Below are 57671 nucleotides of genomic sequence, written 5' to 3' on the forward strand. Positions count from 1 at the left end.
TACGGGTGTCAGGTTAGTCCGACCAGGGAAAGTGTCAATATAAATTTACATTCGGAGTGTCAGCTTTTCGCGACAATCACGCTGGCGATCAAGGGGATGCGTGTGCGAAGCACTCGCACCTGCGAAAAGCCTGCCATGCTCAGCAGTTCGCGAAGCCGTGCCGCGCTGCGCGGCCGGCCCTGCCCCATCGCCCGGAGATAGATCTCGAAATAGGCGGCGACGCCGTCGCTGCCGCCGGCCATGTCGCGCATCGGCTCGCCAAGCAGCAGCACGCCGCCGTCGGGCAATGCTGCGCGCACCTTGGCCAGCAGCCGCGCCACCGCGTCGTCGTCATGGTCGTGCACCACCCGGATCAGCGAGATGACGTCGGCACCCGCGGGCAGCGGGTCGTCGTGGAAACTGCCCGCCGTGATCGTCGTACGGTCGGCCAGACCGGCCTGGGCCAGACGCTCCCGCGCGATCACAGCGACGCCCGGCAGGTCGAACAATTGCAGCCGAAGCTGCGGCGCCGCCCGCGCGGCGGCGGCGAGGAAGCTGCCATCGCCGCCGCCGACATCGAGCAGGCAGCGGTGGCCGGCCAGCGGATAAGCGGCGAGGACGACGTCCGCGATCATCGGCTGCGACGCCGCCATCAGCGCCGTATAGGGCGCGACATCGTCGCGCGTCAGCGCCGCGCCGCCATGGTCGAGCGCATAGGGCCAGTAATGCGCGAGGCGGCGTTCGCGGTCATCGCCGCGCAGCAGCGCCAGGGGATCGCCGAGATCGGCATAGAGCGCGGCGTGATGGCGGACCATCGCGGCGATGCCGGGATTGCCGAGCAGCGCCGCGCCGAGCGGCCCCAGCCCATAGCGCGCCGCGCCGCGGCGCTCGAGCAGCTGCAGCGCGCAGGCCGCCTCGCACAGGCTTTCCATCGCGGCGTCCGGTATCGCCGCACGCGACGCGAGCGCCGCAAGATCACGCGGCCCGGCGCGCAGCGTCTCGAACAAATCGAGCTGCACGCAAGCTGCCAGTGTCTGCGAATAGACGAAGCCGGCGCAGAGATCGAACAGCTCCGCCGCCCGCCTGCGCGCGATCGGCCGCGTCAACGGAAACGCCGCCGCCCAGCGCTGGAACGAAGCACTCGCCAGCAACGAGTCGCGCCAGCCGCGCCAGCGATCGCCAAAGCTGATCGGGGGCGAAGTGTCGTGGCGAACGACGGTCGACACGGATCAATGCTCCAGTCGGCGGGCAATAGCGCATCGACGCGCACCACTGCCCACCCTCCCCTGGAGGGCAGGGCAATCGCGTGTGGCGATCGCCGTTTTGGGCTCGTCTCTCTCCTCGTCGTCATGGCCGGGCTTGTCCCGGCCATCCACGTCGGCCGGCATGCTGAGAACGACGTGGATGCCCGGGCCTTCGCCGCGCCGAAGCGGCTTCGGCCGCGCAGGCGGGACAAGCCCGGGCATGACGGAGTCACTAACTTGCAGGATCGTTCGTCGCGAAAGCCCGGAATTTCCACATGCGATTGCCCTGCCCTGGAGGGGGAGGGTCACCGCGCGCAAGGCGCGCGGTGGGGTGGGGTGATCCCGGAAACAGGTGCGGATGGGTCGAGGCGAGATCAAGTTCCGCTGCATCGGCTCTTCACGGACTATCCGCACCGCACCCGCCGACAATCTGTCACCCCACCCCGTCGCGCCTGCCGCTGCGCGCAGGCGCGCCGACCCTCCCCCTCCAGGGGAGAGTGGGCACTGTGCGCGCGGCGCGAGCGATGCCATTCAACGCGGCCGAACCATCACGCCGCCGACGCGGCGAGGCGGCGCGGCACCAGGCGCTTGGCTTCCTGCTCCATCAGCACGCGCAACTCGTGGGCATGGGCGCAGGGCGGCATGGTGCGGATGCCGTCGGCGACGAGATCGTGCAGATAGCTGACGGCGCCGGTGAGACCGTAAATCAGCACGGCGTTGGGCCGCCCGAGCTTGGCATCCTGGCCGACCGGCTTGCCCGCCTCCTCCTCATCGCTGGCCGCATCGCGGATGTCGTCGGCGACCTGATAGGCCTCGCCGATCTTCTCGCCCAGGCTGCGCCAGGCTGCGGGATCGGGATGCCCCGCCGCCGCCGCGCCGGACACGGTTGCCGCCGCGAACAAAGCGCCGGTCTTGGAGCGATGATAATGCGAGAGATCGATCTCCGGCTCGCATTCCCAGGCCTGGCCGGCGGCGATGCCATGCGGCACGCCGACGGCGTCGCCGATGGTGTCGATCAGTCGCGCGAGCCGCAGCGGCGAGCAGCGCGACTTGGCGAGCGTCTGGAAGGCGAGCACGATCAGCGCATCGCCGGCGAGCACCGCGAGCGGCTCGCCAAACGCGGCATGCACCGACGGCCGGCCGCGCCGCAGCTTGGCATTGTCGAAACAGGGCAGATCGTCATGCACCAGCGAGGCGCAGTGCAGCAGCTCGATCGCCGATCCCGCCGCATCCGTTGCCGACGGCTCATCGTCGCCGCAGGCCGCGGCCACCGCATGACAAAGACGCGGCCGCACCCGGGCTCCCCTGGGGAACACAGCCGCCTGCATGGCGGCGGAGAGACGGGGCGGACATCCCGGCTGGTCGGCCAGCGCGACCGCTGCGACGAGGGATTTTTCGATCCGGGCCATCACGTCCATGCCAGCCTCCCCTGCCGCGACGGCCAACGGGCCATCGCTTATGTAAATTACAACCTACACCCATAGTGTAAATCATGCTAGACATTTCCAGCGTCAGACCGAGCGGACAGGGAGTGCGGAGATGGCCGATCACCGCGTGATCGTGGTGGGCGCCGGGATCGCCGGCCTCAGCGCCGCGCTCACCCTTGCGGCCGGCGGAGCCGAGGTGACGGTGCTGGAGCGCGCGCCCGCGCTCGGCGGCAAGATGCGCCAGATCGCGATCGGGCCTGCGCGCATCGATTCCGGCCCGACCGTGTTCACGATGCGCTGGGTGTTCGACGAGCTGTTCGCCGAGCTCGGCACCGTGCTCGACGATCATCTCACCTTGACGCCGCTCGACATTCTCGCGCGCCACGCCTGGACCGACCGCCGCACGCTCGATCTGTTCGCCGATGAAGAGCGATCCGCGGATGCGATCGGCCGGTTCGCCGGGCGCAGCGAGGCCGACGGCTATCGCGCCTTCTGCCGCGACGCGCGCCGCATCTTCGAGACCTTGAGGGATCCGTTTATTAGAACCCCTGCGCCGAGCATGACGCATCTCCTGCGCAACGCCGGCTTCCGCGACCTCACCGCGATCCGGCCGTTCCAGACCATGTGGAAGGCGCTCGGCGGCTATTTCCGTGATGCCCGCCTGCAGCAGCTGTTCGGACGCTACGCGACCTATTGCGGCTCCTCGCCGTTCCACGCGCCGGCAACGCTGATGCTGGTGGCCCATGTCGAGCAGGCCGGCGTCTGGTCGATCGACGGCGGCATGCACGAGCTCGCGGCGTGTCTCGAGGCGCTGGCGCGGCGGCACGGCGTCAGCATCCGCACCGACAGCGACGTCGCCGGCATCGTCACGGCAAGCGGCCGCGCCGCGGGCGTGCACCTTGCCGATGGCGAGCAGATCGCGGCCGACGCCGTGATCGCGACCGCCGATGTCGCCGCGCTTGCGCAGGGGTTGTTCGGCGCGGAGGCCGCGCGCGCGCTGCCGGCCATCCCGGACAATGCTCGCTCGCTGTCGGCGATGACCTGGAGCTGCATGGCGCGCGCCGACGGCTTTCCGCTGCTGCGCCACAACGTGTTCTTCTCGCGCGACAGCCGCGCCGAGTTCGATCAGTTGATCGAGCGGCGCGCGATGCCGGCCGAGCCCACGGTCTATGTCTGCGCGCAGGACCGCGACGACCAGCCGCGCGAGAATGGCGGCAACGAGCCGCTGTTCGTGCTGATCAACGCGCCCGCATCAGGTGATCAGCATCGCTTTCCGCCTTCGGAGATCAGCCAATGTGCCCGCCAGACCTTCGACCTGTTGCAGCGCTGCGGCCTCAGCGTGGCGACGACGCCCGAACTGACGCGCGTGACGACACCGGCGGACTTCAACCGGATGTTTCCGGGCACGGGGGGCGCGCTGTACGGCCGCAGCTCGCACGGCTGGATGGCGTCGTTCCAGCGGCCGGGCGCGCAGACGAAGCTGCCGGGCCTGTACGTGGCGGGGGGCAGCGCGCATCCGGGACCGGGCGTGCCGATGGCGGCGTTGTCGGGACGGATGGCAGCCGCCAGGGCGATTCTGGACCTCGCTTCGACCGCGCCGTCCCGAAGGACGGCTATGCGTGGTGGTATGTCGACGCGTTGAGCGATGACGGCCGCTTCGGCCTCACCATCATCGCCTTCGTCGGCAGCGTGTTCTCGCCGTACTATGCGTGGGCGCGGCGGCGCGGCCCGGCCGATCCGGAGAATCATTGCGCGCTGAACGTTGCGCTGTATGGCGCGCGGGCGCGGCGCTGGTCGATGACCGAGCGCGGCAGCCGTGCGATCGCGCGCGACGATCAGCGCTTTGCCGTCGGACCGAGCCACCTCGAGTGGAACGGCCGCGAGCTCGTCATCGAGGTCAACGAGGTCACCGTGCCATGGCCGCTGCCGTTGCGCGGCAAGGTGCGCGTGGTCCCGACCGCGCTGAACGAGATCGCCTTCGCGCTCGATGCCGAGGGGCGCCATCGCTGGCAGCCGATCGCGCCCTGCTGCCGCGTCTCGGTCGACTTCGATCATCCCGACCTGCACTGGCGCGGCGACGGCTATTTCGACATCAACCACGGCGATGCGCCGCTGGAGCGCGATTTTTCGAGCTGGCAATGGTCGCGCGCCGCGACGCGCAGCGGCACGGTGATCTCCTACGACACGATCGCGCGCGCCGGCGCGGACAGGACGATCGCGCTGCACGTCGATCCCGACGCCAGGCTGGAGCGCCTCGCGCCGCTGTCGCCAGCGCCGTTGCGCAGGACGTTGTGGCGCGTCGATCGCAGCGCCCGCGCAGACGCGGAGACGTCCGTGCGCGTCGTCAGCACGCTGGAGGACGCCCCGTTCTACGCCCGCTCCCACCTCGCCGCGCGCATCCGTGGCGAAGACGTCGCCGTCATGCACGAAAGCCTGTCGCTCGCCCGCTTCCAGCTGCCGATCGTCCAGGCCATGCTGCCGTTCCGCATGCCGCGCTGGTGAATGATCGCCGCGCGAGGTGCGACTCCCCTCCCCCCGCGCGAAGCGGAGCTTCGCTAGGCGGGGAGGGGTTGGGGGTGGGGGTCCCAGCAAAGACTGCCCCGTGTGGACCCCCACCCCCGACCCCTTCCCGCAAGGGGGAGGGGGGCGCACCTATCGTGGTACGACAGCGGTGGTCCACAAGGCGCATGCGACCCCTCCTTCGGCACGAACGCGCCCAGCGGGATGTGATCGACGCGCGGTTTCATGTCGTGCCGACAACCCCGACGATGCATGCAGGCCCGCACAACAACGGACACCGTCATCCCGGACAAGCCGCGGCGCGCGCCAGCGCGGCGCGGCGCCGATCCGGGATCCAGACTCCGCGGCGGTCGTGATGAGCCAAATGCCAACCGCCAGCGTGCCTCGAACCCCTCCCTGGGGGTATGGGTCCCGGCGTTCGCCGGGACGACGGCGGTGGACCAGGCTCACGCTTCCGACAAAAATAATTATCTTGCTATTTTTCAGAATTCATGTTTTGATCTGCGCATCCCGCCTCATGCAGAAGGGGCGTAGCGCGCGATCGTCACGACACGCGAGGCGGGGATGCGATGGCCGCGAGAGCTCGCAGCATGTCTTCATCGATGTGCGGACGAACGAGCGTTTGCGGACGGTCAAGTCGCGTGGTCCTGGCCTCCCGAAGCTGAGGTCAAGTGGGCGCTCGTGCCGATAGCACGGCGCTGACGACGGTGGCCAACGAGCCGGGCACCGGGGAGATCGCGAAGCAGCCGTCAACCCATCGCGCAGGGAATGCCGGCGTGTTTCGGCTTTGCCTGTGGTACCTGCCGCCTGCATTTTTTTCAGCAGGCGGGCCATGGGTGAGGCTGTCACCCGGCATTCCCTGCGCCCTCTGCACTTTCGAGAGGGACATGATGATCGAACACCTCGGGCACGATGTGCCGCGAGATCGCGGCGACGCGTTCCCGTCTGTGTCGCGATCACTGACGCCAATCGCTGTTTGAGCCGTGAATCCTTCTCATCCTCCCAGACAAGCCACGACGTGCAACATCGCGGCGATCCGGGCCTGCTACGACGCTGCACAATGCAGCGCGGCAGCGACGTCGCGTCGGCGATCTCGGCCTACTGCTTCTCCGCCTCGCGTTCTCTGGCCTCGCGTTCGGCGCGCTGGCGGTCGAGGCGGCGGCCTTGCCATTCGAGCGCGAGCCAGCCGAGCACGCAGAGCGCGACGACGACGAGTTCGAGCAGGCCGCCCATCTCGCTCATGGCGTCTCACTCACTTGACGTCTCTCTCCTCGGCGCCTCGCTCACACCGTCTCACCGATCATGGCCGACGTCCGCGCCTCGTCAGCGCCGGCGTCGTCATGTCAGGACAGCCGGCCGGAGCGCAGCAGTTGATCGCGGCGCTCCAGGCGCTCGAACAGGTCGATCACCCACAGCGCGCGGTCGCGCATCGTGCGCTGCGGCGCCGGCAGCGCATGCGGACGCTGCGCATCGGCGGCGACGACGGCGTCGATCAGCCCGCGCGCCTCGGGACGCAGCGGCGCCAGCGACGGCTGCGGCTGCAGCAGCGAGACGGCCGCCGCCTTGCCCAGCAATTGCAGCTTGCGCGCCGCCGAGACGACGGCCCGCCGCGACAACGAATCGAACTCGGCGCGCGCGACCTCGCGGCCGATCTCGGCATAGATCAGCCGCGCCGCATGAATGCCGGGCCGGCAGGCCCAGGGCAGATCGGCGATGCCGGCGGCTGCGCGGGCATAGAACACGTCGGCGACCGCGAGCAGCCGCGCGGTGACGCGCGCGACCCGGTCGTCGAAGAACGGCGCGGCGCGCCAGGTCTCGACGTCGAGCCCCGCCTCGCGCAGCCATTGCCGCGGCAGATACAGCCGGCCGGCGCGGGCGTCCTCGCCGACATCGCGGGCGATGTTGGTGAGCTGCATCGCGATGCCGAGATCGCAGGCGCGCCCGATCGTCTCGGCGTCGCGCCGGTGCATCAGGAGCGACATCATCACGCCGACCGTGCCGGCGACGCGGACGGCATAGGCAAGCACGTCGCTCAAGGTCTCGTAGCGGCGGCCCTGCGCATCCCAGGCGAGGCCCTCGAGCAGCGCCTCCGGCAGCGCGCGCGGGATCGCGAACTCCGTCACCACGCCGGCCAGCGCTCGGTCGACGGGACTGTCGTCGGGACGGCCGTCATAGATCCGCTCGAGCCGCTCGTGCAGCACCTCCACCGCATCGACGCGGCGGCCGGGGCCGTCGATCGCGTCATCGGCCTCGCGGCAGAACGCATAGAGCGCGATGGCGGGATCGCCGACCGATCGGGGCAAGACCTTCGACGCGGCGAAGAACGTCTTCGACCCGCCCTGCAACATCCGCCGACAGATCGCGATGTCCGCTTGCCAGTTCATCGTCGCTCCAGCTCATGCGGGGCCGGCACGAGATCATCGAGCACGCGCGCCGAAGACAGCACGCCCGGCAGCCCGGCGCCGGGATGCGTGCCGGCGCCGACGAGATACAGCCGCTCGATCTCTTCGCTCTTGTTGTGCGGCCGGAACCAGGCGCTCTGCAGCAGCACCGGCTCGAGCCCGAACGCCGCGCCGCGATAGGACGACAGCCGATGCTCGAAATCATCGGGTGTCAGCAGCCTGGACGTCACGATCTGCCCGGCCAGATCCGGCAGCAGAGACTCGCTGAGCGCCGCCTCGATCCGCTTGCGGAACGGCTCGGCGGCAGAACGCCAGTCGATGCCGCTCTCCTGATGCGGCACCGGCGACAGCACGTAGAACGCGTCGCAGCCGTCGGGTGCCAGCGAGGGATCGGTCGCGGTGGGGCGATGCAGATAGAGGCTGAAATCGTCCGCCAGCACCTTGCGGCGGAAGATGTCGTCGAGCAGCTCGCGATAGCGCGGGCCGAGCAGGATGGTGTGATGCTCGACGTCGTCATAGCGGCGCTTCGTGCCGAAATACCAGACGAACAGGCTCATCGAGTAACGCGCGCGGTCGATGCGCGCATCGGTCCAGCGCCGGCGCGCGACTGATGGCAGCAGGTGCTTGTAGGTCCAGGCGGCGCAGCCGTTGGACACGACGACATCGGCGGCGATGGTCTCGCCGGATTTGAGGCGCACGCCGGTGGCGGCGCCGTTCTTCGTGGTGATCTCGGCCACGGGCGCCGAGCAGCGCACCTCGCCGCCCAGCCCTTCGATCAGGCTGACAAGCCCGCTGACCAAGGCGCCGGTGCCGCCCATCGCGAAATGCACGCCCCAGCGCCGTTCGAGATAGGCGATCAGGCAATAGATCGAGGTGGTCGTGAACGGGTTGCCGCCGATCAGCAGCGGATGAAAGCTCAGGATGATGCGCAGCCGCTCGTCGCGGACATGCTGAGACACCAGGCCATAGACCGAGCGGAAGCTCTGCAGCTTGATCATCGCCGGCGCGATCTTGAGCATGTCCGTGAAGGAGAGGAACGGCACGTCGCCGAGCTCCTCGAAGCCCTTCTTGAAGATCGCCTCGCTCGCCATCATGAAGCGCTCATAGCCGTCGACATCGCCGGGCGAGATTCGCGCCACCTCGGCGCGCATCGCCGCCGGGTCGGCCGAGCAGTCGAAGATCGTGCCGTCGTCGAAGCGGATGCGATAGAATGGCGAGATCGGCTTCAGCGTGACGTCGTCGGACATCCGCCGGCCGCAGAGCTGCCACAGCTCCTCGAACAGGAACGGCGCGGTGACGATGGTGGGCCCCGCATCGAAGGTGAAGCCGTCCTGGCGATGCACATAGGCGCGGCCGCCGGGCGCATCGAGCTGCTCGAACACGGTGACGCGATAGCCGCGCGCGCCGAGCCGCACCGCGGCCGCAAGGCCACCGAAGCCGGAGCCGATCACGACCGCATGCGGCCGGTCTCCGAGCGCAGCCGGAACAGCGGCCTTGATGGTGGAGACGTCGAGCATGGCCGAAAGCGTAAATTGAAATTGACGTTTTCGCCAGTCAAAAATGTCAACCTAGTTTGACATTTCCTGCTGCGCCGCGAGCACGCCGGCACGCTCCGCGGCGACGAAGATCAGCTCCGCGATCCGCCCCGGCTGCTCCTCGTGCGCCAAATGCCCAAGCCCATCAATGAGTTCGAGCTGCGCCTGGGGCACCAATTGGCGGACCCGCCGGGCCACGTCGGGCGGAATGGCATGGTCGCGGGTCGCGGCGACCAGCAGCAGGGCCGTCGTCAGACGCGGCAGGTCGCGGACCAGCGGATGCAGGTCCCAGTTCGCCATCATCTCCAGCGCGGCGGCGACATGGCCGGGGCTGCCGACGAGGCGGCGATACAGCCGCTCGCCAAGGGCATCGAGCGTGGAGCCCGTGCCCTTCAGCAGCCGGTGCACCGCCGCCGGATCGCGGCCGCGCCAGGCGAACAGCCGCGGCACCAGCGGGTTGAGCGCCATCATCTTGGCCAAAGGCGAGAAGAACTGCGCCGCGGGTCCCCCGAACGGCAGATAGGCGCCGTTGAGGCTGACGATCAGCTTCGGCGCGATCAGGCCGTCGAGCGTCATGCGGGTGAGGATCGCGGCGCCCGCGGAATGGCCGATCGCGATCGCCGGAGCGATCGCGAGCTTGTTGCACAGGACCGAAAGGTCACGCGACATGCCGTCGAGGGACAAGCGCTGCCAATGCGGCGTCGAGGTGAAGCCGTGACCGGAGAGGTCGGGCGCGACGACCGTGAAGCGCTGCGCGAGCAGCGGCGCGAGATCGCGCCAGGAATGGGTGGCCGCTCCCGTGCCGTGCGCCAGCAGCGCCACGGGCCCCTCGCCCATCACCTGCACATGCCAGCGCAGCCCGGCCGCGTCGACGAAGCGGCTGGCCGTCCGGTTCGGCCAGTCGCTGCCATCGACGCTCCAGTTCGGCTTGTCACTCATGCCGGCCCAAGGGGTTGGACGCGGCCGTCGAGCTCAAGCACCGGCCGCACGCGTCAGGAAATCATCGTAGCCCGCGACGACTTTATCAAGCTGCTCGAAATGGGGCATGGCGCCGGTCTGCATCACCTGGATGGTCCAGTTCGGCAGGCCCTCGACGGCGTGCTTGCCATGGTAATCGACGAAATCGCCGCGCACGCCGTGCACCATCCACACCGGCATCGCCAGCGCCTGGTAGAGCTTCAGGGCGTGGACGCTGAACATGTAGCCGGAGACGAAGGAGTATGGCGCATTCTCGGCCCCCGGCTGGTGAGTGGTGACGTAGTCGTATTCGAGCAGGCCTTCGTCGATGTCCTTGCGGCCGAATGTCTTGCGCAGAAAGAAGCGAATGCTTGCACGTGATGTCAGCAGCGTAAAGAAGCGGTGTTTCCATAGCGGCACGGTGAAGATCTTGCGCAGCCAGGGCATCGCGCGGGTTGCATTCTTGTCGCCGCCGCCGTTCTTGGCTGCCGCCTCGGCGCGGCGGTCGAACCCCGTCGGGCTCAGCAGCGCGAGCGTGCGAAACAGGTTCGGCGCCTCGGTGCCGGCGCGCGCGGCGAACTCGCAGCCGAGCGACAGCGCGATCGCATCGAGGGCAACATCGCCGTGACGGCGACGGATCTCGTTGGCGGCGAGCAGGATTGCATCAGTCATGATGCGCGGGGTGTAGATGCGGTCGGCGCGATCCGACAGGCCGAAGCCCGGCAGGTCGAGCGCATAGACAGGACGGTGCTGGCGATAGTGCTCGAACAGCGGCTTCATCTCATAAGCGGTGGCCGCGGCGTTGACGCTGTGGATCAGCAGCAGCGGGCGCTCGGTGGAGCCCGCGGGACCATCGGCGTAGCAGGTGATGCGGCCGGTGCGGGCATCGGCGAGCTCGAAGTGATGCGCCGCCAGCGGCGGTGGCATCGTCACGGCACGCGCAACGGCCGCGTGATCACTCTGTGTGGTCGAGGCCACCTGCATGGCGTGCTCCTGTGTGACGGAATAATGTCGAAAGACGCGATCATGCTGCCGACGACGTGGCCGAGCATAACGATGACCGGACCGCTTGTCAGTCGTCGTTGGGAACGCCGCTTGACGGCGCGTGTTCCACCGGGTTCAGCCGCGGCCAGCCTGCGCCATCACGGCCTGCGACAACCGTGTCGCATCGGCGTGAGGCAGCGCGACGTAGCGGGCCTGCATGGCCGCCGCGAGTTGCGCCGCCTTGTCCTGCGGCCGCGGCGAGGAATCGACCAGCACGACGGGAATGCCGGTGAGCGCGAGCTGCTTTGCTGCGACCAGCGCCTCCGCCTCGGCCTCGCTGCGGCCGCCGCCGTCGCGCGCGACATTGGCGCGGCCGTCGGTCATCAGCACGATCGTCGGCGCCTGTCCCTTGGCCTTCACGGCAAGCGCAAGCTCGGTCGCGGCGAAGATCGCCGCCGACAACGGCGTGCCGCCGCCGCCGGGCAAGCCGGCAAGGCTGCGCTTGGCGCGCGTCAGCGATCGGGTCGGCGGGAGCAGCAGCTCGGCCGACCTGCCGCGAAACGCGATCAGCGCCACCTCATCGCGGCGGATGTAGCACTCGGCGAGCAGCAGTTCGACCGCGCCCTTGACCTCCGCCAACCGCTGCAGGGCCGAGGAGCCGGATGCATCGACGACGAAGATCGTCGTGGTGCCCGAGCGCTGCTTGAAACGGGTGATGCGAATGTCGTCCTTGTGGACGATGAGGCGGCCGCTCTTGCCCAAGCGTTGCGCCCGTCGCCGCAACGGCTGCCACGGCGCCGCCGCGCGCAGAGTCTCGAGCACGTTGAGCCGCGCCCCGGCGCGCCACTCGCCACGCCGCGCGCCGATCGGACGGCCGCGCTTCGGCGCCTTCTGCGCCGTGCCTTGCCGACCCGCGCTGCTCGCCCGCGCCCGTATCGCGCGCTCGTCCTGCAGGCGCTTCAACAAGTCCGCGGGAATGGCGGCCTGCGCCGCGTCGAGCACGCGATCCTCGAGCGGGCCGTCATTGCTGCGATCGTCCTCCGCGCTCTCGGCCTTGTCGTTCTGCGGCTCCGGCGCGTGGTTGTTCTCGGCGTCATCCTCCGTCGCAGGCAAGCGTGTGGCGCGGGGTGCCAGCACAAGCCGCGCGGCACAGGCGATGTGGGACTCGGCGACGGCCGTCTCGCCATCGAGCGCCGCCGCGATGCGCGCCATGCGACAGGCCAACAAAGGCGCGCGAAGCGAGTCGATGCCGAGCGCGATGGCCGTCGTCGTCAGCGCGCCGATCGCGTCGTCAGACAGCCGGACCTGCGGCAACAGCACGCGTGCCGCTGCAATGTCCGACGATTTGAACAGGCTCTCGCCGAGATCGGCGCGGGCCACCATGCTGAGATCGACATGGCAGGCGAGGCGATCAGCCAAGGCAGGCGACCCCCGCTCATCGCCAATGCCTTCATCGAGCGCGATCAGGCCCAAGCGCGCTGGCGCGCGCAACGACAGGCCATCGCGCTCGATGCTGATCGCTCCGGTGTCGAGCGCAGCGCAGAGATGCGCTGTCGTCGATGCCGCCATGCGCTCGGCCATCACGGCGATCAGCACGCCGCCATCGGCCTCGGCGAGCAGCCCGCGCTGCATCACTGGACGCCCCGCCTGCAGCGTCGCGGCGAGATCGAGACCGCCGAGCAGGCGGTCATCGGAGATCGACGGCGGCAGCTTGCGGAGCTGTACCGACGGCGGCATCAGCTCGCGCAGCAGATCGAGCCACTGCTCGCGCACCGGCCCTGCCCCGGCGCGCAGCAGCACCGACGCGGAGGGATCGATCGCGGCCAGCGCGGCCGCGATCATGGCATCGGTCCAGATCGCGGCGCCGTCGCTCACGACGCAAACAGCTCGGCGAGCGCGCGCTCGACCCGCACCGACGAGCCGGAATCGTCGAGCGGATTGCGCCTGAGACGGTGCCGCAACGCCATCGGCGCGACCGTCTTCAAATGCCCGTCATCAACCGCGTTGGCGCCGTCGAGCGCCGCCGCCGCCCGCGCCGCGCGCATCAAGGTGAGCTCGCCGCGCAAGCCATCGGTGCCGAGCGCCATGCACAGCCGTGCCGCATTCTCCAGCTCGCGATCGGCAACCTTGACCGAGCCGATGTGCTCGCGCGCGGCAAGGATGCGCTTGCGCTGCTTGACCTCCTCCTTCTCCCAATGCGCTACGAAAGCGGTGGAATCGGTCTCGAACGCGTCGCGGCGCTTGATCACCTCGATGCGCGTCGGGAGGTCGCCGGGCGTCTTGACCTCGACAGAGAGCCCGAAGCGATCAAGCAGTTGCGGCCGCAGTTCGCCCTCCTCCGGATTGCCGGTGCCGACCAGCACCAGGCGTGCAGGATGGCGGATGCTGAGGCCGTCGCGCTCGACGACGTTCTCGCCGGAGGCAGCGACGTCGAGCAGCAGATCGACGAGATGATCCTCCAACAGGTTGACCTCGTCGATGTAGAGGAAGCCGCGGTTGGCACGCGCCAGCAGTCCGGGCTCGAACGACTTCTCGCCATGCGCCAATGCGCGTTCGAGATCGAGCGCGCCGACGACGCGATCCTCGGTGGCGCCGAGCGGCAGATCAATGACCGGCACCGGCACCTCATGCGCCTTCAACGGCGCAGGCTTCTTGCCCTTGCCGCTCGGCTTCGATCGCGCGCGGCATTCGGCGCATTGCCCGGCGGCATCGGCCGGGTCGCATTGGTAGGGACAGCCGACCACGGCGCTCATCGGCGGCAGCAGCGCGGCCAGCGCGCGCACCGCGGTGGACTTGCCGGCGCCGCGGTCGCCGAAGGCCAGCACGCCGCCGACCTTGGGATCGACGGCGGCGATCATCAGCGCCAGCTTCATCTCGTCCTGGCCGACGATGGCCGAGAACGGAAAGGCTATTCCCATGAGCGTCCCCTGCATCGCGGCGTCTCGGCCGCGTTGGCGGTATGAGACCACAATCAGGGGCCGCTCTTCAACCCGTCAACGCTTCAGCGGGCAAGACTCGGCAGATCGAGCCCGTTGGCCTCGGCGCAGGCAATGGCGTCATCGTAGCCCGCGTCGGCATGGCGCATCACGCCGGTCGCGGGATCGTTCCACAGCACGCGCTCCAGCCGCCGCGCCGCGTCATCCGTGCCGTCGGCGACGATGACCATGCCGGCATGCTGCGAATAGCCGATGCCGACGCCGCCGCCATGATGCAGCGACACCCAGGTCGCGCCGCTGGCGCAATTGAGCAGCGCGTTCAAGAGCGGCCAGTCCGACACCGCGTCCGAGCCGTCCTTCATCGCCTCGGTCTCGCGATTGGGGCTCGCCACCGAGCCGGAGTCGAGATGATCGCGGCCGATCACGATCGGCGCCTTCAGCTCGCCGCGCGCCACCATCTCGTTGAAGGCCAGGCCGAGGCGATGGCGGTCGCCGAGGCCGACCCAGCAGATCCGCGCCGGCAGGCCCTGGAACTTGATGCGCTGCCGCGCCATGTCGAGCCAGTTGTGAAGATGCTTGTTGTCGGGCAGCAGCTCCTTCACCTTGGCGTCGGTCTTGTAGATGTCCTCGGGATCGCCCGACAACGCCGCCCAGCGGAACGGGCCGATGCCGCGGCAAAACAGCGGACGGATATACGCCGGCACGAAGCCAGGGAAATCGAACGCGTTGGCGAGGCCCATGTCCTGCGCCATCTGGCGGATGTTGTTGCCGTAGTCGAGCGTCGGAATGCCCATGGCGTGGAAATCCAGCATCGCCTGGACATGGCCGACCATAGATGTCTTGGACGCCTGCTCGACAGCCTTGGGATCGGAGGCGCGCTTGGCTTCCCACTCCGCGAGCGTCCAGCCCTTCGGCAGATAGCCGTTGATCGGATCATGCGCGCTGGTCTGGTCGGTGACGATGTCCGGACGCACACCGCGGCGGACGAGCTCGGGAAAGATCTCGGCGGCATTGCCGAGCAGGCCGACGGACACAGCCTTCTTGGTCTTGGCGGCCTCCTCCATCAGCGCCAGCGCCTCGTCGAGCGAGGCGGCCTGGCGATCGAGATAGCCGGTGCGCAGCCGCATCTCGATGCGGCTCGGCTGGCATTCGACGGCGAGCATCGAGGCGCCGGCCATCGTGGCCGCGAGCGGCTGTGCGCCGCCCATGCCGCCGAGGCCCGCGGTGAGAATCCATTTTCCGGCGAGATCGCCATTGTAGTGCCTACGGCCGACCTCCACGAACGTCTCGTAGGTGCCCTGCACGATGCCCTGGCTGCCGATGTAGATCCAGGAGCCGGCCGTCATCTGGCCGTACATCATCAGGCCCATTTTATCGAGCGCGTTGAAGTGATCGAGCGTCGCCCAATGCGGCACGATGTTGGAATTGGCGATCAGCACTCGGGGCGCATCCTTGTGGGTGCGGAAGATGCCGACCGGCTTGCCGGACTGCACCACCAGCGTCTGATCCGCCTCGAGCTTGCGCAACGACGCGACGATGCGATCAAAGCTGTCCCAGTCGCGCGCGGCGCGGCCGATGCCGCCATAGACGATGAGCTCGCTCGGCTTCTCGGCAACGTCGGGATCGAGATTGTTCATCAGCATGCGCAAGGGCGCTTCGGTGAGCCAGCTCTTGGCGCTGATGTCGCTGCCATGGGGGGCGCGGATCACCCGTTCATTGTCGAGACGTCGGTTCATGGGTCCCTCTCATCCAAGCCTGGGAAACGGATCGCGTCCGAGTGAATCGGCGGCTGCGCGGGCCAACGCCCCGGCTGTGACGAGCGCGGCGGCCTTGGCAAGATCGTCCGCCATGTAGCGGTCGCTCTCCAGCGCAGGCACGTGCACGCGCAGCGCGCCGATCACGGCGGAGAGCGCGGCGCTGGTACCGTGCGGCACGCGCAGCTCGATGCCTTGCGCGGCGACCAGCAGCTCAATGCCGATGATGTGCGCGAGATTGTCCGCCATGTCGTGCAATCGCCGCGCCGCGTGCGCGGCCATCGAGACGTGGTCTTCCTGATTGGCGCTGGTCGGCGTGGAGTCGATCGAACACGGCAGCGCGCGCTGCTTGTTCTCGGCGAACAGCGCCGCCGCGGTCACCTCGGCGATCATGAAGCCGGAGTTCAGGCCGGGCTCCGGCGTGAGGAACGGCGGCAGGCCGAAATTCAGCGCGGGATCGACCAGGGTCGCGATGCGCCGTTCGCTGATGGCGCCGAGTTCGGAGAGCGCCAGCGCGATCTGGTCGGCGGCGAAGGCCACCGGCTCAGCGTGGAAATTGCCGCCGGAGATGATCTCGCCGGTCTCGACCAGCACCAGCGGATTGTCGGTGACGGCGTTGGCTTCCGTGACCAGCGTGCGCGCCGTCTGGCTCAGCAGATCGAGCGCGGCGCCGGCGACCTGCGGCTGGCAGCGCAGGCAATATGGATCCTGCACGCGCTCGTCGCCTTCGAGATGCGACAGCCGGATGGCGCTGCCGTCGAGCAGCTCGGTGAGCACGCGGCCGGCTTCGATCTGGCCGGGATGCCCGCGCAGCGCCTGGATCTCAGGACGGAACGGCGCGGTGGACGCCATCGCGGCGTCGACAGAGAGCGCCCCCGTCACCAGCGCGGCGTTGAGCAGGTCATGCGCGCGGAACAGGCCAGTGAGCGCATAGGCCGTCGAGAACTGCGTGCCGTTGATCAGCGCCAGCCCTTCCTTCGGACCGAGCGTGACGGGGCTGAGACCGGCGCGCACCAGCGCGTCGCGCCCGGCAACGAGGCGGCCGTCGACGAAGGCCTGTCCCTCGCCAATCATCACCGCGGTCATATGCGCGAGCGGCGCGAGGTCACCGGACGCGCCGACAGACCCCTGCTGCGGAACAAACGGCATTACGCCCTGCGCCAGCATCGCCTGGAGCTGTTCGATGATCTCACGCCGCACGCCGGAGGCGCCGCGGCCGAGCGAGATGATCTTCAACGCCATCATCAGGCGGACGACCGGCTCGGGCGTCGCAGGACCGACGCCGCAGCAATGCGACAGGATCAGGTTGCGCTGCAGTTGCGCGGTCTGGTCGGGCGGAATGCGCTTGGAGGCCAGCTTGCCGAAGCCGGTGTTGATGCCATAGACCGGCTCGGCGCCTTGCGCGGCTTTGGCGACGATCGCCGCGGCGGCTTCGACGCGCGGCCAATACGCGGTATCGAGCGTGAGCGATGCGCCGGCGTAGACGCGCGCGAGATCATCCAAGCTGACGCGGCCCGGCTCGGCGATGATCGTGCTCATTGCCCTCTCCAGACACGCTGATGCAGCGGATTGAAGCCCATGCGATAGACCAGCTCCGCGGGGCGGCCGATGTCCCAGATCGCGAGATCACACCATTTGCCGGCTTCGAGCGTGCCGGTGTCAGCTAACAGACCCAAGGCACGCGCGCCCTCGCGCGTGACGCCGGCGATGCATTCGTCGACCGTCATCCGGAACAGGGTCGCGGCCATGTTCATGGTCAGCAGCAGCGAGGTCAGCGGCGACGAGCCGGGATTGCAGTCGGTGGCCAGCGCGAGCTTCACGCCGTGCTTGCGAAACAGCTCGACCGGCGGCTTCTGCGTCTCGCGAATGAAGTAGAACGCGCCGGGCAACAGCACGGCGACGGTGCCGGCCTTCGCCATGGCCGCAGCACCGGCGTCGTCGGTATGCTCCAGATGATCGGCCGACAGCGCGTCGAATTCGGCCGCGAGCGCGGCGCCGCCGAGATTGGAGAGCTGATCGGCATGCAGCTTCACCCGCAGGCCGAGCGCCTTGGCCGTCGCGAAAACGCGCGACGTCTGCGCAGCTGAGAACGCGATGTTCTCCATGAATGCGTCGACCGCATCGGCGAGGCCCGACTTGGCAACCGCCGGCAGCATCTCGTTGCAGACGAGATCGATGTAGCGATCCTTGTCGCCGCCCGCCTCGACCGGCAGCGCATGCGCGCCGAGGAAGCTGGTCCGGACGTTGACCGGCCGCTTGCCGCCGAGAGCGCGCGCTGCGGATAATTGTCGCAGCTCCGTCGCCGTCTCCAGGCCGTAGCCCGACTTGATCTCGATCGTGGTGACGCCTTCGGCAAGCAGCGCATCGAGCCTGGGCAATGAGCCGGCGATCAGCGCCTCTTCGCTGGCGGCGCGCGTGGCGGCCACGGTCGAGACGATGCCGCCGCCGGCGCGCGCGATCTCCTCGTAGCTGGCACCGGCCAAGCGCAGCTCGAACTCATGGGCGCGGTCGCCGCCATAGACGAGATGGGTGTGGCAATCGACAAGGCCCGGCGTGATCCAGCGTCCCTCGCAGTCGATCCGCTCGGGCGTATCGGCGTCGGCGGCAAAGTCCGGTTTCGGGCCTGCGAAGGCGATACGGCCGTCACGCGCCGCGATCACCCCCTCCTCGATCACGCCGAGGCCCGGCTGCCCCTCGCGCAGGGTCGCGAGCCGCGCATTCTGCCAGATCCGGTCGAAACGCTGGGCCATGCGGCCTCCCACCTTCACGAAAGCTTGACGGGCGATATGTCTATACATAAACTCGCTTCCGTCGTGCTGTCCAGCGGGTTGATCGATCATGGCGTCACTGCACTTCGCATCCGCGCTTCTGCCCACTGGCTGGGCCGAGGACGTGCAGGTCGTCATCTCCAACGGCGCGATTACATCGGTCTCCGCCGGCGTGGCTCCGACCTCCGACGACGAGCAGCATGAGGTCGCTCTCCCCGGCATCGCCAGCCTGCACAGCCACGCGTTCCAGCGCGGCATGGCAGGGCTTGCCGAGATCAGCGGTCCCTCGACCGACACGTTCTGGACATGGCGCGAGACGATGTATCGCTTCGCGCTGTCGATGCGCCCCGAGGATGTCGAGGCGGTCGCGAGCCTGCTCTATGTCGAGATGCTCGAGCGCGGCTTCACGCGCGTCGGCGAATTCCATTATCTGCACCACGATCGCGACGGCACGCCTTACGCAGATATCGCCGAGATGGCGGGCCGCATCGCGGCGGCTGCCCAGACCTCCGGCATCGGCCTGACCCTGCTGCCGAGCTTCTACGCGCATGGCGGCTTCGGCGGCGCGGCGCCGCATGACGGCCAGCGGCGCTTCATCTGCGACGTCGATCAGTTTGGCAAGCTGCTGGCAGCGTCGCGCAGGGTGATCAGTTCACTCGCCGGCGCCAATCTCGGCATCGCGCCGCACAGCCTGCGCGCCGTCGCGCCGGATGAACTGAATGCGCTGCTGCCGCTTGCCGAAGGCGGCCCGGTTCACATCCACGCCGCCGAGCAGGTCAAGGAGGTCGAGGACTGCCTCGCCTGGTCGAGCCAGCGCCCGGTGCAATGGCTGCTCGATCATCACGACCTCAATAATCGCTGGTGCCTGATCCACGCGACTCATATGACCGCGGATGAAACGGCGGCGCTCGCGCGGAGCGGCGCGACGGCCGGTCTGTGTCCGGTCACGGAAGCCAGCCTCGGCGACGGCATCTTCCCGGCACGCGATTATTTGCGTGCGGGTGGGCGCATCGGCGTGGGCACCGACTCCAACGTTCTGGTCGGCGTCGGCGATGAATTGCGCCAGCTCGAATATGGCCAGCGGCTGACGCACCGCGAGCGCAACGTGCTGACGTCAGGCCCGGCTGCGTCGACAGGCCGCACGCTGTTCGATGCCGCGCTGGCCGGCGGCGCGCAGGCACTGGCGCAATCATTCGCCGGCCTGCAGGTCGGCGCCCGCGCCGACCTCGTCACGCTCGATCTGTCGCATCCGTCGCTCGCGGGGCGGACCCAGGATGCGCTGCTCGATGGCTGGATCTTCGCGACGTCGCACGGCGCCATCGACTGTGTCTGGGCCGGCGGCGCCAAGGTCGTTCAGGGCGGCCATCATCGCTCACGCGAGGCCGCGCGGCGCGGCTTCAACACGGCGGTGCGGAGGCTGCTCGCATGAGCCTCGCCGAGGATCGGACCAAGCCCGGCGCGGGCACGCTCTACAAGACGATCCGCCAGGACATCGAGCGTCGCATCCTCACCGGCGAATGGCCGCCCGGCCACCGCATCCCGTACGAGCACGAGATCATGGAGCACTATGGCTGCTCGCGCATGACCGTGAACAAGGCGCTGTCGGAGCTCGCCCAGGCCGACCTGATCGAGCGGCGCCGCCGTGCCGGCACGTTCGTGCGGCGTCCGCAATTCCTGTCAGCGGTGCTGAAGATCCCCGACATCCGCGCCGAGATCGGGGCGCTCGGCCGCGCCTATGGCTATGAGCTCATCTCATCCGCGCGCCGCACCGCCAGCGCCGCCGATCGCGAGCGCCTTCGCGTCAAGACGCCGTGCAAGGTGATCGCGATCCGCTGCCGCCATAGCGCCGATGGCCTGCCGTTCGCGATCGAGGACCGCCTGATCGATCTCGACGCCGTGCCCGATGCGGCGAAGGCCAATTTCAAGATCGACCCGCCGGGCTCGTGGCTGCTGCATCACGTGCCCTGGACCGAGGCGGAGCATGCGATCAGCGCCATCATTGCCGACGAGGCGATCGCAGCTGGCCTCGGCATCGCCGTCGGCGCGCCCTGCCTCGTCATCGAGCGCCACACCTGGCGCCAGGGCCAGCCGCTTACCGCTGTCAGGCTGGTCTATCCCGGCGAACAGCACCGGCTGGTCGCGCGCTTCAGAGGCAGCGAATGAGCATGGCGATCGCGCCGGATCTGAGCACGAGATTTGCAAGCCAGCGGACAGCTCTTGCAGAGACATGCGGTCATCGCGGATTGCCGCGGACCGCTCCGACGATTTCTTTCAACAGGAGAGGATGATGAAGATGCGCACACTTGGACGATTTGCCATGACGGCCGCGCTGCTGGCCTCCACTTCGGCATTCGCCGACGATGTCAAGGTCGGCATCGGCATTTCCGGCTGGACGGGCTTTGCGCCGCTGACGCTGGCGAAGGAGGCCGGCATCTTCAAGAAGAACGGCCTCGACGTCACCATCAAGAAGATCCCGCAGAAGGATCGCCATCTCGCGATCGCCGCCGGCGACGTGCAGTGCGCGGCGACCACGGTCGAGACCTGGATCTCCTGGAACGCCAACGGCGTCGCCACCAAGCAGATCTTCCAGCTCGACAAGAGCTACGGCGCCGACGGCATGGTCGTGCGCAATGACATCGCCTCGATCAAGGACCTGAAGGGCAAGACGGTCGCAGCGTCTGCGCCGGGCACCTCGCCCTATTTCGGACTGGCATGGATGCTGAAGAAGAACGGCCTGACGGTGAAGGACGTCACCGTCGTCAACATGGAGCCCGGCCCGGCCGCGCAGGCTTTCGTCGCCGGCCAGAACGATGCGGCGATGACCTACGAGCCGTATCTCTCCACCGTGCGTGCCGCGCCCGACAAGGGCAAGATCATCGCCACCACGCTGGACTATCCGATGGTGATGGACACGTTCGGCTGCACGCCGAAATTCCTGACCGAGAACCCGAAGGCCGCCAAGGCCCTCGCCGACAGCTATTACGAGGCGCTCGACATGATCTCCAAGGACCAGGCCAAGGCCTATGAGATCATGGGCGCCGACGTGAAGCAGAGCGGCGAGCAGTTCGGCAACTCCGCCAAGTACCTGCGCTGGCAGGACAAGGCGGCGAGCCAGAAGTTCTTCGAGACCGAGTTCAAGACCTTCAACAAGGAGGCCGCGGAACTGCTGCTCGAGGTCGGCATCATCAAGCAGATTCCGAATGTCGACGATCTGTATGATGCGAGCTTCATCAAGTAGGCGCTGAAGCCCGCGCCACACGATCCGTCATTGCGAGCGAAGCGAAGCAATCCAGGGGCCCCCCCTGAAACTCTGGATTGCTTCGTCGCTTCGCTCCTCGCAATGACGACGTTGAAGCATTCTGCCTGAAAAGTGCGTGCAGCCCCTCTGACGCGCCGATCTTCGAACGACCTGCACGAACCCACGAAAGCCTTCTCCGTGATCCGACCTCTCGACCCCGTCAGCGCCCGATCTCGAATAGCGCTCGGCCTCGCCTTCTTCGTGCTGTTCGTCGCTGCGTGGTCGCTGGCGACGTTCGGCGGCTATGTGTCGAAGACCTTCCTGGCCGATCCCCTGACCATGCTGCGCGAGGGCTGGGACCTGCTCGTCAAGTTCGGCTTCCTCTACGACATCGGCATGACGGTCTGGCGCGTCGTCGGCGGCTTCGTGCTCGCAGCCGTCATCGCCGTTCCGCTCGGCCTCTTGATGGGCGCGTACAAGCCGATCGAGGCGTTCCTCGAACCGTTCGTCTCCTTCGCGCGCTACCTGCCCGCCTCCGCCTTCATCCCGCTGCTGATCCTGTGGGCCGGCATCGGCGAGTTGCAGAAGCTGCTGATCATCTTCATCGGCTCGGTGTTCCAGATCATCCTGATGATCACCGTCACCGTCGGCAATACCAGGCGGGACCTCGTCGAGGCCGCTTACACGCTCGGCGCCAGCGATCGCGGCATCATCGCCCGCGTGCTGCTGCCCTCCGCCGCGCCTGACATCGCCGAGGTGCTGCGGCTCGTGCTCGGCTGGGCCTGGACCTATGTCATCGTCGCCGAGCTGATCGGATCGTCCTCCGGCATCGGCCACATGATCACCGACAGCCAGGCGCTGCTCAACACCGGGCAGATCATCTTCGGCATCATCATTATCGGCCTGATCGGGCTGATCTCGGATTTCCTGTTCAAGGCGTTCAACGCCTGGCTGTTCCCGTGGAAGCTCGCATGACCACGCTCGTCATCGATCAGGTCACCCGCACCTTTCCGGCCCGCCAGGGCCACGCGCCGACGCGCGCCCTCGAACCTGTCGCGCTCACCATCGGCAACAACGATTTCGTCACCATCCTCGGCCCGTCCGGCTGCGGCAAGTCGACTTTACTGCGCATCGTCGCCGGGCTCGACCATCCGACCAGCGGCAAGGTGCTGCTCGACGGAAGCGAGGTCAAAGGCCCCGGCGCCGATCGCGGCATGGTGTTCCAGTCCTACACGCTGTTCCCGTGGCTCACCGTACGCGAGAACATCGCCTTTGGCCTGCGCGAGCGCGGGGTGCCGGAGGACAAGCGCAACGCCATCGCCGACCGCTTCATCGAGCAGATCGGCCTGAAGGGGTTCGAGAACCACTGGCCCAAGCAGCTCTCCGGCGGCATGCAGCAGCGCTGCGCGATCGCGCGCGCGCTTGCTAATGATCCAAAGATCCTGCTGCTCGACGAGCCGTTCGGCGCGCTCGATAACCAAACGCGCGTGCTGATGCAGGAGATGCTGCTCGGCATCTGGGAGCGCGACCAGAAGACGGTGCTGTTCGTCACCCATGACATCGAGGAAGCCATCTTCCTCGGCAGCCGCGTGCTGGTGATGAGCGCCCGCCCCGGCCGCATCAAGGCGGATATCAAGATCGACCTGCCGCATCCGCGCTCCTACAAGATCAAGACCTCGCCGGAGTTCGTCGCACTGAAGGAGCGGCTGGTGGAGGAGATTCGGGCGGAGGCGTTGAAGGTGGCGGCGGAGGCGTGAGGTGCCGCCTTAGGGGCGACGACGGTTCGGGCATGTAATCTCGCCCGAAGTGATTTCTAAGGAAACAGACCCCTCACCCAACCGAGTTTACCGATCTTTCCTACATGCCCTCTCCCACAAGGGGCGAGGGCGCAGTAATTGGCACCGCGCCGGCTCAAACCGAGAGTTTTAATTTCCAACGATCGCTGCGACAAGACTGCCCAATACAGCGCCCTCGCCCCCAAGGCGAAGCGAAGCTTCGCCAGGGTGGGAGAGGGCATCGCCGGCCGATCCGCGGGCTCGCTCGGGTGAGGGGTCTCTCTCCGAGAGCAGAGCTGCCCGACAACTAATTGACATGCTGCCGCACTCGTCCCTCGTCTAACTGAGACCTCGGAGCCCCCCGTCGCATCCGCCTCACCCACGGCACCAGGTGAAACACGCTCATCAGCAGATACATCACCGTCATGTCGCCGAGCGGGGCGCCCGCCGGCATGGCCGAGCAGATCACGTCTGCACGGCCATCACGAGCCATGGCGTTCAGCATGGCCATCAGCGCGAACGTCGGCGCCGCGGCGAGGCGCAGGGCATCGGCGAGGTCCGGCATCACGCGCCGCTTGGACAGGTTAAACGCCATGGCACCACTCCATGCTCTCAGCGCGCCGCGTATTCGTCGCGGCGGCGCCACCACACGCCCTGCTCGTTGCGGCCCTTCGGCGCGCGGTCGAGCCACTGATAGGCGCCCCACAGGCCGTCGAGGCCGCGGGCGTAGGCCGAGTAGGTGTGATAGACGACGCCGTCCTCGATGATGAACGCGCTCATGCCCGGACGATCGCGCATAAAGGTCGCGCCGTCGGTGCCGGCGCCGGCGGCGATCTCCGCCACCATGGCCGGCACATCCGACGCGCCCACCGCCGGGCTGGTGCGGTAGTTGTATTCGGTGCCGCCCTGGCGCTGCTGCTCCTCGGTGATCGCGACGTCGAAGTCGAAATTGAAGTCGCTGCTGGCGGAGGACGCCCACGGGAAGCTCCAGCCCATGCGGGCCTTGTACGCCTTCAGCTTCGCCAGCGGTGCCCGCGACACCGCCCACAGCATCACGTCGTGATTGGCGAGATGGACCTGAAAGCCGTTGAAGCCGTCGGCGATCATTGAGCAGGACGGACAGCCGGCCTTGAAGTCGGGCCCGAACATGAAGTGGTAGACGAGCAGCTGCGAGCGGCCCTTGAACAGATCGGGCAGCGCTGCGGGCCCCTCCTCCGTATCGAAGCGATAGCTCTTGTCGACGCGCACCCAGGGCAGTTCCTGGCGGCGTCGCGCCAGTTCGTCGCCGCGGCGGGTGTATTCCTTCTCGGCCTGCAGCAGGTCGAGCCGTGCCTTGAGCCAGTCTTCGCGAGTTCCGGTGAGGTGCATGGTCATATCCTTGATCCTTTGCGTGTTGACCGCGACTGAGACTAGGATCGGCGCGGGAGACACCGGGAGTGACAAGTGTGGCGGGATTTGCATGGACTCGCTGATCTCGGCCGCGGCGCAGGCGCTGGCCGCCGGTGATCCGCTCGGCGCACTCAATCGCGTCGCGTTGCGCGATGATCCGCCGGCGCTGGCGTTGCGCGGCATCGCGATGGCGCGGCTTGGTGAGACCGTGCGTGCAAAGGCGCTGCTGCGGCAGGCCGCACGCGCCTTCGGTCCCAGAGCGGCCATGGCGCGCGCGCGCTGCGTCGTCGCGGAGGCCGAGATCGCGTTGGCGGCGCGGGATCTGTCGTGGCCGACGAAGGCACTGGCCGAGGCACGCGAAACGCTCGAGCAGCACGGCGACCGCATCAATGCCGCCTACGCGCGAAGCCTCGAGATCCGGCGCATGGTTCTCATCGGACATCTCGACGACGCCGAGCGCGGACTGGCCGATCTCGATCCCACGCCGCTGCAGCCGGCGGCGCGCACCATCTATGAGCTGATCGTCGCCGGCCTGGCGTTGCGCCGGCTGCAGACCAAGGCGGCGCAGGCGGCGCTCGAACGAGCCGCGCGCACGGCTCGGCAGGCGCGCAGTCCGGAGCTGCATGCCGAGATCGAACGTCTCCTGGGAACGCTGTCCGCGCCAGCCGCGCGCTTGATCCAAGGAGCCGAGCAACGCCTGCTGCGGCTCGATGAGGTCGAAGCGCTGTTCCGGTCGGACAGCTTGATCATCGATGCCTGCCGGCTCGCGGTGCGCCAGGGCGGCCGCATCGTGCCGTTGGCGCGGCGTCCGGTGTTGTTTGCACTCGTCCGCAGGCTCGCGGAGGGAACGCCGGATGGTGTCTCGCGGTCTCAGCTGATCGCCGCGGCTTTCCGCGGCAAGGAGGCCGACGAGTCACATCGGGCACGCCTGCGCGTCGAGATCGGGCGTCTGCGTCAGCTCTTGAAGAACATCGCCGAAGTCAATGCGACGCGCGACGGCTTCGTGTTAACGACCCAAGGCGGTCACGGCATCGTCGTGCTGGCGCAGCCGATCGAGGACGAGAATGCCCCCGTGCTGGCCTGCCTCGCCGATGGCGAGGCGTGGTCGAGTTCCAGCCTTGCGCTGGCGCTCGGCTTGAGCCAGCGCACGGTGCAGCGCGCACTCGACGCGCTGGCGCTGTCGGGCAAGGTCCAGTCATTCGGCCGCGGCCGGGCGCAACGCTGGACCTGCCCGGTGGTGCCGGCATTCGCGACCAGCTTGTTACTCCCGGCGTGGTCTTCGTTCGATTAGCGTGCGGGCGTCAGTCGAGGAATGGAGCACAGCATGAGACGCGCACCGGCAGAGATCATCCGCGAATACGGCCCGTTCGACGGCGCCGATCGCGTCAATGGCGTCAGCTATGACGGTGCGCAGGTCTGGATCGCGACCGGCCCCAGCATCAAGGCGATCGATCCTGACGATGGCACGGTGCGCAAATCGCTCGACATGCCCTCGCATGCCGGCACCGCCTTCGACGGCCGGCATCTGTATCAGATCGCCGAGGATCGCATCCACAAGCTCGATCCGGACAGCGGGCGTGTGCTCGCGACGATCCCCGCGCCTTCCGGGGGCGGCGATTCCGGGCTTGCCTGGGCGGAAGGGTCGCTGTGGGTCGGCGCCTATCGCGATCGCAAGATCCACCAGATCGATCCGACCACGGGACAGATCCTGCGCAGCATTCCCTGCACGCGCTTCGTCACCGGCGTCACCTGGGTGGACGGTGAGCTGTGGCACGGCACCTGGGAGGACGATGTCAGCGACATCAGGCGCATCGATCCCGCGACCGGCGAGGTGCTCGATCAGCTCGACATGCCCGCCGGCACCGGCGTCTCCGGCCTGGAGTCGGATGGTGGCGACACGCTGTATTGCGGCGGCGGCGACAGCGGCAAGGTGCGCGCGGTCAGGCGGCCGAAACGCGCTGGGTAAGCTGCCACTTGCGGCCATGATGCCGGAGCGAGCCTGCCTACTTCGCGATCGACGTGAACGCCGCCTTGCGGAAGTTGGCGTTCGCCTCCTCGCGCGTCTGCAACTGCTGGCCACCGCCGCTGCCCACCGGCTTGGTCGGCGTGACGACAGAGAAGAGTACGAAGCCGCCCGCCTTGCGCGGGAAGATGAAGTATTCGGCGATGTCCGACTTCTCGCTGTCCTCGCAGGAGGACATGCCGCGGAACACGACGGCGCTGTCGACCAGCTCGCTGTTGCGCGCGGAGATGAACTTGCCTTTGCAGTCGCGGGCGTCGTTGCCGATGATCGTGGCCGCGACCTCGAGGCCGTCGACGTTGCGCTGCGGCGGCACGATGCGCACGAAGCCGGTGGCGTTGTCAGCCTTCCAGGCGACGCCGCCCGACGTCAGCCACACCGGGCGTTCGCCGCCGCCCAGGATCGCCGGATGCGACAGCGCGGCCTTGAGAATGAAGTTGGAGGCGATCTGCATCGCCTCGAGCTGCAGCTCGGGTGAGTCCTCCGCCGCGCGTGCCGGCTGCACGCTCGCGGTCGCTGCCGGCGCAGCCGCCGCAGGCAGTGCGGCCGGGCGCTGCGCCGCGGCCGCGTTGGGCTGCACCGTGAAGTTCGTCGCGGCTGCCATTCCGCCGGCATTGATGATGCGCACGCAATTGGCGAGCGACAGCAGCATCACGGAGGTGCCGTTGAGATCGAACTGGAACAGGTTGCCCTGCGCAAAAGCCGACATCGTCCGTGCCGCCCGGAACGTCTTGATCAGCGTCGAGTCGTTCGGCATCGGCACGACCAACATGTTGGCCGACCACACCGAGCCCTCGACATTGTAGGAGTTTCGCCCATCGAAGCTGAGCACGATGGGAAACTTCTGTCCCTGCGTGAGCGACCAGCCGGGATGGATGAACGCGAGCGCCCAATTGTAGGTCGGCAGCGCGAGCACGCCGAAACTGATGCCGCTCTTGTAGCTTGCGGACGCGATGCAGCTCGAGAACTTGCCGGTGTTGTCGTCGGTGTAGGCGCCGCCCGACCAGCCTGCCACTGAGATCGTGCCGTAAGGTCCCTTGGCATGCGCGGCCCCGAGCAGCGCGGCCGACGCCAGCGCCAGAACCGAAAGCATCGCCGCAAAGATCGCCCGCCGCACCGTCATCTGCCATCCCCCTTTTCGCCGCATTGTTGCAATTCCGGCGGCCACGTCAAGTAGATGCGCAAAGCGACCTGCTACCCAAGGGATAGAGCAGCTGCGACCGGTCGCGGGCTCATCCACACAACATGTCGCGGCAGCCGTCCACAGCCCTTCATGGGACCGTCATCGAACTCCGCTAGCGCTCACGAGGTCTGAAGCAAGGGATCTCGCCAATGTCCGTCACGCTGCCCGTCCTCGGTGCCGCCCTCTCCGTCAAATCGATTCCGGCCCATACCGACTGGCTGCTGGAGCGCCAGCGCGATCTCGAGATCCAGGACTTCTTCCGCGCCGATCTGCTCGACAGCGACTGGCGCGCCACCGCCAAGGAAATCAAGTCGATGCTGGACGGTCACACTGGCCGGCTCGGCATTCACGGCCCGTTCTGGGGCTTCACCATCGCCAGCCACGATCCGATGATCCGCCGCGCCGTGACCAAGCGGCTGCTGCAGGGCCTGGAAGTCGCCGAGTTTCTCGGCGCCACGCAGATGGTGATCCACTCGCCCTACACCACCTGGGACTACAACAACATCGACATGCTGCCGGACAATCGCGAGGCGCTGATCGAGCGCGTGCGCGCGACGCTGTCGGACGTCATCGCCTCCGCCGAGCAGGCCAATTGCGAGCTCGTGATCGAGAACATCGAGGACAAGAACCCGCTCGATCGCGTCACGCTCGCCAAGGCGCTGGGCAGCAGCAAGGTCCGGGTGTCGCTCGATACCGGCCACGCCAACTACGCGCATCACTCCACTGGCGCGCCGCCGGTCGATTACTATGTCGACGCCGCTGGCGACATGCTGGCGCATGTCCATTTGCAGGACACCGACGGTTATGCCGACCGCCACTGGGCGCCCGGCGAAGGCAATATCCGCTGGATCGCCGTGTTCCGCGCGCTGGCGAAGCTCTCGTCCAATCCGCGCCTGATCCTCGAACTGCGCAACCACGATCACGTCAAGGCAGGCGCGGCGTACCTCGCCTCGCTCGGCCTCGCTCAATAAGCAACCGCCTTTTTCCTGACAAGCTCAAGAGAGATTGCCATGACCAAGCTCACCCGCCGCGGCCTGCTCGGCGCCGGCGCCGCCATCGGCGGCAGCTTCATCCTGCCGCGCGTCTCGATCGCGCAAGCCGACAACCGTCCCTCCGTCACCATCGCCGTGCAGAAGGTGACGAATTCGAACGTGCTCGACGTGCTGCGCGAGCAGTCCAATGTCGGCGAGCGCGTATTCTATTCGTCGCTTTGGGAAGGCCTGATCTCGAAGAATTTCCGCGGCAATCTCGAAGCCGTCCCCGGTCTTGCGACCGAGTGGAAGCGGATCGACGACCAGACCGTCGAGCTGAAGCTGCGCCAGGGCGTCAAGTTCCACAACGGCGACGAGATGACGGCCGAGGACGTCGTGTTCTCGTTCAGCCGCGAGCGCATGTTCGGCGACAGTGAGGCCAAGAGCCGCTCGACCATCAAGGCGTTCGAGAAGATCCCGGCGCCGCGCCCGGGCAAGGAGCTGCCGCCGGACGTGATCGGCGTCGCCCGCCGCATCTGGCCGGACCTCGTCCGCGTCGATGCGATCGACAAATACACCGTGCGCTTCGTCAACGCGACGCCCGACGTCACCATCGAGGGCCGCCTGATGCGCTACGGCTCCGACATCATGAGCCGGCGCGGCTGGGAAGAGGCTGCGAGCTATCTCGACTGGGCTCGCAAGCCGATCACCACCGGCCCCTACAAGATCGTCGAGTTCAAGCCGGACGTGTCGCTGACGCTGGAAGCGCATGACGAGTATTGGGGCGGCCGTCCGCCGCTGAAGCGCATCCGCTTCGTCGAGGTGCCGGAAGTCGCGAGCCGCATCAACGGCCTTCTGTCTGGCGAATATCAGTTCGCCTGCGACATCCCGCCGGACCAGATCGCCGGCATCGAGAAGAATGCGGCGTTCGAGGTTCAGGGCGGCACCATTCTCAACCACCGCCTCACTGTGTTCGACAAGAACCATCCGCAGCTCGCCAATCCCCTGGTGCGCCGCGCCTTCACCCACGCGATCGACCGCCAGGCGATCGTCGACAGCCTGTGGGCCGGCCGCACCCGCGTGCCGAAGGGCCTGCAGTGGGAGTTCTACGGCGACATGTTCATCGCCGACTGGAGCGTGCCGGCGTTCGATCCGAAGCTGGCGCAGGATCTCCTGAAGCAGGCCGGCTACAAGGGCGACCCGATCCCCTATCGCCTGCTCAACAACTACTACACCAACCAGACCGCGACCGCGCAGGTGCTGGTCGAGATGTGGCAGGCGGTCGGCCTCAACGTGCAGATCGAGACCAAGGAAAACTGGTCGCAGATCCTGGAGCGCGGCGCCACCCGTGCGGTGCGCGACTGGTCGAACTCGGCCGCGTTCAACGACCCGGTGTCCTCGCTGGTCGCCCAGCACGGCCCGAACGGCCAGCAGCAGCAGGTCGGCGAATGGACCAACGCCGAGCTGAACAGGCTGTCGGAATTCCTGGAGACCTCGACCGATCGCGCGGCGCGCAAGAAGGCGTTCGGCCGCATGCTGGAGATCGCCGAGCGCGAGGACCCGGCCTACACGGTGCTGCACCAGAACGCGACGTTCACGGCGAAGCCGAAGTCGATCAAGTGGAAGGCCTCACCGGCCTTCGCGATGGACTTCCGCAACGGCAACTACGGAGCGTGATGCCGTGGCGCCGCTGGTCAGCATCTCCGGCCTCAAGGTCGCCTTCGACGGCACGCCTGTGCTGCATGGCATCGATCTCGACATCGACAGAGGCGAGGCCGTCGGCCTCGTTGGCGAGTCCGGATCCGGCAAGTCGGTGACCTGGCTCGCGGCGCTCGGCTTGTTGCCGGCCAAGGCGAGAATCGCCGGCTCCGCCACGCTCGATGGGCGCGAACTGATCGGTGCGGATGGCAAGGTGCTCGACCAGGTGCGCGGCCGGCGCATCGCGATGATCTTCCAGGATCCTGCCAGCGCGCTCAACCCGGTGCTCACCATCCGCCGCCAATTGTGCGAGAGCCTCGCCCTGCATCGCGGCCTGCGCGGCGAGGCTGCGCGGGTCGAGGCGCTCCGGTTGCTCGACCTCGTCGGCATTCCCGATGCGACCAGGCGGCTGTCGGCCTATCCGCATGAATTCTCCGGTGGCCAGGTCCAGCGCATCATGATCGCGATGGCGCTGGCCGGCCAGCCTGATCTCTTGATCGCCGACGAGCCGACCACCGCGCTCGACGCCACCATCCAGGCGCAGATCCTCGATCTCCTGGCAGCGGTGCGGTGCGAGTTCAACATGGCGATGGTGCTGATCAGCCACGACCTCGGCGTCGTCGCCGAGAATTGCGACCGCGTTTGCGTGATGTATGCCGGCCGCATCGTCGAGCGTGCGCCCGCGACGCGGTTGTTCGACGATCCCTGGCATCCCTACGCGCAGGGCCTGATCGGCGCGCTGCCGCCGCTTGATGGCGCGCGCAGGCGGCTGCAGGCGATTGCCGGCACCGTGCCGGATCCGCGCGCGCTGCCGAGCGGCTGCGCCTTCGCGCCGCGCTGCAGCTTCGCCGGTGATGGCTGTCATGCCGGCGTGCCGCCGCTCGCGCCGTTCGAGCAGGACCGCGCGGTCGCCTGCCTGCGGCCGCAGCGGCTACCGGTGGAGCTCGCCGCGGAATGACGACGCCACTCGTCGAGGTCGACAGGATCTCGCGCACCTATCGGATGCGGTCGGGACTGTTCGGCCGTACCGCCGCCGTCCATGCCGTCGATGGTTTGAGCTTTTCGATCGCCAGGGGAGAGACGCTCGGCATCGTCGGCGAATCCGGCTCCGGCAAGTCGACGACCGGGCGCATGGTGCTCGGGCTCGAGCCGCCGGACGCTGGCACTGTGCGCTTCGACGGTGCGCCGATCGCGGCACAGGGCACGGCGGCCTGGCGCGCCCAGCGCGCGCGCATGCAGATGATCTTCCAGGATCCGCTCGGCGCGCTCGATCGCCGGCTTCCCGTCGCCGCGCAGATCCGCGAGCCGCTCGACATCCACGACATCGGCACCCAGGCCGAGCGCGAGGCGCGCGTTCACGAGCTGCTGCGCGCGGTCGACCTCAACGACAGCCATGGCGCCCGCTATCCCGGCGCGCTCTCCGGCGGCCAGCGCCAACGCATCGTGCTGGCACGCGCACTTGCAACGAAGCCCGATTTCCTGGTCTGCGACGAGCCGGTCAGCGCGCTCGACGTCTCGATCCAGGCGCAGGTCGTCAACCTGCTGATCGATCTCCAGGCGCGTCTTGGCCTGACGATGCTGTTCATCAGCCACGATTTGCGTGTCGTCAGGCAGATCAGCCGCAAGGTCGCGGTGATGTATCTCGGCCGCATCGTCGAATATGGCGACGCCGATGATCTGTTCGCGCGGCCGCAGCATCCCTACACGCAGGCGCTGGTCTCCGCCTCGCCCGCGCCGGGCCGCCGCAGCACCAACCGCATCGTGCTGACCGGCGATCCGCCCAATCCGGCCGCGCGTCCCGCCGGCTGCGCCTTTCATCCGCGCTGCGGTCATGCGACGGCGCGCTGCAAGGTCGAGGTGCCCGCGCTCACCGCGCTCGATGCGCAGCGCCAGGTGGCATGCCATCTCGTGACCGGCGCGCCGTCACAGAACCAGGACGCTGCGTGATGCTCCGCTTTTTCGCGATCCGCGTCGCGCGCGCGCTGCTGACCATCGCCCTCGTCGTCACCTTCGCCTTCATCGTGTTGCGGCTGTCGGGCGATCCCGCCTTGATGATCATGGGGCCGGAGGCGCCGCCCGAGGTGATCGCAGCGTTCCGCAAGGCCTGGGGCCTCGATCATCCGATCTGGGTGCAGTATCTCGACTACTTCAAGGCCATCGGCCAGGGCGAGTTGGGCCGCTCGATGCGCGACGGGCGCCCTGCGATCCAGCTCGTGCTGGAGCGCATCCCGGCAACGCTCGCGCTCACCATCCCCGCCTTCCTGGTCAAAGTGCTGCTCGGCATTCCCGCCGGCATCTACGCGGCGCTGCACCGCGGCTCCGCGATCGACCGCGCCGTGATGATCACCGCGGTCGCAGGGTTCACGGTCCCCAGCTTCGTGCTGGCGCTGATCCTGGTGCTGATCTTCGCCGTGCAGCTCGGCTGGCTGCCCTCGGGCGGACAGGACTCGTGGCGGCACGCCATCCTGCCGATCGTGACGCTCGGTTTCGGCGGCGCTGCCGTGCTCGCCCGTTTCACGCGCAGTGCGATGCTGGAAATCCTCGGCCAGCCGTATATCCGCACGGCCTCGGCCAAGGGCGTGCCCTGGCGCCGCGTCATCACCGATCACGCGCTGCCGAACGCCGCGATCCCCACGGTCACCATTCTCGGCTTCATGGTCGGCAGCCTGATTGCCGGCGCGGTCGTGGTCGAGAGCGTGTTCTCGTGGCCCGGTGTCGGCCGGCTGCTGGTCGTTGCGGTGGCCAATCGCGACCTCGCCGTCGTGCAATGCATCCTGCTGCTGGTCGCCATGACGATGGTGACGTCGAACCTGATCGTCGATTTTCTCTACGGCCTGCTCGATCCGAGGCTGCGCAGCAAGGGAGCGGAGGCATGACCGACGTCGCGATGAAGGCGCCGGCCGCAAGGCGGCTGCGCTGGCCGAACATCCCGGTCTCCGTCACCATTGCGATCGGCTGGATCGCGGCGATGCTGATCATCGCGATCTTCGCCGACCAGATCGCGCCTTACGGCTTCACCAAATTCGACCTGCGCAACCGTCTCTCGCTGCCAGGCAACCCGGCTCATCTTCTCGGCACCGATGAACTCGGCCGCGACGTGCTGTCCCGCCTGATCGTCTCGATCCGGATCTCGCTCTTGATCGCGTTCGGCGCCACCGCGATCTCCGCGATCGCCGGCACCACGCTCGGCTTCCTCGCCGCGCATTTCCGCGGCCTCGTCGAGCAATTCGTCCTGATGCTCGCCGACTTCCAGGCGAGCATGCCGTTCCTGATCCTGGCGCTCGCGGTGCTCGCCTTCTTCGGCAATTCTCTGCCGCTCCTGATCGGCCTGATGGGTCTGTTCGGCTGGGAGCGCTACGCACGCATCGCGCGCGGGCTCGCGATCTCGGCCAATGCGCAGGGCTATGCCGCCGCCGTGCGCCAGCTCGGCGCGACGCCGCGCCGCGTGTATCTGAGGCACATCCTGCCGAACATCGCCTCGACCCTGATCGTGTCGATGACGCTGGTGTTTCCGGAGGTCATCCTGCTGGAGTCGGGACTGTCGTTCCTCGGCCTCGGTGTGCAGCCGCCGATGACCAGCCTCGGCAACATGGTCGGCTATGGCCGCGAATATCTCACGCGAGCCCCGTGGATCATGCTCGCGCCTGCGCTCACGATCGTGGTCACGACGCTCGCGGTCTCCGTGATCGGCGACTGGCTGCGTGACAGACTGGATCCGACGCTGCAATAGATCGATCCGCGGCGCTGGATCAGTAGCGGGTATCCCGACTGGCCGCCTCGGCGTGATCGCAGACGATCAAGGCGTGCCCCGCTTGCTCGCCCGCGAGCGCCATCCATTTCGACGCCTGCTGCAGCCAGAGGTCACGCCGGGCGGGATCACGCTCGGCCTCTTCACGGCAGCTGGACGCAGCCGCCAAACATGCCGATTTCCTGTCCATGGGCCATGGTCCGACACGTCAACGCCAGCGGCACTTACATAGGATATCGCGATTTCAGGTTGTGATCAATTTCCCAGCGGTTTCGCCTCGCATGGTTCAGCAAAGCGCATCGGCAGCGAATGGTGCGCATGGCATGCCGCGACCGCAGCATGGCCGAAGGCCACGGCGATCTGATGCAAGTCCGTCACGACGTCGCCGATGCCATAGAGACCGTCGACTCCGCAGCGCTGCTTGGCATCGACCTCGAGAAATCCCTCCTCCGTATGGCGCGCGCCGAGCCTGATCGCGAGCTCGGAACGGACCTCCGCCCCCATCGCGGGATAGACGATGTCGAAGCGCTCAACGCTGCCATCCACGAACGAGACGGCCAGCGCGCTCTCCACGCGTTGCAGCGCCTTGAGCGGCGGCGTCACCCGAATTCCGGCCGTGGCCAGCTCTCGCTGCCTTGCATCGTTCTGCTCGTGGCCGATCGGGATCAAGGTGACGTCGGAGCTGTAGACGCGCATGAACAACGCCTTGCCCGCGGCATGTCCGAGGGGTCCCATGATCGCGATCTTGCGTCCGGCAGCCTCGAAGGCGTCACAGACCGGGCAATAGCGCAGCGCGCCGTCGCGCACCGCCGCCGTCCAGTCGGTGAGCGGCGCCTGTTTGTCGACGATCCCCGTGGCCAGCACAGCCCGTTGCGCCAGAATCGTCCCGCCCTCGTGCCCGGCGATGATGTCGCCGTTCCGGCGTTCGAGCGCCGCCACCGTGCCGCTGATGATGGGCACGTCGAGTTCCTCGACCTGCAGCCGCATCCGCGCCAGCAGCTCGGGGCCGGAAAGGCCATTCGGAAACCCCGGCAGGTTGTGACTTCGCGGAATCAGCGCCGCGCGTGACGCGCCACTGTCGATGATCACCACCTGCCGCCGGAACCGCGCCAGGTAGATCGCGGCCATCAGGCCAGCCGGCCCGCCGCCAATGACCAGAACTTCGGTGCGCATCGCCGTCCTCGCCTCGGATCGGGGAACCAAATGCCGAGCGACGGAACGGTTCCTGCCACACTCGGCGTCAACCTGCGGAGACAGAGGAACGTCGACGGAACCTTCTGCACCGCTACGGCGTTAACTTATGTCGCTGTCGCGGCGGAAAAGCCGTGCAAACTTGGCAGCGAGGGGGATTTGTTGCGAGGGCGCGTGGATGCGATTTGTCAATTCGACCGATGAAAGTTTGATGGCCTACTACGAGAGTGTCCGCAAGCAGGTGGCTGCCGACAGCCGGATCGGGGGACCGTACCGGCTGATCGGCGAGCGGGCCAAGCAATATGCCCAGGAGCTCCAGGCCGAGATGCGCAAGCGCCAGATGCGCTTCACGCCGATTGAGTGGCCGAATTGAACTGAGGATTTTTGCCGAGAGCATGCATCATGCATGCTGAAACGAAACGCACTGAATGCGTCAGTGTTAGTTCCTGCGCCCTCTCCCCCAAAGCGAAGCAAAGCTTCGCCAGGGTGGGAGAGGGCGCTGTATTTTGCAGTGTCACTGCGGCGCCCTTTGAAGGGCGGCTACGCTCACTCCCAGCTCCAGCTCGAGAAATCGTTCTCGAACTGCGGCACGTCCTTCCAGACGCCCTTCAGCTTCTTGTTGATCACCGTGATCCATTGCGGCTGAAACAGGAAGCCGGCGGCGGCGTCGGTGGCCAGCAGGCGCTGGGCGTCGCCGAGCAGCTTGGCACGGTCGGCCTCCGCGGGCGTATCGACGATCTTCTGATAGAGCTTGTTGAACGCCTCGGACTGATAGCCGAAATAATAGTTCGGCTCGGTGAACTTGACGAGATCGAACGGCTCGACATGCGAGACGATGGTCAGGTCGAAATCGTGCGGGCCGTTGAACACCTGCGACAGCCACGCCGCCCATTCGAGATTCTCGATCTTGGCGGTAATGCCGACCTTGGCCAGCTGCGCCGCGATCACCTCGCCGCCCTGCCGCGCATAGGCCGGCGGCGGCAGCCGCAGCGACAATTGCAGCGGCGTGGTGACGCCGGCTTCCGCCAGCAGCTTCTTCGCCTTCTCCGGATCGTACGGATTGATGTCCGTCGTATCGACATAGCCGAGCGCGCCCGGCACATAGAAGCTGCCGATCGGGGTGCCCAGCCCGTCGACGGCGCCCTCGATCAGCGCCTTGCGGTCGATCGCGGCAAGAATGGCGCGGCGGACGCGAACGTCGTCGAGCGGCTTCTTCTTGTTGTTGATGGTGAGGATGGTCTTCGCCTTGGAGCCGCCGATCAGCACCGCGAAGCGCGGGTCGGCCTTGAACTGCGCGATGGTGCGCGCCGAGGTGCCGCGCGGGAAGGCGTCGACATCGCCCGACAGCAAGGCGGCAACCTGCGCCGCCGGATCGGAGATGAAGCGGATCGTCACCTTGGACAGCTTGACGGCGGCGGCGTTGCGATACTCAGGCCATTTGTTCAAGGTCAGCGATGAGCCCTTGGCCCAGGCGCCGAGCGTATACGGCCCGGTGCCGACCGGCTGTGTCGCATTGGTCGGCGCGCTCTTCGGCTCGACGATCGAGGCGGTCGCCTGCCCCAGCAGGAACGGCAGGTTCGGCTCGGAATATTTCAGCTTGATCTCGATGGTCTCGGCGTCGGGCGCGTTGACGGCTTCCATCGCCTGGAACAGCGCCTTGTCCTTGTTGGTGCTGTTGGCCGCGCCGGCGCGGTCGAACGAGAACTTCACCGCGGCGGAATCGAACGCCTCGCCATTCTGGAATTTGACGCCCTTGGCGAGCTTGAAGGTGTAGCTCTTCAGGTCGGACGAGGCCTGCCAGCTCGTGGCCAGAAGCGGCGATACCGAGCCGTCCTCGTTGATCTTGGTCAGCGTCTCATAGACGTTGTAGAGCGTGACCTCGGCAATCGCAGCCGCAGCCGCGCTGGTCGGGTCGAGACCCGGCGGCTCCAAGGTCATGCCGACGACGACGCTGTCCTTCTTGCTCTGTGCCGAGGCGGGCACAGCAGCGGCCGCGACGAGCGCGGTCAAAGCGATGATGGATAGTTTCTTCAACATGTGTTCGTTTCTCCCGGACGGAACCGAATTATGCGTCAAAGCGGCTTGGAGACAAGAGGCGGATGTTCTGCAGTCGTCGCCGCCGGCAGCGCCATCACGCTTTCCGCATGGTGGCAGGCAGCCGAATGTTGCGCCGTCAATGCCCGCAGCGCGGGCGCGGTCTCGCGGCAATGCGCATCGGCGAGCGGACAGCGCGGCGCATAGGCGCAGCCGGCCGTGCCCAGGGACTGCGAGGCGATCGCAACGTCCGCGCGCCGGCGCCTGACCGCCCCGGCCTGCGCGCGCGGCACGGCGTCCAGCAGCGCGCGTGTGTAGGGATGCGCGCACTGCCCGAACAGATCCTCCGGCCGCCCCCGCTCGACGATGCGGCCGAGATACATCACCGCGACCTCGTCGCAGAGATAGTCGACGACCGCGAGGTCATGGCTGATCAGGACATAGCTGAGGCCGAACTGCTCCTGCAGGTCCTGCATCAGGTTGAGCACCTGCGCCTGCACGGACACGTCCAGTGCCGAGACCGGCTCGTCGGCGACGATCAGTTTCGGCTGGGTGATCAGTGCACGCGCGATCGCGATGCGCTGGCGCTGGCCGCCGGAGAACTCATGCGGATATTTGTCCATATCGGCGTCGCGCAGGCCGACCTGCCGCAACACGCCCGCGACGCGCGTGCGCAAGGTGTCGCGATCCGGGCTCTCCAAAGCGGTCAGCGGCTCGGCGACGATGCGCGCGATGGTCTGGCGCGGATCGAGCGAGCCATACGGGTCCTGGAATACCATCTGGAAATCGCGCCGCGCGCGGCGCAGCTCGTCAGCCGGGAGACGGTCGAGATCGCGCCCGGACATCAGCACCGATCCCGACGACGGCACCTCCAGCGCCATGATGAGCCGCGCCAAGGTCGACTTGCCGGAGCCGGACTCGCCGACGATGCCGAGGCTCTTGCCCGGCATCAGTTGAAGCGAGACGCCATTGAGCGCCAGAACGTGGCCCGGCGGACGCAGCAGGCTCTCGCGCGGCAGCGTGTAGCGCTGCACGAGATCCCTGATCTCCAGTAGCGGCGCCTCGGAGACATTCTTCACGGCCGCGCTCACGCCACCACCCCCACGGGATCGCGCGCGAGCGACGCGTCGGTTCGGATGCAGCGGACGCCGTGTCCGGCGCCGATCTCGATCAGCGGCGGCAGCGCGGAGCGACAGGCGTCGATCACCAGCGCGCATCGGTCGGCGAACGGGCATCCCGTGGGAAGATCGGCCAGCTCCGGCACGGAGCCGGCGATGGTCGACAGACGCGTGCCCTTGCGCGCACCGAGCCGCGGCCGCGCCCGGAACAGGCCCTGCGTGTAGGGATGCCCCATGCGCGAGAACACCGCGTCCGTGGTGCCGCTCTCGACGACCGTGCCGCCATACATCACGATCATGCGCTGCGCGTTCTCGGCGATGACGCCGAGATCGTGCGAGATCAGGATCATCGCCATGCCCTGCTCGGCGACGAGGTCAGCGATGAGATCGAGGATCTGGCGCTGGATGGTGACGTCGAGCGCGGTGGTCGGCTCGTCGGCGATCAGCACGTCGGGCTTGCAGGCGAGCGCCATCGCGATGGTGATGCGCTGGCGCTGGCCGCCGGAGAACTGATGCGGATAGGCATCGTAGCGCCTGATAGCATCCGGGAGGCCGACGCGGTCGAGCAGCGCGATCGCCTGGCGTTTCGCCTCCGCCGCAGAGCAGCCGGTGTGGCGCAACAGCGGCTCGGCGACCTGATGTCCGATCGTGTGCATCGGGTTGAGCGCGGTCATCGGCTCCTGGAAGATCATGCTGATGCGGTTGCCGCGCAGCTTGCAGTAATCCGCGTCGGGCAAGCCGGCCAGCTCGCGGCCGTCGAGCCTGATGCTGCCGCTGACGACCGCGCTGTCGGGCAGCAGCCCGAGCAGCGCCAGCGCGGTGATCGACTTGCCGCAACCGGACTCGCCGACGATGCCGAGCGTCTCGCCGCGGCGGAGCGCGAAGGAGACCTCGCGCACCGCCTGTGCCGGACCGCGGCTGGTGTTGAGCCGGATGCCGAGGCTTTTGACGTCGAGCAGGATCTGATCGCTCGCGTTCATCGCTGCCTCGCCAAACGCGGATCGAGCAGGTCGCGCAGACCATCGCCGAGCAAATTGAGGCCGAGCACCGCGAGCGCGATGGCAGCTCCCGGATACACGGCCAGGCTCGGCGACTGGAACAGCAGGGTCTGCGCGTCGTTCAGCATGCGCCCCCAGGACGGCTGCGGCGGCTGCGTGCCGAGGCCGAGATAGGACAAGGCGGCCTCCGCCAGAATCGCCAGCGCGAACTGGATGGTCGCCTGCACGATCAGGATCGACAGGATGTTCGGCAGCACGTGCTCGATGGTGATCCTAAAGCGGCCCTTGCCGGCGGCACGCGCCGCCAGGATGAACTCGCGCGCCCAGATCGCGCCGGCCGAGCCGCGGGTGACGCGGACGAAAACGGGGATCTGGAAGATGCCGATCGCGGTGATTGAGGTCACCATGCCCGGCCCGATCACGGCCGCCAGCATGATCGCCGAGAGCACGGCGGGAAAGGCGAAGGTGAAGTCGCTGAAGCGCATCACCAGCTCCTCGGTCCAGCCGCGCTGCGCGGCGGCGACGAGGCCGAGACAGACGCCGCAGGTGAGCCCGATGCCGACGGCGATGATGCCGACCAGAATGGTGGCGCGCGCGCCGACCAGCAGCAGCGAGACGATGTCGCGGCCGAACACGTCGGTGCCGAGCCAATGCGCGGAGGACGGCGGCCGCAGCTTGGACGCGACGTCGATCTCATAGGCCGACCACGGCGTCCACACCAGCGACAGCAGGGCTGAGCCGAGCACGAGCAGGCAGAGCAGCGCGCCGACGACGAAGCTGCGGTGGCGCAGCGCGCGGCGCCAGAACGCGTTTGACGCGGGTGCTGCGCCGGTCTGAACGATCACGGATGCACTCACAGCTCGTGCACCTTGATGCGCGGATCGATCACGGCATAAAGCACGTCGACAACGAAATTGACAATGATGACCATGGCCGCCAGCAGCATCACGCAGTTGCGGACGACGATGAGATCGCGATTGGCGATCGACTGGAAGATGAGGCGGCCGAGGCCCGGGAGATAGAACACGTTCTCGATCACGATGGTGCCGGCGAGCAGATTGGCGAATTGCAGGCCCATCACGGTGAGCACCGGGATCATCGCATTGCGCAGCACGTGCTGCCAGAGCACCTCGCGCCTGGTCAGGCCCTTGGCGCGCGCGGTGCGGACGAAATCCTCGCGTAGCACGTCGAGCACGGCGGAGCGCGTCACCCGCGCCAGAATCGCGGCCTGGACCACTGCGAGCGCCACCGCCGGCAGCAGCAGCGAGCGCAGGCCGGGCCAGATGCCGTCCTCCCAGCCGGGGAAGCCACCGGCCGACAGCCATTGCAGCTTCACCGCGAACAACAGAATCAGCAGGATCGCGAACCAGAAATTCGGCAGCGCGATGCCGATCTGAGTCAGTGACATCACGCCGACATCGCCGATGCGGTTGTGGTTCGCGGCGGTGTAGATGCCGGCCGCGAGCGCCAGCACCGTGGTCAGCGCCATGGCCATGATTGCCAGCGGAATCGTCATCGCCAGCCGCTCGCGGATCAGTTCGGCCACCGGCGTGCCATAGGCATAGCTGTTGCCGAGCTGTCCGGTGGCGAGCCCGCCGAGCCATTGCAAATAGCGCAGCGCCAGCGGCTGATCGAGCCCGAGCTTGATCGTCAGCGCCCTGACCGCATCGGGCGATGCGTCGGCGCCCATCAGCATCTGCGCCGCATTGCCCGGCAGGGCATCGAGCACCAGGAAAATGATCAGCGACGCCCCGACCAGGGTCGCAAGCAGGGTCAGGCATCGCCGCAACAGAAACACGCTCATTCGAGCCGGAACTCCATTTCTCGGCGGCCGCACGTTCTACAGCTTTGGCCGGGGATGCAAGCCCAATGCCTGCATGATCCCCCCTCGCCGGCGCGGGACACCGCCGCTGACGCGCGCGGGCCGCTTGATCCCGGTCAACGGCCCGATGGCGGGGATCGGCAACATCGGCCTGACTACAGCAGCGCAAGGCCTCTTCTTATCATGACCATCCGTCCGAACTTCGTCTGGGGCGCCTCGACCTCGGCCTTCCAGATCGAAGGCGCCGCCCATCTCGACGGCCGCGCCGACAGCATCTGGGACGTCTATCTGCGCGCCCCCGGCCGGGCCAGCCACAACGACAATGCCGAAGTCGCCTGCGACCATTACCACCGCTATGCCGAGGACGTCGCGCTGATGCGCGCGCTCGGCCTCGACGCCTACCGCTTCTCGATCGCCTGGCCACGCGTGCTGCCGCAGGGCCGCGGCGCGGCGAACGAGGCGGGCCTCGCGTTCTACGACCGCTTGATCGACGCGCTGCTGGCCGCGGAGATAGAGCCGTGGCTCTGCCTCTACCACTGGGACCTTCCGCAGGCGCTGGAGGCGCTTGGCGGCTGGCCAAACCGCGACATCGCCGGCTGGTTCGCCGACTATGCCGCGCTGGTGGCGCGTCGCTTTGGCGATCGCGTCAAGCGCTTCGCGACCTTCAACGAGCCCTGCGTGTTCACGCTGTTCGGCTACGGCCTCGGCTGGCATGCGCCGGGGATCGCGGACGCAGCGGCGCTGCACAAGGCCATTCATCACGTCAATCTCAGCCATGGCCGCGCCGTCGACGTGCTGCGCCGGGACGTCGCGGGCGCGTCGATCGGCGCCATCCACAATCGCCAGCCCTGCTACCCCGCGACCGATGCGCCTGCGGACGCCGCGGCGGCGTTGCGTCTCGCGGCCTATTGGAACGATGCCTTTCCGTTCCCGCAGTCCTTTGCCTGCTATCCGCCGGATCTGACGGACGCCATCGCGCCCTATGTCTTGCCAGGCGACATGGCCCAGATCGCCCGCCCCCTCGACTGGTTCGGGCTCAATCATTACTCGCCGCATTACGTCAAGGCAGGCACCAATCTGATCGGCGCCGCCTTTGGCCCGGCGCCCGCCGCGGTGCCGCGCAGCGCGATCGGCTGGCCGGTGGTGCCCAAAGCATTCCGCGATACGCTGCTGGATATTCACCGGCGGTTCCAGCTGCCGATCTATGTGCTCGAGAACGGCACGGCGGCCAATGACGTGCTCGGTCCCGGCGACCAGATCCAGGATGACGACCGGACCGCCTATCTCGCCGCCTACACCGCCGCCATGGAACAGGCGATCGCCGACGGCGCCGACGTGCGCGGCTATTTCGTCTGGTCGCTGCTGGATAATTTTGAATGGGGGGCGGGCTATTCGCAGCGTTTCGGCATTGTCTATGTCGATCACGCCACCCAGCGCCGCATTCCCAAGGCATCGGCGCGGTGGTATGCGGAGAAGATTGCGGCATGGCGGAGGTCGAACGGCCCCGCCGGGGCCGCACAACGGGCGGAAGATTGAGGGATGAGCGAGCGCGTTCTTCTGGGCGATATCGGCGGCACCAATGCGCGGTTCGCGCTGCTCGACCGCGGGGTGATCGGCGAGGTCGCGCATTTGAAGGTCGCGGACTTTCCGACCATCGCGGATGCGATCACCGACTTCCTGTCGCGGCACGGCGCAGGCGGCCCGCCCACCGCGGCCGTGCTCGACATCGCCGGTCCGATCGAGCGCAACCGCGGCATGCTGACCAATTCGACCTGGGTGATCGACGGCGCCGAACTGGCGACGCGGTTCAATCTGCGCTCGGCGAAGCTGCTCAACGATTTCGAAGCGGTCGGCTGGTCGCTACCCGCGCTACATCCCGACGATCTCTATCCGCTCGGCGGCAGCGCGGCGGCCGAGGGCGCGCCGATGCTGGTGATCGGTCCGGGCACCGGCTTCGGCGCGGCCTGCTATCTCCCGGGCGATGGCCGTCCCACCGTCGCCGTTACCGAAGCCGGTCACGCAACCCTGCCGGCGACGAGCGCGCGCGAGGCCGCGGTGCTCGCGAAGATGCGCGAGCGCTTCGGCCACGTCTCGATCGAGCGGGCGCTGTCGGGCATGGGCCTCGAGAACGTCTACCAGGCGATCGCGGCGGTCGACGGCGTCAACGTGCCGAAGCGCGACGCCGCCGCGATCACCCACGCCGCGCTCGACGGCAGCTGCGCCACCAGCCGTGCCACGCTCGACATGTTCTGCGCCTGGCTAGGAGCCGTCGCCGGCAATCTGGCGCTGACCTTCTGCGCCCGCGGCGGCGTCTACATCGCCGGCGGCATTCCGCCGCGCTTTCCTGACACCTTCGCCAAGTCCGACTTCCGCCGGCAGTTCGAGAGCAAGGGGCGCTACGACAGCTATCTGCGGCCCATCCCGGTGCATCTCGTCACCAAGCCGGATATCAGCTTTCTCGGCCTCAAATCTTTCTACGAGTCCAGCATCACTTCCAACGGCGGGTCACCCGCGACCTGATCCATGAGCGACATCGTCACGATCACGCCGAACCCGGCGGTCGATGTCTCGACGACGGTCGAGACCATCGTGCCGGTGGCGAAGCTGCGCGGCACCACGCAGCAGCGCGATCCCGGCGGCGGCGGCATCAACGTCGCGCGCGTGATCACCCGGCTCGGCGGCGATGTCACCGCGCTCTATCCGATCGGCGGCCCGACCGGACTGCTTTTGAAGCAGCTCGTGGAGAAGGAAGGCGTTGCCAGTCGCACCTGGGCGACGCGTGAAGACACGCGCGAGGATTTCTTCGTCCTGGAGCGCGCGAGCGGTCAACCCTATCGCTTCATCCTGCCCGGACCGACGCTCACGGAACCCGAATGGCAAGCCGGCCTCGCGTTGCTCAGCGGGCTCGAACCGTTCCCGCGCTTCGTGATCGGCAGCGGCAGCCTGCCGCGCGGCGTGCCGACCGACTACTACGCCCGCATCGCGGCCATCGCGCGGGCTCGCGGCGCGCGGTTCATTCTCGACACCTCGGGCCCGGCGCTGGCGGCGGCGGTGGCCGGCGGCGTCGACCTGATCAAGCCGTCGCTGCACGAGATGCGCGACCTCGCCGGCGGCGAGCTGCCGGATGCGGCCGCCTGGGAGACGGCGGCACGCACGCTCGTCGCGAACGGCAGGGTCGGAATGGTCGCGCTCACGATGGGCCATCTCGGCGCGCTGCTGGTGACACCGGAGCGCGTGCTGCGCGCGCAGCCGCTGACGATGGTGGCGGTCAATGCCGTCGGCGCCGGCGACAGTTTTCTCGGCGCGCTGGTGGCGAAACTTGCCACGCGCGCGGCGCTCGAGGAGGCCTTCCGCTTCGCGGTCGCGGCCGGCGCCGCGGCCCTGCTCCGCACCGGCACGGCGCTGTGCGATCCCGCCGATATCAGCCGTCTGCTGGCTGACGTGCGGCTGGAGGCGGCGTAACCTCCGCCTCGCCGGCGCCGTTGAGCCGGTCGAGCGACAGCAGCAGGCCGCCGACGCGCTCCAGCGACGACATCCACTCGGCGACACGGCTGAAATTGTCCACCATCCAGTTGAACGAGCCCTGCACCAGCGTGAACGCCGCCGCCGCCTGGGTGAGCTCGCCGAGGGTCATCTGATCGCCGAGAAACTTCGGCGCGCATAGCACGAGGCCGATGATCGGCGCGAGCAGCGTGTTCAGATGCGACACCAGGGTGTTGCGCATCAATTGCCAGCACAGCCGCTTCCATTGCTGAATCGTCCGGTCGAGCGCCAGCCAGATGCTCGCGACGACGCCGCGCTCCTCCTGCTTGGGCGTGATGCCTTCGCCGATGTCGCGCAGATGATGCGCCGCCGTGATCAATTCCGACTCGACCTGGTTCTTGGTCTGGATGACGCGGGTGAGCGGCGCGCCGACCCACAGCATCGCTCCCGTGACCAGCCCCGAATAGACGACGACGCTGACCACCAGATAGCCGGGAATCCACAGCTCAAGCCCGGCCACCGCAAAGCTGATGGAGCCGCCGACCTGCCACAGCACCTGGACGAATACGACCGCCGTCAGCAGCGCCGAGATCACGCTCACCACGAAATCGATCGGCGCATCGGTGGCGATGCGGATATCCTCGGCGATGCGATATTCGGGGATCTTCTGGTCGCCCTGCACCGTCGCGAGCCGCGCATAGCGATCGTTCTCGACCCAGTAGTCGATCACTTCGGCACTCAGCCATTGCCGCCAGTTGCGCTGCATCGTCATGCGGCCCCACACCGAGACGATCGCCAGCACGACGCTCGACAGACAGAGCGGGACCAGCAGGACGGCCTGCTGCCGCAGCCGCGCCGGGTCGCGACCTTCCAGCGCGTCGAAGAAATCCCTGTTCCAGTAATTGAAGCGGAACTGGACATAGAGCTGAAGCACGACGAGACCGACGAGGGCGGCGCAGAGCAGCCAGACCCGCCAGGCGCGCAACCCGAGCCAGAAATGCCGTGCCGTCAGCCAGAACCGCGACCATTCGCGATTGCCGTCCTCGTTCTCGTCATCAGGCATCATCGCGGGTTGGACATCCTCCGATTCAAGGCGGGAACTCTAACATGGACTGATCTACGTAGCTCCGGGCCGTCCCGCTTGATCTTCCGCAAGGCGTGGGCCGCGCAACGCGACAAACTCACTGTCTGCGCTGCAATGCGGGAGACGAGCGATGACGGCACCCGGCACCATCCGCTGGTTCAAGGATCTCCGCATCGAGGATGTCCCCGACGTCGGCGGCAAGACCGCCTCGCTCGGCGAGCTGTATTCGGCGCTGGCGTCGCAGGGCGTCCGCGTCCCCAACGGCTTCGCGCTGACGGCGGCGAGCTATCGCGACGCGCTGCGCGCCGATGGCGCCGATGACGAATTGCGCCGGCTGCTCGCCGGCCTCGACAAGCGCCGCATCGCCGACCTCGCAAAACGCGCGGCCAAGGCCCGCGCCATCGTGTTCGAAGCCACCGATCGCGACGATCTGCGCCGCGACGTGGCCCAGGCCTACAAGCAGCTCGAGCAGGAATACGGCCGCGGCGTCGCGGTCGCGGTGCGCAGCTCGGCCACGGCCGAGGACCTGCCCAATGCGAGCTTCGCCGGCCAGCACGAAAGCTTCCTCAACATTCGCGGGGCGAAGGATCTGTTCGAGACCTGCCGCCGCTGCTTCGCCTCGCTCTATACCGATCGCGCCATCTCCTACCGCATCGACAACGGCTTTGCGCATGACAAGGTCGCGCTGTCGGTCGCGGTGATGAAGATGGTGCGCTCCGATCTCGGCGCCAGCGGCGTGATGTTCTCGCTCGATACCGAAAGCGGCTTTCGCGACGTTGCCTTCATCACCGGGGTCTATGGGCTCGGCGAGACCATCGTACAGGGCGCGGTCGACCCCGACGAGTTCTACGTCCACAAGCCGACCTTCGCCGCCGGCTCTCGCTGCGTGCTGTCGCGCCGGCTCGGCGCCAAGACCAAGCGAATGGTCTACGCCAAAGCGGGGGCGCGGGGCGGACCCACCCGCACCGAGGCCACGCCGCCCGCCGACAGGGCCAAGTTCTGCATTGCCGATGGCGACGTTCTGGAGCTTGCGCAGGCGACGATCACGATCGAGCAGCACTATTCGCACAAGGCCGGCAAGCCGACGCCGATGGACATCGAATGGGCCAAGGACGGCCGCGACGGCGCGCTCTACATCATCCAGGCGCGGCCCGAGACGGTGGCCTCGCAGCGCCGGCCAGAATCGATCGAGACGTATATACTGAAGACGGCTGGCAAGGTGCTGGCAACGGGACGCGCCGTCGGCGAGAAGATCGCGGCCGGCAAGATCCGCCTGATCAAATCAGCAAGGGACCTGCGCGCGTTCAAGCCCGGCGAGGTGCTGGTCGCGGCCTCGACCAGTCCGGACTGGGAGCCGGTCATGAAGACGGCGGCGGCCATCGTCACCGACCATGGCGGCCGCACCTGCCACGCCGCGATCATCGCCCGCGAGCTCGGCGTGCCCGCGGTGGTCGGAACGGAGGACTTCAGCAAGCGCGCGAAGACGGGCAGCGCCGTCACCGTCTGCTGCGCCGAGGGCGATGCCGGCCACGTCTATGACGGCACCCTGCCCTTCGCGGTCGAGCGGCTCGCGATCGACAGACTGGACAAGCCGCGCACCCACATCATGGTCAATCTCGGCAATCCCGAGCTCGCCTTCAAGACCGCCCTGCTGCCGAACGATGGCGTCGGCCTCGCCCGCATGGAGTTCATCATCAACCAGTCGATCGGCATCCATCCGATGGCACTGGCTTCGCCCGACAAGGTGACCTCGGCGAAGGACCGCGCGACCATCAAGCGGCTCACCGCGCGTTACAAGAAGCCCGCGGATTTCTTCATCGAACGGCTCTCGGAGGGCGTCGGCACCATCGCAGCCGCCTTTTATCCGCGTCCCGTGATCGTCAGGCTGTCGGACTTCAAGACCAACGAATATGCCAGCCTGATCGGCGGCGCGGACTTCGAGCCAAAGGAAGAAAACCCGATGCTCGGCTTCCGCGGCGCCTCGCGCTACGCGCATCCGGCCTACGCCGCCGGCTTCGCGCTGGAATGCGCAGCGCTGAAGCGCGTGCGCGACGCGATGGGCCTTTCCAACCTCAAGATCATGATCCCGTTCTGCCGCCGCGTCGAGGAGGCGCGCAAGGTGATCGCGGCAATGGGCGAGCACGGCCTCGTGCGCGGCGAGAACGGGCTCGAGATCTACATGATGTGCGAAATCCCCAACAACGTGATCCTGATCGACGAGTTCGCGAAGCTTTTCGACGGCTTCTCGATCGGCTCCAACGATCTCACCCAGCTCACGCTCGGCGTCGACCGCGATTCCGACATCGTCGCGTTCGATTTCGACGAGCGCGATCCTGGCCTGATGACGATGCTGAAGCTCGCGATCGAAGGCGCGCATCGCAACCACCGCCATGTCGGCATCTGCGGCGAGGCGCCGGCCAACTATCCCGAAGTCGCAAGCTATCTCGCCGGGCTCGGCATCGATTCCATCAGCGTCAATCCGGCGAGCGTCGTGCGTACGATGGGAATTGTGCGCGCCGCTGAGCAGCAGCTTGCCAGGCCCGCGCCGCAGGCGCTGGCGAGCTAGTCGGGGGCTGGACGCTCGACGATCTCGTCGTCCTCAATGGCCTGCACATGCGCAATCGCGCGCTCGGCGTCGGCGATCAACTGCCGAATATGACGCGACTGCTCGCTCAGCGCGCCCACGTCGTCGGACTGCGCCAGCAGATCGAGCTGCCGCACAATCTGCCGCCACGAGTCCACCGTGCGCTGAAGCTGAACGAGTTGAATCCTGACCGCTGTCTCGGCTGCGACGGCCGCCTGCTCGGCGCGAACGGCCATCGGGAATTTGATGATCGTCGCCACGAGTCACCCATCAAGCGCCGTGGCGCAACCGCTGATGCAGCGCGGCTCGACCGCCTTCGGCATATGCATGTCCGCATTCTCCGTTGAAGCGGCCCCGTGGCCAGAAAGCGGCGCATTGTCGCCTCGGACATTAAAGAAGTTTGTACTTTCACGGCCCGTGGAACTCCGGCGGCAAGGATGATCGCCTCCGTAGCGTTGCGGACAGCCCCACTGTCGTTGTCATCATCAGATCCGCTGCCGGTGCAGCCGCACCGGCGCGCAGCAAAGGCCGGCGCTGCTGCGCGCCGCCCATCGAGACCAGCATCTCGGGCGATGATGCGTTCGCCAGATGTGAGCTTCGCGTCAGCGCGCCTCTTCGAAGCCCGCGAGCACCGCGGTCAGGTTCTGCCCGAGGATGTCCGAGAGGTAGCCACCCTCCTGCACGAACACCGTCGGCAGACCAAGCCGCGCGATGGCAGCCCCGATGCGTCGGAAGCCGGGCGTCGTGACCGAGAGCCCCTTGAGCGGATCATGTTCGGACGCATCGAGGCCGAGCGCGACCACGAGTGCGCCGGGCGCGAAGGCATGGATGGTCTTGGCCGCGGTCTCGAACGCCTTCAGATAGGTGTCGTCGCCGCTCTTCAGCGGCAGCGGAATATTGAGGTTGGCGCCGAGCCCCGCGCCCGCGCCGCGCTCATGCGCATAGCCCCAGACGAACGGGTAGTAGTGCGTGGGATCGGCATGGATCGAGATCGTCAGCACGTCCGGCCGCTCATAGAAGATGCCCTGCGTGCCGTTGCCGTGATGGACGTCGACATCGAGGATCGCGACGCGCTCGTGGCGCTGGCGCAGATGCGCGGCCGCGATCGCGGAATTGTTCATGAAGCAGAAGCCCGAGGCGATGTCGCGATAGGCGTGGTGCCCCGGCGGACGGCACAAGGCATAAGACGCGTCCTCGCCATCGAGCAGCAGTTGCGCTGCCGACGCGGCGACATCGGTGGCGGCGCAGGCGCCGGCCCATGTCCCCGGACCGATGGGCGCCGACGTGTCGGTCGTATGCCAGCCGAGCCGGCCGACGATGTGGGTCGGATAGGTCGCGGCATTGCGCACCGGATGCATGTTCGGGATCATCTCGGTGCCGGCGTCCCCGAGCGCGGCCCAGGCATCCCAGGCCTCTTCCAGGAAGTTGAGATATTCCGGACTATGCACCCGCGCGCGTGCAGCCTGGCCGAATTGCGTCGGCGCGACGAGGTCATGATTGCCGGCTTTCAGTCCCGCCAAAAGGCGATCCGCCCGCTCGGGCTGCTCGGTGGTGCGCTTGACGACGCCGCGCACCAGATAGAATTGCGGATCGTGGCTGCGATGCAGCTCGGTGTAGACGGCCTTCACGCGCGATGACTCCCTTTCGCTTGCGCGAAGGATTGTGCATGCGGCAGCGGCCGAGACAAGCACGGACAAACAGCGCTCAGCTCATTGCACAGGCGACTTCCAGCCGGCGGAACAGAAGGGATATGCGGGCAGAGCGGCGGTCGCCGCCCTGCCAAAGCCTTATCGTTGGGCCGGCTCCAGCCCTATCCCGTTGCGCCTGGCGCAGGCGCGCAGCCAAGCGAGCACACCCGGACTCATCGAGAATTCGTAGGACTCGCCACCTGCCGGCTTGAGGTTCACCAGCGGGCTCGTCTCCATCGCGGCCAATAGCCGGCCGCCGGCCTGCGGGAAGATGCCGATCTCGTCTCCGCCCTGCATCTGCGTCGTCACATCAGGGAAATCGGTCTTGCCGACGGCGAAGCTCGCCTCGACCGGCTTGTTCGACACGCCGCTGAGACGGGAGTCCTTCACCATCATCGAGAAGCCGCGCAGCCGGCTCGCCATCAGGAAGATGCCGAGCCGCCGCGCATCGGCCTCGCTTCCCGTCGCATAGTGACGGCGGATCATGCAGACGAAGATGGTGCCGTCGCCGTTGCGCAACTCGGACGCATCCCAGCCTTCGATCTTCTGCTTGTCCTCGATGCCCGCGGGCCCGGCCGGCGTCGGCTTGGCCGGCGCGACCTTCGCGGAACGCGGCCGCGGCACAGGCAGGTCCGGCGCATCAGGATCGCTCGCCCGGTCGAGCGCGATGTCGAACGTCGCCGCGCAGGATTTCAGCCACGCCAAGGCTTCGGCCGGCAGGTCGATCGCCACGGCGCCGGTGTCGATGCCCGCGCCATCCGAGCGCAGGGTCACCTTCACTGCATTCCCGAGCGCCCCGATCGCCGCCTTGGCGTCGCCAGGATGGAAAGCGAAGGCCGGACCGACATTGAAGGCTACCGCGGGAAAGCCGCGCCCATCGATGATGATCTCCGCCTGATCATCGAGCACGCGCTCGCGCGGCAGGCCATCGTCGTTGACGGCAATGACCAGCCCGGCACCGCGGCTGATATTGACGGACAGGCGGGTATCGACCGCGCCGCCGTCCGACTTGCGCTGGCGCCGGGACACCATCACGCATTGCCGGACCCTGCCGTCAGGCCCGGCCTGCGGCAGCCCGCTCCAATACCCCTGCTCGAAACGGATCTGCTGGCCGGCCACCGGCTTGGGCGTTGTCGCCGCATTGACCGGATGCGCGCCTGTCGCCAGCATCGCGAGCAGCGCTGCGAAACCTCCGCGGATGATCGTCATCGTCCTCATGCCCCGTGTGTCTCAACGAGGACTTGGACGCGGCAGCAGGGAACCGGGTTCATTCGCATCAAGCATCCGGCATCGATCCAAATTTTGCATCGATCGATACAGGCTTCGGTTTGGACCCGGCCCCTTGCTCTCCTCTAGGACAGTTCTTGAGGAACGTTTAAGAGAGGTAGCGCGCATGAGCGCAATCGTAACTACGGCAGAATTGCGCCGATCGCGCGTGCGGCTGTTCATCGTGACCATGTTGTTTCTGGTCACCACCGTGAACTACGCCGATCGCGCCACGCTCTCGATCGCCGGCCCCGCGCTCTCCAAGGAGCTGCATCTCGATCCCGTCGCGATGGGCTATGTGTTCTCCGCCTTCGGCTGGTCGTATGTGCTCGCCCAGGTGCCGGGCGGCTGGCTGCTCGACCGCTTCGGCTCGCGCTGGGTCTATGCCTGCAGCATCGTGATCTGGTCGCTGTTTACGATGATGCAGGGGTGGATCGGCTTTTTCTCCGGCGCCGCCGCCGTCACCGCTTTGTTCGCGCTGCGCTTCCTGGTCGGCCTCGCCGAGGCGCCGAGCTTCCCCGCCAATGCCCGCATCGTCGCCGCCTGGTTTCCGAGCAACGAGCGCGGCACGGCCTCGGCCTTCTTCAACTCCGGGCAATATTTCGCGACCGTGATCTTCGCGCCGCTGATGGGCTGGATCGCGCATGAGTTCGGCTGGCGCCACGTCTTCACCGTGATGGGCGCGCTCGGCATCATCATGGGCCTGATCTGGATCAAGACCATGTACGGGCCGAAGGATCATCCGGGCGTGAACGAGGCAGAGCTCGACTACATCAAGCAGGGCGGCGCATTGGTCGACATGGAAGGCGCGCGCGACGGCAAGGCGGCGTCCGGCGGACCGACCTGGTCGCATATCGGTCAGTTGCTGTCGAACCGCATGATGCTCGGCGTCTATATCGGCCAGTACTGCATCAACACGCTGACCTATTTCTTCCTGACCTGGTTTCCGGTCTATCTGGTCAAGGAGCGCGGCCTGTCGATCCTGCAGGCGGGCTTCGTCGCCACATTGCCGGCGCTGTGCGGCTTCATCGGCGGCGTGCTCGGCGGCTTCATCTCCGATGCCATCCTGCGCAAGACCGGCTCGCTGACCTTGGCGCGCAAGATCCCGATCGTCGGCGGCATGCTGCTGTCGATGGCGATCATCGGCTGCAACTATGTCGACGGCCAGGCCCTGGTGGTCGGCCTGATGGCGCTCGCCTTCTTCGGCAAGGGCATCGGTGCGCTCGGCTGGGCGGTCGTCTCCGACACCTCGCCCAAGGAGGCCGGCGGCGTCTCCGGCGGCCTGTTCAACACCTTCGGCAACCTCTCCAGCATCACCACCCCGATCGTGATCGGCTACATCCTGTCGGCCACCGGCTCCTTCAACGGCGCCCTGGTGTTCGTCGGCCTCAACGCCCTGGTCGCGGCCTGCGCCTATCTGCTGATCGTCGGCAAGATCCAGCGTGTCCAGCTCCGAGCCTCCTGAGCACCACGTCCATCGCGTGGTCTCAAACTCCAACGGCGGCCTCGGGCCGCCGTTTTTTTTTGCGTTGTAATTGAACCCGCAAAGCCGGCCGCGAAGACGGCGCGCTCCCCTCCCCCTTGCGGGGAGGGGAGCGCACCTTCGCTGGAGCGACCTTCTCCAAATCAAAACATACTTGCTATTTTTCAGCAATCATGATTATCTTCCCGCATCCCGCCTCAAGCAGAAGGGGCGTAGCGCGCGATCGTCACGACACGCGAGGCGGGGATGCGGTGGCCGCGAGAGATCGCAGCGTCGTCGGCAACGAGGGCGTGGACGAACGATTCTTCGCGGACGTGAAGTCGCAGCGTCCTGATACCCCGATGCTGGTATCAAGCCGCGATGGCACTGACGTGCCGCGTGGTGATGGTGGCCAACAAGCCCGGCGCACCTGGGAGACTGCGTATAAGCGTGAAGACCATCGCGCAGGGAATGCCGGCGTGTTTCGGCTTTGCCTGTGGTACCTGCCGCCTGCATTCTTTTCCGCAGGCGGGCCATGGGTGAGGCTGTCACCCGGCATTCCCTGCGCCCTCTGCACTGCTTGCGAGGGACGGACCGATCGCAAAGCTCGGGCATGATGTGCCGCGAGATTGAGAGGACGTGTCCCGATGAGTCACGTAGCTGTTTGAACCGTGAACGCACCCCACCCACCGCCGTCGTCCCGGACAAGCATCGACGCGCGCCAGCGCGGCGATGCGCCGATCCGGGACCCATACGCCGCAGCGGACGTGTTGGGCAAAAAGCCAATTGCTAGCCTGCCTCAAACCGCTCCCTGGGGGTATGGGTCCCGGCGCCGCGTGCGCAATTGCGCACTAGGCCGGGACGACGGCGGAGTGTGTCGATGCACGAGCCAGCTCGATCAGCCTTTCGCCGCCGTTTTCACCTGGCCTGATCAATGCTACCACACCCATATCAACGGCTCCATCCATACCCCGGAAGCATCGATGTTCGATCTCAACCAATTGCGCTGCTTCGTCACCGTGGCCGAGGAGCTGCATTTCGGCCGCGCCGCGGTACGGCTGAACATGACGCAGCCGCCGCTGTCGCGGCAGATCCAGGTGCTGGAGCACATCATCGATGCGGCGCTGCTCGAGCGCACCAGCCGCTCGGTCAAGCTGACGCCGGCGGGACGCAGCTTTCTGCCTGAAGCGCGGCGCATCCTGAAGATGGCGGAGAGCGCGGCGCAGGTGGCGCAGCGCATCGCCAGCGGCAAAAGCGGCTCGTTGAAGATCGGCTTCACCGCGGCTGCCGCCTATGGCTTCCTGCCCGATCTCGTCGCCGCCTGCCGGACCGAGTTGCCGGAGGCCGATCTGTCGCTGAAGGAGATGGTGTCCGGCGACCAGATCGAGGCGCTCGCCTCCGGCCAGATCGACGCCGGCCTGCTGCGGCCGCCGATCGCCCGGCCCGAGTTCGCGACGCGCCGGGTCGTCGCCGAGCCGCTGTGCGCCGCGCTGCCCCGCCGCCATCGGCTCGCCTCCGCCGAGAGCGTCTCGATCCGCGATTTCGACGCCCAGCCCTTCATCATGTATTCGCAGACCGAAGCGCGCTACTTCCACGATCTCCTGGTCTCGCAATTCATGCGCGCCGAGGTGCTGCCGCGCTACGTGCAGCATCTCAGCCAGATCCATTCCATCCTCTCGATGGTGCGTGCCGGCCTCGGCCTCGCGATCGTGCCGGAAGCCGCCGCCAGCCTGAAGATCGCCGATGTCCGGCTGCGACCCCTGAAGCTGCGCAATCCCACGCCGGCCGAGCTGTTCCTGGTCTGGCGGCGCGAGCACGACAATCCGCTGCTGCCGGCGCTGGTCGAACTGGCGGGCAAGCTCGCGGTGCAACAGACTGAAGATTGATACCCGGTCTGTATCAATCGATACCGTGATTGGCTTGGACCGGCATTGAACTTGGTCCTACGACACGCCCCAGGACGACGCGCGCGGGCCGCGCCACGCGACGTCACACCCCGGAACAAGCGCTGAGGACACGCACGATGAGCAAGATGACCCCACAGGAAATGGCCGCGAAAATCGGCAGCGGCCTGCTCTCCTTCCCCGTGACGCCGTTCAAGGCCGACTACTCCTTCGACGAGGCCACCTACCGCTCCAACATGGACTGGCTGTGCGGCTATGAGGTCGCGGGCCTGTTCGCCGCCGGCGGCACCGGCGAGTTCTTCTCGCTCACCGCAGCCGAAGTGCCGGAGGTGGTGAAAGTGGCCGTCGACGAGACGCGCGGCCGCGTGCCCGTGCTGGCCGGCACCGGCTACGGCACCGCGATCGCCCGCGAGATCGCGGTTGGCGCGGAGCAGGCCGGCGCCGACGGCCTCCTGCTGCTGCCGCCCTATCTGATGCATGCCGAGCAGGAGGGCCTCGCCGCCCATGTCGAGGCTGTCTGCAAATCGGTGAAGATCGGCGTCATCGTCTACAATCGCGACAACGCGATTTTGCAGCCGGACACGCTGGCGCGGCTGTGCGAGCGCTGCCCGAACCTCGTCGGCTACAAGGACGGCATCGGCGACATCGAGCTGATGACCCGCGTCTACAGCAAGATGGGCGACCGTCTCACCTATATCGGCGGCCTGCCGACCGCGGAAACCTTCGCGCTGCCCTATCTCGACATGGGCGTGACGACCTACTCCTCGGCGGTGTTCAACTTCGTGCCGGAGTTCGCCACCAACTTCTATGCCGCAGTGCGCAAGCGCGATCACGCCACGATCCATGCCGGATTGAAGGATTTCATTTTGCCGCTGATCGCGATACGCAACCGCAAGAAGGGCTACGCGGTCTCGATCATCAAGGCCGGCATGAAGGTGATCGGCCGCGATTCCGGCCCGGTCCGCCTGCCGCTGACCGACCTGACCGAGGCCGAGATGGCCGAGCTGACCGCGCTGGTGAAAGCGCTGCCGGGCGCAGCCTCGGCGCAGCAGGCGGCGGAGTGATGATGAGACGGCCGTCGCCGCAGTGACGGCCTTTCCCCTCATCCTGAGGAGCTTGCGCAGCAAGCGTCTCGAAGGATGAGGCCGCAGTTGGGGCCTCATGGTTCGAGACGCCCGCCAAGTGGCGGGCTCCTCACCATGAGGGGACGCTAGAACGAGAGACGACGAAGGAGGAGCATGATGAGTCACGATGCCACCAGCACAGGAATCTCCGGCGCGCCGGTCGTCACCGGCATGGAGGTCATTCCGGTCGCGGGCCGTGACAGCATGCTGCTCAACCTCTCGGGCGCGCATGGGCCGTTCTTCACCCGCAACCTCGTCATCCTCACCGACAATTCCGGCCACACCGGCGTCGGTGAGGTGCCGGGCGGCGAGAAGATCCGGCAGACCTTGGAGGATGCGAAGAGCCTGATCGTGGGCCAGAGCATCGGCGCCTGCAACACCATCCTCGCCACGATGCGCACCACCTTCGCCGACCGCGACGCCGGCGGCCGCGGCAAGCAGACGTTCGATCTGCGCGTGATGATCCACGCTGTCACGGCCGTCGAATCCGCGCTGCTCGATTTGCTCGGCCAGCATCTCGGCCTGCCCGTCGCGGCGCTGCTCGGCGAGGGCCAGCAGCGCGCGTCCGTCGAGGCGCTCGGCTATCTGTTCTTCGTCGGCGACCGCAGGAAGACCGATCTTCCTTATGCGACCGGCGAAGGCGAACGTGAGGGCTGGTATACGCTGCGACATCAGGAAGCGATGACGCCCGAAGCTGTCGTGCGGCTCGCCGAGGCCACCCACGATGCCTATGGCTTCGCCGACTTCAAGCTGAAGGGCGGCGTGCTCCAGGGCGAAGCCGAAATCGAGGCAGTGACCGCGATCGCCAAGCGCTTCCCGCAGGCCCGCGTCACGCTCGATCCGAACGGCGCATGGTCGCTCGATGAGGCGATCCGGCTGTGCAAGGACATGCACGGCATTCTCGCCTATGCCGAGGACCCCTGCGGCGCCGAAGCCGGCTTCTCGGGACGAGAGATCATGGCCGAATTCCGCCGCGCCACGGGCCTGCCGACCGCGACCAACATGATCGCCACCGACTGGCGGCAGCTCAGCCATGCGCTGCGGCTCGGCGCCGTCGACATCCCCCTCGCCGATCCCCATTTCTGGACCATGCAGGGCTCGGTGCGCGTCGCCCAGACCTGCAAGGACAACGGCCTGACCTGGGGCTCGCACTCCAACAACCATTTCGACATTTCGCTGGCGATGTTCACCCATGTCGCCGCCGCCGCCCCGGGCAAGGTGACCGCGATCGACACCCATTGGATCTGGCAGGACGGCCAGGCGCTCACCAAGTCGCCGTTGCAGATCAAGGGCGGCAAGATCGCGGTGCCCGAGCAACCTGGGCTCGGCGTCGAAGTTGACCGCGGCGCCATCGAAAAGGCTCATGAACTTTACAAGAGCCACGG

The 57671-nt window shown here is 67.3% G+C and carries 50 protein-coding genes (1 of these 50 only partly in view); 24 read left to right on the forward strand and 26 right to left on the reverse strand.

Features of this window, described 5'->3' with window-relative positions; translation table 11 throughout:
- Positions 1-59: 59 nt before the first annotated feature.
- A complete protein-coding gene (locus ACQR1Y_RS17460; RefSeq protein WP_434877509.1) occupies positions 60-1205 on the reverse strand; it encodes a methyltransferase in 1146 nt (381 codons plus the stop codon).
- Positions 1206-1771: 566 nt separating this feature from the next.
- The gene (locus ACQR1Y_RS17465) at positions 1772-2641 is read right to left on the reverse strand and encodes a polyprenyl synthetase family protein (protein WP_434877510.1); all 870 of its coding nucleotides are present in this window, start codon (positions 2639-2641) and stop codon (positions 1772-1774) included.
- A gap of 121 nt (positions 2642-2762) precedes the next feature.
- Here ACQR1Y_RS17465 and crtD point away from each other — a divergent pair, with 121 nt between their 5' ends.
- Both crtD and ACQR1Y_RS17475 read left to right on the forward strand, forming a co-directional pair.
- Complete coding sequence (crtD, locus tag ACQR1Y_RS17470; protein WP_434877511.1) at positions 2763-4292, forward strand: 1-hydroxycarotenoid 3,4-desaturase CrtD; 1530 nt, start codon at positions 2763-2765, stop codon at positions 4290-4292.
- Positions 4289-5152, forward strand: a complete 864-nt coding sequence (locus ACQR1Y_RS17475; RefSeq protein WP_434877512.1) for a hydratase — start codon at positions 4289-4291, stop codon at positions 5150-5152. Before crtD ends, ACQR1Y_RS17475 begins: the two co-directional genes overlap by 4 nt.
- Positions 5153-6268: 1116 nt before the next feature.
- On the opposite strand, the gene ACQR1Y_RS17480 is transcribed toward ACQR1Y_RS17475, so the two are convergent.
- From ACQR1Y_RS17480 to hutI, 10 genes are all read right to left on the reverse strand, one after another.
- Positions 6269-6412, reverse strand: a complete 144-nt coding sequence (locus ACQR1Y_RS17480) for a hypothetical protein (RefSeq protein WP_434856051.1) — start codon at positions 6410-6412, stop codon at positions 6269-6271.
- A 101-nt stretch (positions 6413-6513) separates the two neighbouring features.
- Positions 6514-7554 carry a phytoene/squalene synthase family protein gene (locus ACQR1Y_RS17485; protein WP_434877513.1) on the reverse strand — a complete coding sequence of 347 codons (1041 nt, stop codon included), beginning with the start codon at positions 7552-7554 and terminating at the stop codon, positions 6514-6516.
- A complete protein-coding gene (locus tag ACQR1Y_RS17490; RefSeq protein WP_434877514.1) occupies positions 7551-9089 on the reverse strand; it encodes a phytoene desaturase in 1539 nt (512 codons plus the stop codon). The genes ACQR1Y_RS17485 and ACQR1Y_RS17490 overlap by 4 nt, the downstream gene beginning before the upstream one ends.
- Positions 9090-9140: 51 nt before the next feature.
- Positions 9141-10046, reverse strand: a complete 906-nt coding sequence (gene bchO, locus ACQR1Y_RS17495; protein WP_434877515.1) for an alpha/beta fold hydrolase BchO — start codon at positions 10044-10046, stop codon at positions 9141-9143.
- 33 nt (positions 10047-10079) lie between these two features.
- Complete coding sequence (locus ACQR1Y_RS17500; protein ID WP_434877516.1) at positions 10080-11048, reverse strand: alpha/beta fold hydrolase; 969 nt, start codon at positions 11046-11048, stop codon at positions 10080-10082.
- 135 nt (positions 11049-11183) lie between these two features.
- Entirely contained in the window at positions 11184-12923 is a 1740-nt protein-coding gene (locus ACQR1Y_RS17505; RefSeq protein ID WP_434877517.1) for a magnesium chelatase subunit D, read from the reverse strand.
- Positions 12920-13966, reverse strand: coding sequence for a magnesium chelatase ATPase subunit I (gene bchI / locus ACQR1Y_RS17510; RefSeq protein WP_434877518.1), 1047 nt, complete (start codon positions 13964-13966; stop codon positions 12920-12922). Before bchI ends, ACQR1Y_RS17505 begins: the two co-directional genes overlap by 4 nt.
- Positions 13967-14049: 83 nt before the next feature.
- Positions 14050-15720 (reverse strand): urocanate hydratase, encoded by a 1671-nt coding sequence (gene hutU / locus ACQR1Y_RS17515; RefSeq protein WP_434877519.1) that lies wholly within the window; start codon positions 15718-15720, stop codon positions 14050-14052.
- Positions 15721-15729: 9 nt separating this feature from the next.
- Complete coding sequence (gene hutH, locus ACQR1Y_RS17520; protein ID WP_434877520.1) at positions 15730-17277, reverse strand: histidine ammonia-lyase; 1548 nt, start codon at positions 17275-17277, stop codon at positions 15730-15732.
- Positions 17274-18488 carry an imidazolonepropionase gene (gene hutI / locus ACQR1Y_RS17525; protein WP_434877646.1) on the reverse strand — a complete coding sequence of 405 codons (1215 nt, stop codon included), beginning with the start codon at positions 18486-18488 and terminating at the stop codon, positions 17274-17276. Before hutI ends, hutH begins: the two co-directional genes overlap by 4 nt.
- Positions 18489-18576: 88 nt before the next feature.
- Here hutI and ACQR1Y_RS17530 point away from each other — a divergent pair, with 88 nt between their 5' ends.
- The 5 genes from ACQR1Y_RS17530 (at position 18577) to ACQR1Y_RS17550 (ending at position 23501) form a co-directional block, all read left to right on the forward strand.
- Positions 18577-19935: a formimidoylglutamate deiminase gene (locus tag ACQR1Y_RS17530; RefSeq protein WP_434877521.1), complete on the forward strand. Its 1359-nt coding sequence runs from the start codon at positions 18577-18579 to the stop codon at positions 19933-19935.
- The gene (gene hutC / locus ACQR1Y_RS17535) at positions 19932-20669 is read left to right on the forward strand and encodes a histidine utilization repressor (RefSeq protein WP_434877522.1); all 738 of its coding nucleotides are present in this window, start codon (positions 19932-19934) and stop codon (positions 20667-20669) included. The genes ACQR1Y_RS17530 and hutC overlap by 4 nt, the downstream gene beginning before the upstream one ends.
- 130 nt (positions 20670-20799) lie before the next feature.
- Complete coding sequence (locus ACQR1Y_RS17540; RefSeq protein ID WP_434877647.1) at positions 20800-21744, forward strand: ABC transporter substrate-binding protein; 945 nt, start codon at positions 20800-20802, stop codon at positions 21742-21744.
- A 201-nt stretch (positions 21745-21945) separates the two neighbouring features.
- Positions 21946-22719 carry an ABC transporter permease gene (locus ACQR1Y_RS17545; protein ID WP_434877648.1) on the forward strand — a complete coding sequence of 258 codons (774 nt, stop codon included), beginning with the start codon at positions 21946-21948 and terminating at the stop codon, positions 22717-22719.
- Positions 22716-23501 (forward strand): ABC transporter ATP-binding protein, encoded by a 786-nt coding sequence (locus tag ACQR1Y_RS17550; protein WP_434877523.1) that lies wholly within the window; start codon positions 22716-22718, stop codon positions 23499-23501. Before ACQR1Y_RS17545 ends, ACQR1Y_RS17550 begins: the two co-directional genes overlap by 4 nt.
- 325 nt (positions 23502-23826) lie before the next feature.
- Here the strand turns inward: ACQR1Y_RS17550 and ACQR1Y_RS17555 are convergent, their stop codons facing one another.
- Together ACQR1Y_RS17555 and ACQR1Y_RS17560 are read right to left on the reverse strand one after the other, a co-directional pair.
- Positions 23827-24114, reverse strand: coding sequence for a hypothetical protein (locus ACQR1Y_RS17555; protein ID WP_434877524.1), 288 nt, complete (start codon positions 24112-24114; stop codon positions 23827-23829).
- A 17-nt stretch (positions 24115-24131) separates the two neighbouring features.
- Positions 24132-24893, reverse strand: a complete 762-nt coding sequence (locus ACQR1Y_RS17560) for a DUF899 domain-containing protein (RefSeq protein WP_434877525.1) — start codon at positions 24891-24893, stop codon at positions 24132-24134.
- 85 nt (positions 24894-24978) lie between these two features.
- On the opposite strand from ACQR1Y_RS17560, the gene ACQR1Y_RS17565 reads away from it, so the two are divergent.
- Together ACQR1Y_RS17565 and ACQR1Y_RS17570 are read left to right on the forward strand one after the other, a co-directional pair.
- Positions 24979-26199, forward strand: coding sequence for a helix-turn-helix domain-containing protein (locus ACQR1Y_RS17565; RefSeq protein WP_434877526.1), 1221 nt, complete (start codon positions 24979-24981; stop codon positions 26197-26199).
- Positions 26200-26232: 33 nt separating this feature from the next.
- A complete protein-coding gene (locus ACQR1Y_RS17570; protein ID WP_434877527.1) occupies positions 26233-26874 on the forward strand; it encodes a Vgb family protein in 642 nt (213 codons plus the stop codon).
- A gap of 37 nt (positions 26875-26911) precedes the next feature.
- Here ACQR1Y_RS17570 and ACQR1Y_RS17575 read toward each other — a convergent pair whose 3' ends face one another.
- Positions 26912-28051: a hypothetical protein gene (locus ACQR1Y_RS17575; RefSeq protein ID WP_434877528.1), complete on the reverse strand. Its 1140-nt coding sequence runs from the start codon at positions 28049-28051 to the stop codon at positions 26912-26914.
- A gap of 209 nt (positions 28052-28260) precedes the next feature.
- On the opposite strand from ACQR1Y_RS17575, the gene ACQR1Y_RS17580 reads away from it, so the two are divergent.
- The 6 genes from ACQR1Y_RS17580 to ACQR1Y_RS17605 are packed head-to-tail and all read left to right on the forward strand — an operon-like array spanning position 28261 to position 34510.
- Positions 28261-29082 (forward strand): sugar phosphate isomerase/epimerase family protein, encoded by an 822-nt coding sequence (locus tag ACQR1Y_RS17580; RefSeq protein WP_434877529.1) that lies wholly within the window; start codon positions 28261-28263, stop codon positions 29080-29082.
- 39 nt (positions 29083-29121) lie between these two features.
- Positions 29122-30759 (forward strand): ABC transporter substrate-binding protein, encoded by a 1638-nt coding sequence (locus tag ACQR1Y_RS17585; RefSeq protein WP_434877530.1) that lies wholly within the window; start codon positions 29122-29124, stop codon positions 30757-30759.
- 4 nt (positions 30760-30763) lie between these two features.
- Complete coding sequence (locus ACQR1Y_RS17590) at positions 30764-31738, forward strand: ABC transporter ATP-binding protein (RefSeq protein WP_434877531.1); 975 nt, start codon at positions 30764-30766, stop codon at positions 31736-31738.
- Entirely contained in the window at positions 31735-32727 is a 993-nt protein-coding gene (locus ACQR1Y_RS17595) for an ABC transporter ATP-binding protein (protein WP_434877532.1), read from the forward strand. The genes ACQR1Y_RS17590 and ACQR1Y_RS17595 overlap by 4 nt, the downstream gene beginning before the upstream one ends.
- Positions 32727-33656 carry an ABC transporter permease gene (locus tag ACQR1Y_RS17600; protein WP_434877533.1) on the forward strand — a complete coding sequence of 310 codons (930 nt, stop codon included), beginning with the start codon at positions 32727-32729 and terminating at the stop codon, positions 33654-33656. Before ACQR1Y_RS17595 ends, ACQR1Y_RS17600 begins: the two co-directional genes overlap by 1 nt.
- Before the next feature lie 11 nt (positions 33657-33667).
- Positions 33668-34510, forward strand: a complete 843-nt coding sequence (locus ACQR1Y_RS17605; RefSeq protein ID WP_434856546.1) for an ABC transporter permease — start codon at positions 33668-33670, stop codon at positions 34508-34510.
- Between the two features lie 19 nt (positions 34511-34529).
- Here the strand turns inward: ACQR1Y_RS17605 and ACQR1Y_RS17610 are convergent, their stop codons facing one another.
- Positions 34530-34718 carry a hypothetical protein gene (locus tag ACQR1Y_RS17610; protein WP_434856582.1) on the reverse strand — a complete coding sequence of 63 codons (189 nt, stop codon included), beginning with the start codon at positions 34716-34718 and terminating at the stop codon, positions 34530-34532.
- A 65-nt stretch (positions 34719-34783) separates the two neighbouring features.
- Complete coding sequence (locus ACQR1Y_RS17615; RefSeq protein WP_434877534.1) at positions 34784-35701, reverse strand: NAD(P)/FAD-dependent oxidoreductase; 918 nt, start codon at positions 35699-35701, stop codon at positions 34784-34786.
- Positions 35702-35930: 229 nt separating this feature from the next.
- On the opposite strand from ACQR1Y_RS17615, the gene ACQR1Y_RS17620 reads away from it, so the two are divergent.
- Complete coding sequence (locus tag ACQR1Y_RS17620) at positions 35931-36092, forward strand: hypothetical protein (RefSeq protein WP_434877535.1); 162 nt, start codon at positions 35931-35933, stop codon at positions 36090-36092.
- Between the two features lie 173 nt (positions 36093-36265).
- On the opposite strand, the gene ACQR1Y_RS17625 is transcribed toward ACQR1Y_RS17620, so the two are convergent.
- The 5 genes from ACQR1Y_RS17625 to ACQR1Y_RS17645 are packed head-to-tail and all read right to left on the reverse strand — an operon-like array spanning position 36266 to position 41673.
- On the reverse strand, positions 36266-37756 hold the full coding sequence (locus tag ACQR1Y_RS17625; protein WP_434877536.1) for an ABC transporter substrate-binding protein: 1491 nt from the start codon (positions 37754-37756) through the stop codon (positions 36266-36268).
- 35 nt (positions 37757-37791) lie between these two features.
- Entirely contained in the window at positions 37792-38832 is a 1041-nt protein-coding gene (locus tag ACQR1Y_RS17630; protein WP_434877537.1) for an ABC transporter ATP-binding protein, read from the reverse strand.
- 8 nt (positions 38833-38840) lie between these two features.
- On the reverse strand, positions 38841-39851 hold the full coding sequence (locus ACQR1Y_RS17635; protein ID WP_434877538.1) for an ABC transporter ATP-binding protein: 1011 nt from the start codon (positions 39849-39851) through the stop codon (positions 38841-38843).
- Positions 39848-40714, reverse strand: coding sequence for an ABC transporter permease (locus tag ACQR1Y_RS17640; protein ID WP_434877539.1), 867 nt, complete (start codon positions 40712-40714; stop codon positions 39848-39850). The genes ACQR1Y_RS17635 and ACQR1Y_RS17640 overlap by 4 nt, the downstream gene beginning before the upstream one ends.
- Before the next feature lie 8 nt (positions 40715-40722).
- On the reverse strand, positions 40723-41673 hold the full coding sequence (locus ACQR1Y_RS17645) for an ABC transporter permease (RefSeq protein WP_434877540.1): 951 nt from the start codon (positions 41671-41673) through the stop codon (positions 40723-40725).
- Between the two features lie 201 nt (positions 41674-41874).
- On the opposite strand from ACQR1Y_RS17645, the gene ACQR1Y_RS17650 reads away from it, so the two are divergent.
- Genes ACQR1Y_RS17650 through ACQR1Y_RS17660 form a run of 3 tightly spaced genes read left to right on the forward strand, consistent with a single transcriptional unit; the run spans position 41875 to position 45153 of the window.
- Positions 41875-43227, forward strand: coding sequence for a GH1 family beta-glucosidase (locus ACQR1Y_RS17650; RefSeq protein WP_434877541.1), 1353 nt, complete (start codon positions 41875-41877; stop codon positions 43225-43227).
- 3 nt (positions 43228-43230) lie between these two features.
- Positions 43231-44211 (forward strand): glucokinase, encoded by a 981-nt coding sequence (gene glk / locus ACQR1Y_RS17655; protein ID WP_434877542.1) that lies wholly within the window; start codon positions 43231-43233, stop codon positions 44209-44211.
- Between the two features lie 3 nt (positions 44212-44214).
- On the forward strand, positions 44215-45153 hold the full coding sequence (locus ACQR1Y_RS17660; RefSeq protein WP_434877543.1) for a 1-phosphofructokinase family hexose kinase: 939 nt from the start codon (positions 44215-44217) through the stop codon (positions 45151-45153).
- On the opposite strand, the gene ACQR1Y_RS17665 is transcribed toward ACQR1Y_RS17660, so the two are convergent.
- Positions 45113-46237, reverse strand: a complete 1125-nt coding sequence (locus ACQR1Y_RS17665; RefSeq protein ID WP_434877649.1) for an SbmA/BacA-like family transporter — start codon at positions 46235-46237, stop codon at positions 45113-45115. The genes ACQR1Y_RS17660 and ACQR1Y_RS17665 overlap by 41 nt on opposite strands.
- Before the next feature lie 151 nt (positions 46238-46388).
- On the opposite strand from ACQR1Y_RS17665, the gene ppsA reads away from it, so the two are divergent.
- On the forward strand, positions 46389-48824 hold the full coding sequence (ppsA, locus tag ACQR1Y_RS17670) for a phosphoenolpyruvate synthase (protein WP_434877544.1): 2436 nt from the start codon (positions 46389-46391) through the stop codon (positions 48822-48824).
- Here ppsA and ACQR1Y_RS17675 read toward each other — a convergent pair.
- From ACQR1Y_RS17675 to ACQR1Y_RS17685, 3 genes are all read right to left on the reverse strand, one after another.
- A complete protein-coding gene (locus ACQR1Y_RS17675; RefSeq protein ID WP_434877545.1) occupies positions 48821-49102 on the reverse strand; it encodes a hypothetical protein in 282 nt (93 codons plus the stop codon). The genes ppsA and ACQR1Y_RS17675 overlap by 4 nt on opposite strands.
- Before the next feature lie 342 nt (positions 49103-49444).
- Complete coding sequence (locus ACQR1Y_RS17680) at positions 49445-50470, reverse strand: histone deacetylase family protein (protein WP_434856083.1); 1026 nt, start codon at positions 50468-50470, stop codon at positions 49445-49447.
- A 159-nt stretch (positions 50471-50629) separates the two neighbouring features.
- Positions 50630-51748 carry a hypothetical protein gene (locus ACQR1Y_RS17685; RefSeq protein WP_434877546.1) on the reverse strand — a complete coding sequence of 373 codons (1119 nt, stop codon included), beginning with the start codon at positions 51746-51748 and terminating at the stop codon, positions 50630-50632.
- Positions 51749-51923: 175 nt separating this feature from the next.
- Between ACQR1Y_RS17685 and ACQR1Y_RS17690 the strand changes: the two genes are divergently transcribed.
- The 4 genes from ACQR1Y_RS17690 to gudD form a co-directional block, all read left to right on the forward strand.
- Complete coding sequence (locus ACQR1Y_RS17690) at positions 51924-53261, forward strand: MFS transporter (protein WP_434856085.1); 1338 nt, start codon at positions 51924-51926, stop codon at positions 53259-53261.
- A 980-nt stretch (positions 53262-54241) separates the two neighbouring features.
- Positions 54242-55144, forward strand: coding sequence for a LysR substrate-binding domain-containing protein (locus ACQR1Y_RS17695; protein WP_434877547.1), 903 nt, complete (start codon positions 54242-54244; stop codon positions 55142-55144).
- 137 nt (positions 55145-55281) lie between these two features.
- Positions 55282-56226, forward strand: a complete 945-nt coding sequence (gene kdgD / locus ACQR1Y_RS17700; RefSeq protein WP_434877548.1) for a 5-dehydro-4-deoxyglucarate dehydratase — start codon at positions 55282-55284, stop codon at positions 56224-56226.
- 177 nt (positions 56227-56403) lie between these two features.
- Positions 56404-57671 carry the 5' portion of a glucarate dehydratase gene (gudD, locus tag ACQR1Y_RS17705; RefSeq protein WP_434877549.1) on the forward strand. The gene runs 88 nt beyond the window's last position, so only the first 1268 of its 1356 coding nucleotides appear in the window; the start codon lies at positions 56404-56406; its stop codon lies off the right edge, out of view.

The organism is Bradyrhizobium sp. HKCCYLRH3099, assembly GCF_051167855.1.
Lineage (GTDB): Bacteria > Pseudomonadota > Alphaproteobacteria > Rhizobiales > Xanthobacteraceae > Bradyrhizobium.

Coding starts and splice junctions, on each gene's coding strand:
- ACQR1Y_RS17695 (WP_434877547.1), top strand. CDS start 54,242: ATGTTCGATCTCAACCAATTGCGCTGCTTCGTCACCGTGGCCGAGGAG.
- hutU (WP_434877519.1), bottom strand. CDS start 15,720: ATGAACCGACGTCTCGACAATGAACGGGTGATCCGCGCCCCCCATGGC.
- ACQR1Y_RS17660 (WP_434877543.1), top strand. CDS start 44,215: ATGAGCGACATCGTCACGATCACGCCGAACCCGGCGGTCGATGTCTCG.
- ACQR1Y_RS17620 (WP_434877535.1), top strand. CDS start 35,931: ATGGCCTACTACGAGAGTGTCCGCAAGCAGGTGGCTGCCGACAGCCGG.
- ACQR1Y_RS17645 (WP_434877540.1), bottom strand. CDS start 41,673: ATGAGCGTGTTTCTGTTGCGGCGATGCCTGACCCTGCTTGCGACCCTG.
- hutC (WP_434877522.1), top strand. CDS start 19,932: ATGAGCCTCGCCGAGGATCGGACCAAGCCCGGCGCGGGCACGCTCTAC.
- ACQR1Y_RS17685 (WP_434877546.1), bottom strand. CDS start 51,748: ATGAGGACGATGACGATCATCCGCGGAGGTTTCGCAGCGCTGCTCGCG.
- ACQR1Y_RS17610 (WP_434856582.1), bottom strand. CDS start 34,718: ATGGACAGGAAATCGGCATGTTTGGCGGCTGCGTCCAGCTGCCGTGAA.
- hutI (WP_434877646.1), bottom strand. CDS start 18,488: ATGGCCCAGCGTTTCGACCGGATCTGGCAGAATGCGCGGCTCGCGACC.
- kdgD (WP_434877548.1), top strand. CDS start 55,282: ATGAGCAAGATGACCCCACAGGAAATGGCCGCGAAAATCGGCAGCGGC.
- ACQR1Y_RS17570 (WP_434877527.1), top strand. CDS start 26,233: ATGAGACGCGCACCGGCAGAGATCATCCGCGAATACGGCCCGTTCGAC.
- ACQR1Y_RS17465 (WP_434877510.1), bottom strand. CDS start 2,641: ATGGACGTGATGGCCCGGATCGAAAAATCCCTCGTCGCAGCGGTCGCG.
- ACQR1Y_RS17635 (WP_434877538.1), bottom strand. CDS start 39,851: ATGAACGCGAGCGATCAGATCCTGCTCGACGTCAAAAGCCTCGGCATC.
- ACQR1Y_RS17690 (WP_434856085.1), top strand. CDS start 51,924: ATGAGCGCAATCGTAACTACGGCAGAATTGCGCCGATCGCGCGTGCGG.
- ACQR1Y_RS17485 (WP_434877513.1), bottom strand. CDS start 7,554: ATGAACTGGCAAGCGGACATCGCGATCTGTCGGCGGATGTTGCAGGGC.
- ACQR1Y_RS17565 (WP_434877526.1), top strand. CDS start 24,979: ATGGACTCGCTGATCTCGGCCGCGGCGCAGGCGCTGGCCGCCGGTGAT.
- ACQR1Y_RS17560 (WP_434877525.1), bottom strand. CDS start 24,893: ATGACCATGCACCTCACCGGAACTCGCGAAGACTGGCTCAAGGCACGG.
- ACQR1Y_RS17500 (WP_434877516.1), bottom strand. CDS start 11,048: ATGCAGGTGGCCTCGACCACACAGAGTGATCACGCGGCCGTTGCGCGT.
- ACQR1Y_RS17600 (WP_434877533.1), top strand. CDS start 32,727: ATGCTCCGCTTTTTCGCGATCCGCGTCGCGCGCGCGCTGCTGACCATC.
- ACQR1Y_RS17480 (WP_434856051.1), bottom strand. CDS start 6,412: ATGAGCGAGATGGGCGGCCTGCTCGAACTCGTCGTCGTCGCGCTCTGC.
- ACQR1Y_RS17575 (WP_434877528.1), bottom strand. CDS start 28,051: ATGACGGTGCGGCGGGCGATCTTTGCGGCGATGCTTTCGGTTCTGGCG.
- ACQR1Y_RS17665 (WP_434877649.1), bottom strand. CDS start 46,237: ATGCCTGATGACGAGAACGAGGACGGCAATCGCGAATGGTCGCGGTTC.
- bchO (WP_434877515.1), bottom strand. CDS start 10,046: ATGAGTGACAAGCCGAACTGGAGCGTCGATGGCAGCGACTGGCCGAAC.
- crtD (WP_434877511.1), top strand. CDS start 2,763: ATGGCCGATCACCGCGTGATCGTGGTGGGCGCCGGGATCGCCGGCCTC.
- hutH (WP_434877520.1), bottom strand. CDS start 17,277: ATGAGCACGATCATCGCCGAGCCGGGCCGCGTCAGCTTGGATGATCTC.
- ACQR1Y_RS17530 (WP_434877521.1), top strand. CDS start 18,577: ATGGCGTCACTGCACTTCGCATCCGCGCTTCTGCCCACTGGCTGGGCC.
- ACQR1Y_RS17540 (WP_434877647.1), top strand. CDS start 20,800: ATGCGCACACTTGGACGATTTGCCATGACGGCCGCGCTGCTGGCCTCC.
- ACQR1Y_RS17555 (WP_434877524.1), bottom strand. CDS start 24,114: ATGGCGTTTAACCTGTCCAAGCGGCGCGTGATGCCGGACCTCGCCGAT.
- glk (WP_434877542.1), top strand. CDS start 43,231: ATGAGCGAGCGCGTTCTTCTGGGCGATATCGGCGGCACCAATGCGCGG.
- ACQR1Y_RS17625 (WP_434877536.1), bottom strand. CDS start 37,756: ATGTTGAAGAAACTATCCATCATCGCTTTGACCGCGCTCGTCGCGGCC.
- ACQR1Y_RS17605 (WP_434856546.1), top strand. CDS start 33,668: ATGAAGGCGCCGGCCGCAAGGCGGCTGCGCTGGCCGAACATCCCGGTC.
- ppsA (WP_434877544.1), top strand. CDS start 46,389: ATGACGGCACCCGGCACCATCCGCTGGTTCAAGGATCTCCGCATCGAG.
- ACQR1Y_RS17650 (WP_434877541.1), top strand. CDS start 41,875: ATGACCATCCGTCCGAACTTCGTCTGGGGCGCCTCGACCTCGGCCTTC.
- ACQR1Y_RS17580 (WP_434877529.1), top strand. CDS start 28,261: ATGTCCGTCACGCTGCCCGTCCTCGGTGCCGCCCTCTCCGTCAAATCG.
- bchI (WP_434877518.1), bottom strand. CDS start 13,966: ATGGGAATAGCCTTTCCGTTCTCGGCCATCGTCGGCCAGGACGAGATG.
- ACQR1Y_RS17595 (WP_434877532.1), top strand. CDS start 31,735: ATGACGACGCCACTCGTCGAGGTCGACAGGATCTCGCGCACCTATCGG.
- ACQR1Y_RS17490 (WP_434877514.1), bottom strand. CDS start 9,089: ATGCTCGACGTCTCCACCATCAAGGCCGCTGTTCCGGCTGCGCTCGGA.
- ACQR1Y_RS17550 (WP_434877523.1), top strand. CDS start 22,716: ATGACCACGCTCGTCATCGATCAGGTCACCCGCACCTTTCCGGCCCGC.
- ACQR1Y_RS17615 (WP_434877534.1), bottom strand. CDS start 35,701: ATGCGCACCGAAGTTCTGGTCATTGGCGGCGGGCCGGCTGGCCTGATG.
- ACQR1Y_RS17585 (WP_434877530.1), top strand. CDS start 29,122: ATGACCAAGCTCACCCGCCGCGGCCTGCTCGGCGCCGGCGCCGCCATC.